Here is a 55973-nt window from a genome sequence, read left to right as displayed (position 1 = left end):
TCGTATCACCGGCAGAGCCGGGACACCCGGAATGGGCCGGGAGGATCAAGGAAACCCCCTGGGATTTGTGCGTGGCCCAATATGGGAGAAGTGTGTGCAAACGGGCGATTCCCAAGCCAGGCTTGAGCCTTGAGGAGATGAAAGGATTTTGTCTCATCGATGGAATGGAACCTGAGCGATGTGAGCGAAGGCGCCAGTTTTGTATCGAGGATTACGAGGACGAAGAAATGTGTACTAATCTGGTTTGGGATAAGAAATGAACGTCCGATTTGCTGAACCTTGTCGCGATGATCCTCTGCTGCTCATAAATAAGGAGGTCGATATTGCCGACCAGAGCGAAGACCGGATACCTTCCCACCTTTGCCAAAACGACATCTTTCTCGGCTTCTTCTTTGACGGCACGAACAACAACAAATTTCGCGACACACCGGGTTATTCCCATAGTAACGTCGCCCGCCTCTACGAAGCCTTCATCGGCACCCCGGCCAAACAGAAGGAACCCAAGCTCAAACCAGCGATCATCAACGGCCGGAGCAAGGAACGTGAAGTGTTCGGCGACAAGGAATTTCTCCCCAAGGGCTTTCCGGTCGTGGATTTTCCGTACTACCGAAAAATCTACATTCCCGGTGTCGGCACGCCTTTCCCGGATGTTGGCGATAGCGGTAGCGGCGCCGATAAAACCCTCGGTCTCGGCATGGCCTTTCTCGGCGAAGCTCGTCTGTGCTGGGCGCAACTCCAGGTGTGCAATCAGATTCATGCCGCCCTGACTGGCAAGGCCATCCAGGACGATCTGTCATTCGTTGTGCCTATAGAAGGACTGGCATCGCATGCCCCCGAAGCCGTCGCCCGCCTCGCCAGCGATTACAACAAAGCACTGCATGAACGCCTGCCACCGATGGAGCAACAAGTCGCCAAGGCGTTCAATGAGCGCAAGCAACGCAAACCCGGCGTGCGCCGCGTGCGCCTTTCGGTTTTCGGGTTTTCGCGTGGCGCGGCCGAAGCCCGTGCTTTTGTGAACCGCATCGCCCTTCACTGGGGTAATTTCGTTGCCGGCATGCCGTTGAGCATCGACTTCCTGGGTATCTTCGATACGGTAGCGTCGGTCGGGATCGCCCAATCGGTGCCTGGTGCTGACGGTCATATGGAATGGGCTGCCGGCCACAACCTGGCGATTCCCGCGGCTGTCAAACGCTGCGCGCATCTGATTTCGGCCCATGAAGTGCGGGCTTCCTTCCCGCTTGACTCGGTCTGCGTTGCCGGGCGCCTGCCGGCCAATTGCAAGGAAATCGTCTATCCCGGTGTGCACTCCGATATTGGCGGCGGCTATAAACCCAGCGAACAAGGCCGATCATTGGGGGAAGGTGCGGCTGGCGATCAACTGAAGCTTTCACAAGTGCCGCTGGCGCAGATGTATCGCGAGGCACGGATGGCCGGGGTGCCGCTGGCACCGAAAGACAAGCTCATTGCGGCACGGGCCGAGAACTTTGCAATTGGCGACGCGTTGCGTTCCGATTTCAACGCCTACATCAATGCGACCCGCACGGGAAGAGTGCCGCCGACCAATGGCAAAGGCGATGCCGATTTTGCCCGCCTGTTTCCGACCGAAGAACAGCCGCGCCACACGCTCGATGCCTTGGTGAACACGCATTACGCTTATTTTTTGCAATGGCGCAAGGCGAAGCTGCGGCATGTTCACGAATTGCCCGGTTTGGCGCAAAACACCAACGCGGCTTGCAAGCAGGACATCGAGGACTTTCGCGGAGCCGACGAAGAGTTGGAGAAGGAGTTAAGCTTTCTCGAAAGCAAGGAACGCAACAAATTTGCCGAAATCGACGACCCGGCAATCGAGGCGGTACTGTCGCGTAGTGGACCAGTGCTACAAACCCTATCCGGGCTGGCGGGCGCCTTCCGACCCATCCTGTCAATCGCGGGCTCAAAGGCAGCCAACGAGCTTGACCGACGGGTGCGTGACACCATGAAGCAAAAACAGACGCAGTGGGATTTGACTTTGCGTAACCTCTGGATGGGTGACCCCATCCTTCAGGGCAAAGCGGCGACGGATGTTAATCGCTTGTTTGAGTGTTATGTCCATGATTCCCGTGCCTGGTTCAAGGCACTCATGAGTAAAGCGGAAAGCGACGATGCCAAGGCCAAACTCTTCAAGGCAGTGGCCGGTGTTGACGGGTACGAATTGGCTCCCGACGACGAGGATTGGTTTACACTCGGTGGCCGTGAGCAGGAAAAAGCGGCTCAGAAACGCATTCTGAACGAACGCTTGGCTGCGCAGCAAAAGGCGGGAGACATCGGCGGTGCCGCCAAAACCCGCGAGGCATTGGCCAACCTTGAAGCCTTCGGTCCGTTAATTCGCGGTGGCCGCGAGCCATACCGGATGTACGGCTACCTGCGCTTCCGCCGACTCTACCAGAATGGCACCCTGGATGCGGCCGCTTATGACAAGAGGCAAGTCCTGATTCAACAGAATGAGCGGTCGCGGACCAAGGACGACCGACTCGCCCAGGAAAATACCCGACACGAAAGCGAACGGAACAGGATTTTGGCCGAGGAGCGCCGGGTCATCCAGGAAGGGCGCGTGAAGGGGGCTCAGTTGGACGAGTATCTTTACGGTAGCAGGCAGGCGCTAGAGGCAGAGAACCGACGCCATGCAGAAAATGTGAGGACCATCGAAGGTAGCGCCTGATTGAGATAGCTCGACGTTTTGTTATGCCGACGCGGCTTGTCTCATTGACGGCGGGCAGCCGGCCCGGCTGGAACTGCAGACCGCGCTGTCGCGCACGGCACACCGGCCCTTCCACGGCCACATCAGCGGCGTCGAACGGCTCGGCGCCAACGGCGGCTTCGCCCGCTACCGGCTGCGCATCGAACCCTGGCTCGCCTTCCTCGACCACAACACCGACAACTACCTGTTCCAGGACAAGAGCGTCATCGAGATCGTCGATGAACTCCTCGGCGACTGGCACGGCCGCGGCAAGCTGGTGCCGGCCTGGCGCTGGGACCTGGCCGATGCGGCCGTCTACCCGAAGCGCGGGATGACCGTGCAGTACCAGGAAAGCGATCTCGCCTTCTTGAAACGCCTGCTGATCGAAGAAGGCCTGTTCTGCTGGTTCGAACACGCCCAGGAAGAGGGCGAGACGCTCGGCAAGCACACGCTGGTCATCGCCGACCACAACGGCGCCTTCACCGACAACGCCCAGCCGCGCATCCGCTACACCCAGCCCGGCGCCACCTTGCCGGAAGACAGCGTGGACCGCTGGCTGGCGCGCGAGCGCATCGACACCGCGGAAAGCCTGAGCCAGAGCTGGGACTACCGCAGCCTCGCCGGCCGTCCGCAAAGCGCCTTGAGCGAGCGCGCCGCCGGCGCGCTGCCGGCCACCGCCGCCTGGCACGACCCCGGCCAGTACGCCTGGCAGAGCCAGGCCGACGGCGAACGCATGCTCGGCAACCTGCGCCAGGCGCTCGACGCCCGGCTCGCCCGGCAAACCGCCGAAGGCAGCGTGCGCACGGCCATGCCCGGCAGCTTCTTCACGCTTGCCGATCATCCGGCCGGCGACGGCCGCTACCTGATCACCGCCGTCAGCCACCGCGCCCGCAACAACCTCAACGAGCGGGTACCGCAACTCAGCGAACTGCTCGGCCCGGCGCCGGACGACGAAGCTGCAGACAACTTCGCCAAGCCGGCCGACCTCTACCGCAACCGCCTCGAAACCGTCGCCGCCGACCAGCCCTGGCGGGCGCTGATCGCCGACGCCCACGGCCGCCACATCGCCCCGCGGCCAACCGGGCGCGGCACGCTGACCGCCGTCGTCGTCGGCCCCGGCGACCCCACGCACACCGACCGCGACCTGCGCGTGCGCGTCCAGTTTCCCTGGCAACGCGGCAGCCAGGCCGGCGGCCGGCACAGCCACCCGACCGGCGCCGACAACGCCCCGGCCAGCGACGCGCTCGGCGTCTGGTTGCGCGTCGCCACCCCGGTCGCCGGCGCCAACTGGGGCGGCCACCTGACGCCGCGCCCCGGCCAGGAAGTCGTCGTCGCCTTCCAGAACGGCAACATCGACCGCCCGGTCATCGTCGGCACCGTCTACAACGGCCAGGGGCAGGGCGACGCCCAGGGCAACCGGATCGCCGGCAGCACGCTGAATGCCAGCGCCAACGCGCCGACCTTCTTCGCCGGCGAACAAGCCGAACCGCACAGCCACGGCGCCAGCCTGTCCGGGCTCAAGAGCCAGCAGCTGGCCAACACGCGCGACGGGCAGGGCGGCTACAACCAACTCGTCTTCGACGACACTCCGGGCCAGGCGCGCATCGAACTATCCACCACCGAATACCAGAGCCGCCTGCAACTCGGTCACCTGCGCGAACAGGACGACAACGCCCGGCTCAACCACCGCGGCCACGGCGCCGACCTCGCCACCCAGGCCAGCGCCGCGCTGCGTGCCGGCAGCGGCCTGCTGATTAGCGCCGACGCCAGGAACAACGCCAGCAGCAGCCACCTCGACAGCCGCGAACCGATCGCCCAGACGGAAAACGCGCTCAGCCTCTCGCGCAGCCTGGCCGACGTCGCCGCCAAACAGAACGCCGCATTGAAGGGCGACCCCGCCGCCGAGCAACTCCCGGCCCTCGACGCCCTCAAGCACAGCATCGAAGTCCTCGAAACCACCGACACCCGCGGCCCGGCGCAAGCCGCCGACGGCCCGATCAAAACCACGCGCGGCGGCGACGGCACCGTCCCGGCCTGGAGCGAACCGCGACTGCACTACGCCGCCCCGGCCGGCATCGCCCAACTGACGCCGAACAACCACTTCCTGTTTGCCGGCAAGAACCTGTCGATCGCCAGCGGCCAGGACAGCAACCTGATCGCCCAGGGCAACCAGAGCATCGCCGTCAAGGACGGCATCGCGATCTTCACCGTCGGCAAGGCCGGCAACCCCAAGAAGCCCAACCAGGAAACCGGCACCCACCTGCACGCCGCCAGCGGCAAGGTCAGCCTGCAAAGCCAGAGCGGCAAGACGATGGCCGCCGCCGACAAGAAAGTCACCTTCGCCAGCACCCACGCCAGCCTCAATGTCGGCGCCCCCAGACACGTCCTCGCCACCGCCCTGGGCGCCTACCTGAAGCTCGAAGGCAGCAACATCCAGCTCCACGCCCCGGGCAAGGTGGAATTCAAGGCCAGCAGTAAGAGCTGGACGGGACCGAAGAGCGATTCGAGTAGCCTGAGCTTGCCGAAGGCGGGGGAACTGAAGGGTTGCGCAATGAAACTTCAATCTGCGACACAAAGCGGTGCCGCAGGTGTTGTGTATTGAGAGGCATGGAGGCCGTGGAAAGCCAAGCGCTTTACAACCACCTTCGAGCCCATCTGGGCGGACATGTCATTATTGATCCGCGTGCCAGTACAACATGGGCTGACTGTCTGCGTGACGAAGCGGCTGTTGGTTGCCGATCGGCTACCGTCGCGCACGAATACTATGGTGACGATACGGCATCCGCGCTCCACGTGCTCCATATTCCGCTCGAACGCTTTGATCTTATGGAAGAGCTCGCCGGGCTGGCACACCGCGAAGCTACCGACCCCGCCTGCAAGGCGCGTTCTGTCTGCGGTATCGTTGCCTGCTCGCTTCCACCAGAAGCCGTTGCAAAGAAGCTGTCCAGCGGCCTGACCGTTCGCGTTGGCCGCCAAAAAATCTATTTCCGCTATTTTGACCCGAGGGTCATGCATCATCTGGCGGACTTCATTCCTACGGGTATCCCTGATCTGGAACGCCTCGAAAGCTGGGCCTATTTCGATTGGGAGGGGCGCTTGGCAATCCATCGTTTCAATCGGGGTACAAACTGGCTGGAAGCCGCTTATCCGTTCCGGCTTTCGGAAGTGCAATGGCAACCTTTTGAAATCCTGCCTGCGTTCAACGCGACCATCGTGGCCTTCAAGCGAGCCGGCCTGAATCCCTCATGCAGCGAAACCGCACGACTGCGCTTGAAGGTGGCAGATGCCATCGGGCTAGGCCTGGCAGAGCCGGAAGATGTCGCGCTCTATCTCGTTCTCTCGTCTCAGGCGGAAACGCCGCCATGCCGACATGCGCGATGGTCGGAAGCCATTTCGCTCGTCAGTGCAGGCGTTCCTCTGGAAGAGGCGCTCGATGGACTGGGCATTGTGCCCAGCCGGAACTGACAATGCCCTCAATCATTCTGCGACCCCACAGCAAGCACCATGGCTAAAACTAAAGGCTGCAAATTCTGCGACAAGCGAGGGCTACGCTTTCTGCCCCTGGTCTACGCCGTCGTTACCGGAACCGACAAGACCGCACTTGGACAATTACCCGAGATTCAATCGAAGAAACTCGGTGCTGGCGTCACCGATCTGACCCTCGGTGAGCAAGCCCGATACGCGGTGCGCCTGACACCACCCGGTTATCTCTATAACCTGATCGAGCGCAAGGGGATCAAGTACTGGCAAAGCTATCTGGTACTGGAAGATTCGTTTTTGTACCAACTGACGAACAACGAACCGCTGCAAGTTACCCCGCAGTTCAACTGTGATCGGACTATTTGTGGCGTTGATGCCTCAATGATCGACATCCCCCAGGCTGACGAGGTTGATAGTGCCTGGCTGCTGTATTCCCCCAGTGCGAAGACTGCGGCGAAGCTGAATGAATACAAGCAGAACGCGGAAGCCTATACCGGCGAAGGCAGGATGCTGCATTTCAGTCCGGCAGGGTGGTTGACAGGAAATATCGAACAAAAGCACACCCTGCTAGCCGCCGAAGTGCTGAAAACCGTTGCCGAATACGTCCTCTTCACCCAGGCAGGCAACCCTTTTGGCACGCCGCTAGGCAACCTGCTGGAGCAGCAGATGATTCCAGCGAGCAAGGATGCCTTTGCCGGGGCGCCGCCCGATGCCAAGGGGCGTTATGGCGGGCGACTTGGTAGCCTGTACAACACGATGAAACGTGACGGCTACGGCGCATTGGTTCTCCACAACCCCATCGGCATCACGCAAACGCTAAACGACTTCCGCAACGCACCGCTGGAAAATCTGCAAGGGTATCTTGCCGCAACCGACCAGTACGGCGCCAGCAACCAGCGGCGCTTACAAATTTACGAAGCCATCGAAGAAATTCGTGCGGGTTTCGAGCAAGGGGTTGTGCAAAGTGTTTCGAGTTTCACCGAGCAGCACAAACAAGGCAGCGATCAATATTTCGAGCGCCAGAGAAACACGGCCCGCCAACTGCGAGCGATGGGTCGGATCAAGGAGGCCGAAGCCGTCGAGGCCGACATTGAAACAGGCCTGAAAACGCGGGAAGCAAACTATCGGCGCGCGATCGAGGAAGCCCGACGTGACGGGACGAAAAAGTGGAAGGAAAAATACGCATCGCGACTGGATACCGAGGAACAGGAACGTTTCAATCGCAATCTGAAGGAAAGAACGCAGCAGGCTTTTGCGCTAGCGGCAAAGCGGGTACAGGACCACCTGAAATGGTTCGAGTCGGAACGGTTACTTCAGGCGTTTGACCTGTACGACTCGAAAGACAAGGGCAGCGGTTACTCCTTTGCGCTCCAGTCGGCCATCTGTACCCTAGGCATGGCTGGTTGCGAAGCCAATCAGGACAAACTCGATGAATGGGTCAAGGCGCCAGCCATCGAGCGCAAAAATCTCTACATGCGCGGCTTCATGTTCAATCAGGAAGACCTGATCCAATCCGCCAAGCGGGAGTTTGCCGAGATTCAGGCCGCTTCCAGTGAAGTGGCCGTGGCTTCGGCGATTACGGCGGCACACATGCAGAAGATGACCAAGGGGCTGGTCAGCGGGTTCAAATCCATCGATTCAGCATTTGATGAGTGGGTTCGTAATCAGGGAAAAGAAGAGTTTTCCAGGCGCTGGGTGCAATCGAACGACGTCGGCCGCGCCATCGGGAAAGCCACCGGCAGCGCTGCCCTGCAAACCTATGGTGTGGAGATCCTGCTTTACCACAAGGTTTCTGAAATCACCCGAACGATCTTCCGCACGGGGGTAGGCGGCGAATTCGAAAAGAGACTGACCGCCAAACTTGCCGGTCTGCTGTTTTCGCGGCTGGGCGATCTCGCCGAAAAACTGGCTTTCGACGAACTCATGCTCAAGGTGCCGGCGGCTAGAAAGGCAGAAGGGTACAAAGGTCGCAGTGCAGAGCGCAACGAGGAATTGGATAAACGCAAGGCCAGCCGTAAGGCGGCCAAGATCGCTGAGCAGGTCGACGATTCATTGGCAGACCTGATTGCAGATGCGCGAAAGAAAGTGGATGAGAAGATCAAGCTCAGCCTGAAGGAACTGGAAGGTAACAAAAACCCGCCGACCAACAACTACCATCAGGTCCGCATCGGCGTATTGCTCGGAAGTATCGAAATGATCGGCTTGGGCGAAAAACTCAATCGCAACGGGGTGGACCTGCGCGACTGGGATGCCAAGGCTTGGTTGGAAATCAGCGGCTCGGTTGCAGCAATCGGCGGCGTCGTATTTGACACCTACTATTCCGCTGCCAAGTCGATCCGTGAAATCCTGCCCTACAAGGCAATTGCTCCTATAAACCACAGCGCGGACATTGTGCGCGGCGGGTTGAAGCTTGGGGCGGGGGGGTTTGGGTGTGCGGCGGGGGTAAGCGCAGTAATCCTTGATGGCATAAAAGTGTATGAAACAAAGGATTTTATGCTAAAGCTTATATACGGTGTTCGAGCGGGAACGGGCTTGGTCAGCGCCGGACTTACCCTTGTCATCGCTTATTCCTATAGTGAATCACTTTTGAAGCATGTGGCGACAAAGTATGCGTTGCGGAAGGCGACTCTTCAAACACTTCAAAAAGGCGTGGAGGTTGCCGCCAAATTGTCTTTGAGGGTGCGTCTGCTCGTTTGGGCTGCCCGGCTCAACTGGGCTGGCCTTGCACTGACCGCCGCCGAAATCGGTTACCTGTGCTTCAAGGACGACGACCTGCAAAACTGGTGTGAAATGTGCACTTTTCGCAAGGACAAGACCCACCAGAACTGGTTGGGCAGAATGGTGACCAATGACTACCATGACGATGCGCGCAAGGAACAGGAAGAATTGGACAAGGCAGCTCAAAGCATCGGCATTGGGCAGTAAGGGGAAATGATGAATCAAGCGCATGACGGACAGCCTTTCCTGATCGAAGGCAAACTCACCAACTTGCACTGGGAACTGGGTAGTGAAAACCTGCTGGCCAAAGTCAACAAGCACTACAAGGGCAATGCCGCAATCACTGGCGCTGGGGCTGCCGTCGGCGAGATGTTCGGTCAAGTCGCCAACGCGGCCATGCTCGCGATGTACGACGGCGAAGACACGCAGAACTTCATGTGCCTGATCGACGATCAGCCAGCTTGCGGGCAATTTGGCGGCGCGGAGCATTTGCCGGACGGTGGCAGGGTCAAGGCGGTTGTATCGCGCCGTGATGGGGTGCTGTATGTGCATGCAGCAATGGATCCTGAGCGGCTGCTCGTCTGGATCAATTACCCGCTGGGAACGCGGGCGGAGATGTGGGCAAATATTAGGCTTGGTTGGTATTTGTTCTTGGCTGGTGTTGTTTTCTTCTCTGTTATGACTTACTTCATCGGCCCTGCATTTGGAACCTATGCTGAAACGATTGCTGCATATACGGCAATCATGGCGGGGATATGCTCGATTATGGCCCTCTGGTCATTCAAAGACCTGAAAGCCATCGCCGGCCCGAGCACAGAATATTTTCGCCTGCTTGGTCTGGCTGACCCGGCAGGGGTCAATCTCAACAATCATATTTATTTCTATGAAAACTTGAGAGAGTGTCGGGCTCGCGGCGAGGAACCGCCAGCCAGTTGGTACAACTCAAGCCCGTACCAATACCGAAATATTTATTCTTTGAGCGCTGCTATCAAAGCCGGAAAAGCCAAACTACTGTCAGATGATGCTGCTTAGCAGCCATTTTTACCCTCGCCGCGTGGCCCGGCATTCCGCTTGGCAAGATGGGTGTCGGCGTTCGCGAGGTGGCCGCTTTGCCCTGGGCAGGGCAAAGCTTCGGCGGTGCTCGGGGAGGGTCTGGCGCCGCCCGACTTGGGCTTCACTTGGCCGGTAGCCCGCTACCGGCACGGCGTTCCAGCCCGGCGCCGGATCGGACGCCATCCCACCCCGATCATCCGCCGCCCACCTCGCGCGCGCCTCGCGGACGAGATCAAGACCGTACTCAACCTGCAGCCCCTGCTGCAGGAGCGGGTGATCGGTCAGGACCATGCGCTGGCGGCGATCGTGCAACGGGTGCGCACGGCGCGGGCGAACCTGGAGGATCCGAACAAGCCCAAGGGCGTCTTCCTGTTCGTCGGTCCGTCCGGCGTCGGCAAGACCGAAACCGCGCTGGCGCTGGCCGACATCCTGTACGGCGGCGAAAGGAAGCTGGTCACCATCAATATGAGTGTGTACCAGGAAGCGCACAGCGTCTCCGGCCTCAAGGGCTCGCCGCCGGGCTACGTCGGCTACGGCGAGGGTGGCGTGTTGACCGAGGCGGTGCGCCGCAATCCGTACAGCGTCGTGCTGCTCGACGAAGTCGAGAAGGCGCACCCGGACGTCCTCGAACTCTTCTTCCAGGTCTTCGACAAGGGCGCGCTCGACGACGCCGAAGGGCGCGAGATCGATTTCCGCAACACGCTGATCATCCTGACCAGCAACGTCGGCTCCAGCCAGATCATGCAGGCCTGCCTGAACAAGCCGGTGGAGGAACTGCCGGCTGCCGACGCGCTGGCCGAAGCGCTGCGCCCGGTGCTCTACAAGTCGTTCAAGCCGGCCTTCCTCGGCCGCCTGAAGGTGGTGCCGTACTACCCGATTTCCGACGAGGTGCTGCTGCAGATCATCGAACTCAAGCTGCGCCGCATCCAGGCGCGCATCGCCGCCAACCACAAGGCCGAGTTCAGCTGGGACGACAAGCTGGTCGAAGCGGTGCTGGCGCGCTGCACGGAAGTCGATTCCGGCGCCCGCAACGTCGATCACATCCTCAACGGCACGCTGCTGCCGGAGATTGCCGAAGCGTTGCTGCGGGACGATTTATAGATGGGCGCCGTGGGCTTACGGATATCTACCGCATGATCGCCGTAATGATGTCGACGTCCCTGCGCAGGGGCGGGTTTTCATTTGATTTCTGCTGACGCTTCGGCGATTTATTCATGGCGAGTTTTTTTGCCGGGGCCTTGCGGGCCATCTTGGTTTTCGTGGGTTTTGCTTCCCGTTTTGCTGTCTTCGCCTTTACCGGCCCCGCTGACGGCGGTTCCTCAAGAACGAGCAATGGGTTGCTCTGTGCCTTGGTGAGATCTTCTACGGATTCGTTCGGCAAGACCTCTGGCGGCGCAAGCTTTGCTGTACTTGTTGCGGGCCGCGTTTCGGTTTTGCTGATGGTGATCGGGGCGCTGGTGGCGACAGGAAGGATTGGCGGCGCCTCGTTAACCAAGATGAGCTCCTGGCCGTAGAAAAGGGCGGCGAGGAGCAGCAGGGTGCAGAGGCTGAGGAGTACGGTCGGTAGGGTCAAGCCCATGCCTTCACGCTTTTTTCTGGTCGGGTCGGTGACTAGGCGAGCGTATTCGGGATCGAGATCTTTCAGGATGCTCATGAAAATCGATTCATCATTTAATGAGTTGTAGGCAGACTTTGAAATTTTCCTGTTTCAAAGTTGCAAGATGCAGTCATTATATGAAAAACGCAAGTTCACGGCTTCATTCGTTTGTACTAAAATCCCGACTCCCAAAGGGCATGTCGCAGGCAGCCTGGTGGAAAAATCCCATCTATAGACCAACGGGCGGAGTCGGGCTTGGTTGTTGCAACGATCGCTGCATATTTCTTTCTGGTTGCGTTTGCCGCCGTACTTGTCGCTTTTCCCGCCTACCGTAGCCGCGTGACGGCGCTTTTCTGGGGAGCGCTCGACGCCGGTGTCGCGCCGGCGCAGCGTTTCGCCCGCGGCACCTGGGATGTTGTCGTTGGTTCGGGGCGTGCATTGAGTCAGGGTCGTCGGCGCATGCTGGCCTTTGTGGCCGGCAATCGCCTGCTGGTGTCGTTGACCTGCGTGGCGTTCGTATTGCCGACGCTGATCGCCTGGTGGTTCGGCGGATTGGCGCTGTTTTCGTTCAACGACGAGGATCAGTTGCCCGCCGTCGATCGCCAGATAGCCTTGCTGCTGGAGGGGGAGCAACTGGTGCCGCCGGCGCCATTGCCGCCGGAAGCTTTCACGACCCGCGAAGTCGAGATGGTCCGTCCCGATGCGGCGTACGCGAGCCGGGACTGGCTACGTCTCGACGAGGAGTTCCGGCAGCGCTTGCTGGTGGCGTTCAAGCTGATGAAGGAGCGCCACGGTTACGAAATGGTGCTGATCGAGGGGTATCGCTCGCCTGAGCGACAGGCGCAACTGGCAGCGCAGGGCAGTCACGTGACGCATGCCGGGGCCAACATGAGTTACCACCAGCACGGTCTCGCTGCCGACTCCGCTTTCCTGCGGGATGGGCGGATTGTCATTTCGGAACGCGACCCCTGGGCCATGCGCGGCTATGCGCTTTACGGCGAAATCGCCGAGCAGCTTGGCTTGACCTGGGGTGGGCGCTGGAGATTGCTGGATTACGGACATGTCGAGTTGCGCCGTGCTGGCGTGCTCCGGCGGGGGGCTGACTGATGTCAGTTCGGGAAAAACACGGGAGGAGGGGCTGATGAGCCAACCATTCATCTTGCTGGGTGACAAAACGGACCATGGCGGTGTCGTCATTTCGGCGTCGGAAACGAGCGACTGGAACGGGCGCGGCATTGCCCGCATTGGCGACAAGGTGACCTGCCCCAAGAAGGGACACGGTAGCGTGACGACCATTGTCACCGGCGATCCGACGGCGATCATCGATGGGCAGCCGGCCGCCAGGCATGGCGACAAGACCGCCTGCGGCGCGACCTTGCTGGCCAGCCAGTGGCAGACGACGGATTGAGGCAAGGCTGACAGGCATGCGCTCCGTTGTAGTCAAAACGCTTTTCGGCAGCTTTCTGGTTCTGGCGATCGTCTGGGCGCTGATCCTGGGTTGGTGGCAGTCGAACGACTTTTCCCCTTCGCAGGGGGAAATGGTGCTCTATCTGTTCGGGATTCCGCTGGCGCTGATCGTCGGCTACGTCCTGTTGCTGAGCTTCATCGAGCATCTGAAAAAGCCGGTGGAAATTGCAGCTCCGACAGCGCCCGATGCGCACAATGACGATCCGCTGGCGAGGGCCAGCGCGGCGAACGATGCCGCCGAGCGGAACTGGTCGTTGTCGCTGCTGGCGGGCCGGGTGGTGCTGGCAAGCGGAAAATCGGCGGAGGAGGCACTGGCCGCGCTCGATGAAGGTCGGCGGTTGGCGCCGAGTTCGCGCCTGCAGGACGACGAAGGTTTCCCGGCTTTCGTGGCGGAAGTGCCCGATCTCGATACGGATACGTTGTCGGAACACTTGCACGCAGCGCAGCCCGCACTTCTGCACACCGACGACTCGCCAGCCTTCCTGCGCGCGCTGGCCTTGCTCGACGGCGTGCTCGACGCCGCCCGCAACGATATTGAGCCGCTACGCGAGGCCTGCCAGGAGAAATTCCATCTGAGTGTTCTCTGCCTGTTGCCGGAAGCGTGGCAACCGGCCTTGATGCCGATGATTCGCCAATACCTCGGTGATCGTCTGGCCGTCGATCTGCCGGGCGTTGCCGTCGAAATCATGGTGCTGCAGGCGAAGCACGAAGTGGACGCGCTGCGTCAACTCGACGCGGCCATCGTTCGCTGCAACCGCGACCCGCTCGATGACGAGTTTCTTCTCGTGCTGGGCACGGTGTCGGCGGTCGACGAGGACTGCATCGCGCAGTGGGCGGGGCAGGGCAGGCTGTTTACCGCCGCTCGCCAGGAAGGCTCGATTCCCGGCGAGGGGGCCGTCGCCCTGCTGCTGACCCGGCAGGCGACGGTCGAGCGATTGCGGCGCGATAACGCGCTGACGATCAGCCGCCTCGTGCATGGCTGCCGGGACAAACGCCTGGATGCCGGCGGGCGGGTCGGCGGCAAATTGATCGGCGGCCTGTTCGAGCGTCTGCTCGAAACGACGGCGACCGAACCTGCCAGCATCAACGCCGTGCTGCTCGACACCGATCACCGGGCAGCCCACATGAGCGAAGCCCTGGAAGGACTGGGCGAAGGCATCGCCCATCTCGATCCGCTCAAGGATGTTTTGCCGATTGGCCTGGTCGCCGGCAGCCTGACGCCGATCGGCGGCCTGCTGGCGATTGCCGCCGCCGGCGCCAGAAGCCTTGCCGAAAATGCCCCCGTGGTCTGCCTGAGCAATCATCACGCGCTCGAGCGGGCCATGTTGATCGTTCGCCCGGCGCCCGCCGGCGAACCCGAAACTTCCACCTCCTGAATGCCTGAACGATGTATCGACTCCGATCCCTCCTGACCGATTCCCGCTTTCTTTCGATCGTCGGCATCGCCGCCCTGACGGCATTTTTCTTTCTCGGCGCCAGCACGCTGAAGGTGGCGCTGATTTGGGCAGCGATCGCCAGCGGCGTGCTGCTGGCGGTCTGGGGCGTCGTCTGGTGGGTGCGGCGCCGGCGCGCCCGGCAGGCCGGGGAGGCGATCGGCACCATGCTCGAGACCCCGGACGACAAGCTGCAGAAGAAGGGCGCTTCGGCATCCGCCGCCGAGATCGAGGCACTCAAGAAACGCATGCACGAAGCCATCCGGACGATCCGCGGTTCCAAACTGGGGCAAGTGTCCGGTGCCGAAGCGCTGTACGAACTACCGTGGTACATCACGATCGGCAACCCGGCCGCCGGCAAGAGCACGGCGATCGTCAATTCCGGCTTGAAGTTTCCTTTCGACGACGGCGGCAACGCGATCATCAAGGGCATCGGCGGCACCCGCAACTGCGACTGGTTTTTCACCACCGAGGGGATCCTGCTCGACACCGCCGGACGCTACTCGGTGCATGAGGAAGACCGCGAGGAATGGCTGGGCTTCCTGCAACTGCTCAAGAAGAACCGGCCGCATTCGCCGATCAACGGCATCATCGTAACCGTCAGCATCGGCGAACTGATCGGCAATTCGCCCGCCTTCGCCATCAGCCTGGCCAAGAACCTGCGCCAGCGTGTGCAGGAGCTGACGGAAAAGCTGGAAGTCTTCGCGCCGGTCTATGTGCTGTTCACCAAGGCCGACCTGATTCCCGGCTTCCACGACTTCTTCCTCGACCTGGAATGGACCGAGCGCGACCGCGTCTGGGGGGCGACGATTCCCTACGAGCAATCGACCGGCAACGAGTTGATCGCGCTGTTCGACCGTCATTTCGACGAGCTTTACGAGGGCCTGCGCGCGATGAGCGTGGCGCAGCTGTCGCGGGTTCAGGGCGAGAACACGATGCCCGGGCTGCTCATTTTCCCCTCCGAATTCGCAGCGATAAAGAACGCCTTGCGCGCTTTCGTCGCCACGCTGTTCGAGGACAATCCCTTCCAGTTCAAGCCGGTCTTCCGCGGTTTCTACATCACCTCGGCGACACAGAGCAACGACATCACGCCGATTTCCAGCGAGCGTGTGCAGAAGAGATTCGCCCTCCAGGGCGGCAGCAGCAGTGGGGTGCGCACTGCGATGACCCATGGCTACTTCCTCAAGGAACTGTTTTCCAAAGTCATTTTCCCGGATCGCAACCTGGTCCGGCGTCACACCACCCGTTTCAAGATGCGCCTGCGCCAGGCCGCCGTGCTTGGCGCCCTGGGCCTGCTTGGCCTGACGCTGGGCGGCTGGAGCTGGTCCTATCTCAACAACCGCAGCCTGCTGGAAAACGTCCAGCAGGACATCACCAAGGCGATCCGCCTGCAAGAAGGACGGATCGACCTGCAATCTCGCCTCGAAGCGATGGCGATCCTGCAGGACCGGCTGGTCCAGCTCGAACGCTTCAACGAGGAGCACCCGCTGTCGATCGGCCTCGGCCTTTACCAGGGCAGGGAAATGGCCGACAAGCTGCGGACCGAATATTTCCACGGCATCAACAGCATCATGCTGACGCCGGTGAAGGAAAACCTCGAAGCCTTCCTCATCGAGGTCAACCTGCCGGGCAATCAGCTCAGACGAACGGAAGCGGGCAACGCCGGGGCGGTCCAGCGGACTGCCGCCAGCGGCCCCTATCGCGATGCCATCCCGTCCGACGTCGAGGACGGCTATAACGCGCTGAAAACCTACCTGATGCTGTCCAGCCGCGAGCATGTGGACGCCGGTCACCTTTCCGACCAGATCACCCGTTTCTGGCGCGGCTGGCTGGAGGCCAACCGGGGGACGATGAGCCGCGAACAGATGATCCGTTCGGCGGGCAGCATCCTGTCCTTCCATCTCGAACACGCGAGCGACCCGCAATGGCCGTTGATCACGACCAACCTGGCGCTGGTCGATGAAGTGCGCGACAAGCTGCGCCGCGTCGTCCGCGGCATGCCGGCGGCGGAGCGGGTCTATGCCGAGATCAAGGCGCGGGCTTCGACCCGCTTTGCGCCGGTGACCGTCGCCAATATCGTCGGCCCCGACAACGCGGCACTGGTTACCGGCAGCAGCGTGGTCTCCGGCACCTTCACCGCCGAAGCCTGGCGCGATTACGTGCAAGGGGCGATCAAGCAAGCGGCGACCAACGCCCAGAAGAACGCCGACTGGGTGCTGATGACCTCGACCAGCGACGATCTGACGCTCGAGGGAAGTCCGGAGCAGATTCAGAAGACGCTGATCGCGATGTACAAGCAGGATTACGTCGAAGAATGGAAACGCTTCGTCCAGGGCGTCAGCGTCGCTTCATTCGCCTCCTTCCCTGAAGCCGTGGCGGCGATGGGACGGATCGGCGACCCGCAGAATTCGCCGATCGGTACCCTGGTCAAGGTGATTTTCGACCAGACCGCCTGGGACAATCCGTCGGTTGCCAACCTGGGGCTGGAACGCGCCCAGAAGGGTTTCGTCGAGTGGTTCAAACGCTCGATCCTGCGCATGTCGCCGAGCCGGGTCCAGGTCGATGTCAACGTTGCGGCGGCCAAGGGCATCCCGATGGGGCCGGTCGGCCAGGAGTTTGCCGGGGTGGCCCGGCTGGTCGTGCCGCGCGATGGCGGCGACCCGCTGATCGACACCTATCTCGGCCAGTTGTCGAAGCTTAGAACGCGCCTGAACCAGCTCAAGAACCAGGGCGATCCCGGCGCCGGGGCGCTGCGCCTGATGCGCGACACGATCAGCGGCAGCAACTCCGAACTGGCGGAAACCCTGCGTTTCGTCGACGAGCAGATGCTCACCGGCATTCCGGACAGCCAGCGCAACGTGCTGCGTCCCTTGCTGCTGCGCCCGCTGCTGCAGACCTACGCGGCGATCATCCGGCCCGCTTCGGAAGAACTGAACAAGACCTGGGTCGCTCAGGTCCAGGAACCTTTCAGCCGCAAGCTGGCGATCAAGTATCCGTTCTCGCCGCAAGCTGGAATCGAGGCCAGTCCCGGGGAAATCGCCCAGATTTTCGGGCCGGAAGGGGCGGTGGCGAAATTTGCCGAAACCACGCTGGGCGGTTTGGTGGAGCGCCGTGGCAACACGATTACGCCGCGTACCTGGGGCGACCTTGGTCTGGCGTTGCAGGCGGATTTCATGAGCGGCTTCTCGCGCTGGGTGGCACCGCTGGAAGGTGGCGTCGCCGCCGACAATCAGGGGGCTAATCAGGCGCAGACTGTCTTCATGCTGCGCCCGCAGCCGGCGGCAGGGACGATCAGTTACGTCGTCGAAGTCGACGGACAAAAGCTCAACTATCGCAACGGGGCGTCGCAGTGGGCCAACTTCATCTGGCCCAACCCTGCCGGGACGCCGGGGGCACGCATCCAGGCCACCACCTTCGACGGCGAGACGGTCGACATCATCAACATTCCGGGGCGTTTCGGCCTGGAAAAGATGATCAACTCGGCATCGCGCACCCGCCTGTCCGACGGTTCCTTCCGCCTGAAATGGGCCAACCGCGGGGTCGAGGTCAGCATCGATCTGCGCCTCCTGAGCAGTCCCCAGGCGCAGTCGGGGCGCTCGAACGACGGAGGAGGGGAGCGAGGCTGGAACGGCCTGAGCCTGCCGACGGTGATTGCCCAGGTTGAGCCGGTGGTTGCAACGGCCGCCAACGAAGTGGCAGCGCCTGTGTCGGCGGCGCCGGCCACGCCTGTACCTGCCGCGGCGGGAGGTGCGCAATGACTTCCGGTAGCAAGGGCGCGGTCTGCTTCGGCAAGATTCCGTCACGAGGGGATTTCATCAAGGGCGGCGGCCAGCACCAGTTGATCCAGGTGCTGGACAAATGGGTCACCCAGGCGATGGAGCAGTTGTCCGAAGACCCGCGCTGGAAAACCGCCTACGACAACGCGGTCGGTGTCGATTTCGTCTTCGCCGGGGCTCGCAGCCGGATTTCGGTGGTCGGTCACATCCGGCCGAGTACCGATGCCTCGGGCCGGCGTTTTCCCTTCATCACGGCCGGTACCATCGAGCGTGATGACGCGCTGGTTTTCCGTTGTGCGCCGGTGGCGCTGGTACAGATTTTCGGCGAACTGGCCGGCGTCTGCGAAGCCGGCCTGCAGGGCGCCGAACTGGCCAGCCTGCTGACGACGCTGGAAGGCATCGATGCGGCCGGCGAGTTTGCCCGATCGCTGCAAAACGACCCGCTGGGAAACTTCGTGCGCCGGACGACGCTGGAAATCCTTGCCGCGATGCTCGGCTTTGCCGACTGTTCGTCAGTGCGCCGCACCATCCTCGCCATTGGCCTGCTGATGCGTCCGCTGTTGGGGCAGGGCAACGCCGTGGTCGACAAGGAACTGGTGTTCGCCTTGCCCAAGGACGAACGCAACCGCAATCTGGTCGCCGGCTTGTGGATCTACCTGGTGACCGCCTTCCTGCGCAAATCCGGTGTCGAAGCCCAGTTCCTCATTCAGCGTGCGCCACAGGCGCCGCGTCTGGTCATCGGCTTCAACGGCAGTTCGGCCACGGCGCTGATTGCCGCGATATCGCCGGAATCGAGCGGCGAGCGGGTGATTTCCCTGGTCGATCCGGAGTGGGTCAACCAGCAACTTGCCGCTAGCCGGGAGTACGGCATCGCCAAGCTTTCCGCCTATCTTGAACAGCCCGCCATCACGCTGGAACTGACGATCCAGACGTTCCGCGAAGTCTATCTGGGAGAATGAGCGCATGAAATTCCGAACCATTGCGGCCAGCCTGGCGCTGGCTGCCTGCCTGCTGCCTTCGGCCCAGGCCACTCCGGGAGCCGTCATCGCCAGCGGCGTGGTCCCCGACGAAGCCGCCCGGGCGGCGATCCTCGGCAGGCTGCGCGAGGTGTTCGGCGCCGCCAACATCGTCGATCGGCTGGAAGTCGGCGGCGTCGTACCGCCGCCCAACTGGGCGGATTACATGGGCAAGCTGCTGACCGACAACCTCAAGGAAGTGCACAAGGGACAGATGCAGGTCACCGGCACCCGCGTCGCGCTGAAAGGTACGGTTGCCAACGAGGCATTGCGGCAACAGGTGGTGAGCAAGATCGCCCTCGCGCTCAATCCGACCTACACCGTCGACAACGCCCTGGTGGTCGCTGGTCCGGCCGCCCAGGAAGTGCTCGACCGGACGCTGTCGAACCGCATCGTCGAGTTTGAAAGCGGGGCGGCGACCCTCACTCCCAAAGGAATCGTCATCCTTGATGAGATGGTGGCAGCGATGAAACAGATCGGCATGCCCAAGGTGCAGATCATCGGCCACACCGACAGTTCCGGTAACCGCCAGGCCAATGTCAGCCTCAGCCTGGCCCGCGCCAACAGCGTGCGCGATTACCTGGTCAGCAAGGGGATTCCGGCTGAATCGCTGAGCGCCATGGGTTCCGGGCCGGATCATCCGGTAACCAGCAACGCGACGGCGGAGGGCAGGGCACGCAACCGCCGCATAGAGTTCCGGCAGACTGGCTAGGCAGCGCTCAGTCGAAGAGCGCCGGGCATTCAGGAGGCGCTGTCTGTGTCGTCCGGTAACATGGCGTTGACGCCGAGCAATTCCTCGACGTGAGACAGCGAGGCGTCGTCCTTGACGACGCTGCGCAGCCACTGGTGTAGCGGCATCGTTCCCCATTTGGCAGCCTTCTGCGCCAGATAGGCAACCGGGCTGTGCGGTTCGGTGCGGCGGAAATAGCCAGCGATCTCCTGCAGCAGATAGATTGCATGCTCGCGGGAGCGAATCGGCCCGGCCTGCTTCTCCCCGGGAATATCGCCAATGCTCGGTTCCGTCCTGCCGGGGGTGGCAAACATGGCTACCATCTCCTCAGTTTTCGAATCGACCTGGGTTTCCGGTGGCGTCGCGGGAAGATCGTTGCCGGCCTGCCGCCGGAAGAAGTGCATCATTTCCTGTAGCGCTTCGAGACTTGCTCCGAATGCCGGAGACTGTTCGCCAAGCAGCGGCTCGACAACCTCCTGCAGGCGCTTGATCGCGCCTTGCAGGCGTTCGGCGGCCTGCAACTGGGTCAGGAAATAGCTGCGCGGCGTATCCTTGAGGGCGGCTTCGAATACCTCCATCGTCAGCATGCCGGAGCGGGCCGCTTCCTCGGCGTACGCAGCATTGAGTTCGACGTTTTTTGCCACGTTGCGGGCGGTTTCCCGGTCAATGCTGGAAAACTGTCCTTTTTTCGATTTGGTCAGGGGAATTTCACGGATCAAGCGGGCGCTTTGATTGACCAGCCAGTCGAGTACGCCAACCCTGACGTCGTCGTCGGCATCTTCGGGCAGCGGATGGATCGACGCCCAGAAGTTTTCCGCCAGACCTGCCAGCAGCCAGTAGCCTTCGGCCAGACCATCGAGTCCGGCAGTTTTGCCACGCGCCTCGATCATCCAGGCCGCCAGGCGTAAATCTTTGGTTTTCGACGTGAGCAAGCGTTCGCCGAGACGGATCACCGCTGGCCAATCCGCCTCCTTGATTGTTGTTACCCATTCGCCTTGGGAAATCGACGGATCGTCGAAGCGCCGGGCTTCCTGAATCTCGTCGAACTCGGAAGAAAAAATCATGTCTTCGCCGCAAGGGCCGGCGGTACCTACCAGGGGACGCAGCAAGTTTCCAACTCCAGTGGTTAGCGCTTATGCGATCTCTCCGAGAGATTGCTGCATATGGCTAAATCATGCAAAGATGCCATTCTAATAAATCAGGGCGGGATTGTCAGAAGGTCATCGATGAAGCCGGTCAAGAATATTCGCGCATAATTTGTATTTATGCAAATTGGGTAATTTGCCGATCCAGCGCTAGGTTTCAGGTCGTTCGTCCTCATTCTGTAATCACGATGAGGGCGTGTCATAAATGATCGGGATCACCGTAGTATCCACGAAGGGTGGGGTGGGTAAAACCACGCTCAGCGCCAATCTTGGCGCGCTGTTGGCGGACCTTGGGGTCCGTGTCTTGCTGATCGATGCTGACGTACAGCCGTCGCTCACTCGCTATTACCCCATTTCGCAACGTGCAGAGTTCGGACTTTCCGAAATCATCAAGCGCGGCACCATTACCCCCGATTGCATTTCCCACATTGACCTCAAGGTGCCGGATGACAGCTTTGCGCTGAATCCGGACGGTTGTCTCGACATCGTGCTTGCGAACGCCCCGGAAGGGACGCTGCAGGATTGGCTAGCCCAGCGGATCGACCGCGCTATTCGCATCCGGAAAGCAGTGCGGAGTCCATACATCGATGAGGCTTACGACGTTGTTTTGATCGACACCCAGGGCGCCGTCGGTCACTTACAGGATGCCGCGGTGCTGGCCGCTGACGTGCTCCTGTCGCCCATCTCCCCGGACATTCTTTCCGCCAGGGAATTCACTAGCGGCACGCTCGAACTGCTAAAACGACTGGAGCCGAGCGCTGACATGGGCATCAGCGTCCCCCCGATGAAGGCCTTGATCTATCGCATGGAGCGTACTCGCGATTCGCGCGACATCGCGCAGTCGATCCGGCGTGAATACGTCAACTTGCGCGCACGTGTTGATGTGCTCGATGCCACCGTGCCGCATGCGGTGGCGTACAAGCAGGCTGCAACAGCCCAGCTCCCAGTCCACTGGTTGGATCCCGCGAAGGCCGGCGCAACCATGCATCAATTGGTCTGGGAACTCATTCCTTCGCTTGCGGGCAGCGTCGCTGCCTGCTGCGAGGGATTGATCGATGTCACGCAGTTCGCGAATGACCTTGATGACGCCGACGGGCGGGATCGTCATGAGTAGCAAGACCAAGCCTATCTATGTCCCGCACTCAATCCCCATCAGCGAGGCGATAAAAAACGTGAGCTCCAGAAACCGCATGACACTGCGCATCAAGGGCCAGACCGATCAGGAACTGGCGGCGAATATTGCCCAACGAGGTCCGGAAAGCACCGCTAAGGACTTGCGCCCTGGTGATGAACACGATGGTTCGTTCATGGTGCTGCCGATCGACCGCATCATGCCTTACGATCGTAATCCCAGAACGTCCGCAAACCCGAAGTACCACGAAATCAAGGCGTCAATTCGCGATCGTGGTGGCCTGCAGGGCAATCTCACCGTCACCAAGCGGCCCGGCAAGAGCAGCGAATACATGCTCTACATGGGCGGTAACACCCGCCTGCAGATTCTGCACGAACTCTACGCCGAAACCGGCGATAAGTGCTTCTATCAGGTCAACTGCGTCTATCACGCATGGAAGGGCGAGGCCGACATCATGGCCAGCCACCTGATCGAAAACGAAGCCCGCGGGGATACGCTTTTCATCGAAAAGGCGCGGGGTCTCGTCACTCTGGTCGCGGAAATCGAGAAAGACGAGGGGCGCACACTGAGCACTCGTGATGTCCAAGAAATGACCGCGAAGATGGGCATGATGGTCAATCAAGCCACAGTGTTGCTCTACAACTTCGCTATCGCCAATCTGGAAGCCATTGGACCTTGGCTAACCAAGGATAATGTCAGCCTAGTCAAACGGCGCTACACGCAATACGACGTGCTGGCCAAGGCATTAAATGTCAAAGGCGATTTCCAGAATCGTTTCTCTAGGGACGTCCAGCCTTTGCTGGCTGGCTTCGCTGAAGGTCTTAAGACCCGGACGTCCGAACTGAAGTCTCGCCCGGAAGGCGAAGACGCGAGCGTCGTAGCACTGCGCGGGGCGGTCCTGGATGAACTCTTGCTGAAGCTTGATACGTTGGCAGCCAGCGTTCTCGGATTGCAGCCAGATGCTGCAAAGCGGGTTTTCTCGGCACTGAGCAGCAAGGACGCTCTATCGGCCGAGGCCTTGCAAACGTTGCTCAGTGGCAACACAGCGCCTGCGCCTGCAAGCGCCCCAGCAAATGACGATGCGAAATCCCCTGTGGTCGGCAATGGTGCCAGTGCGGCGACTAAGCCGAAGCCCACCAAAATCATTACGACCGAAGCCGGCCTTGATCGTCGCAAGCCTGCAGCTACTCCGGCAACGGTTGTCGACGTGCCGCCGGCGTCTGATACGGATACGGGGACACTGGTGGAGCCGGAACCCGTTCGCCAGGCAGCAGCGGAGGATACTGCCGCTGTTCAATCGCTGAGCGAAATGACTGACGAGGCCATGCAACGCATTTCGCGTGACTTCGCTGACAAGCTGGTGAATTGGTGCAACCTCACACGCATTTCGCAGTGGTTGCGTTTTTCGGATGACACGAAGGTTCCCTACCTGTTCTGGCTGGACTTGCCGTCCGAGATTCTCGAATCTCGGCAAAATGGCATGTGGAATCTGCTTGATCCTGAGCTGGGCGAGCTGCAGCCGGATCAACTCGCGATTCGGGCGATAGCCTACCGCATGACGGCGCTGCTTTCTGGCCAGTTAGGTGGCGTAATCGTGACCAGTGACGGCAGGCCGACCTCGTATTTCCCGTTTGCATCCCGCCTGCCAGAAGACTCGACCTGGCGTCAGGCCGCGATGATTCCTTACGATTCCATGGACGTTCTCTACAACGTTTGGGATGACAACCTGGGCGGGGTAACAGGGAGGACGATGGACATGAGCCTGGGACAGGATGACCTCCTAATCGTGCTGCGCAATCCGCAATTGGTGGGTTCGTGGATGGCGTTTTGTGAGGCCTATGACCAGTGGGGGAAATGCCTGGATCAGTACCGTCGCGAGCGCGGCATCTCCAACGATCTGGTCGACCTCCAAGGTCAGCAGTAACGGCGGCGAACAACACTCACCAGAAGCGATCAGCTAAACCGCAGGACAGTTGGACAAAATCATGGACAGCATCCCCGTAAATGACTCAGAGGTTCGTTGGACGGTCCTCAAGTATTTCGTCGGCCTGATTGATCTTGGTGAGATCGAGCCGCTGCTGCAAAGCGGGATGACTGGAGACCTGCTGCAGGCGTTGCGCACGCGCAGCATGAGCGACATTGCTCGGATCGCGAAGGATTCGTCGATCGGAATCGAGATCAAGATCAACGCGCATCAGTTGAACACTGCATTTCTCCGACTCGACGACATCGTTCGGGACCAACAGCTCCTAGAATACTATGTGACCCATCAATTGCCGTCCTGGCTTTTGGCAAAGATGTTTCGCAAATCGATCAGCGAGCTCCGCGAAATGCGGGCAGCGCTATGCGGCCCTGACCACGAAACCGTGGGACGCCCCTCCATGCCGGATGTCAACGTGCGGGAACGTATTCATGCGGCGTGGGATGCAATTTGCAAGGCGCATCCGGAGCGCCAGCGCTTCTTCGAGTTGCACCAACTTTTCCCCGATCACCAGTTGAACCAACTCTGGTCGGTGGTCAATGAGTTCGGGGACATGACGCCGCCTGGCGCACGGTCAACCGCTCGCAGCGGTGGTGCTTGATGATGACGCACCGTTGGTACTGGCGAAAATGGCTCCCAGAGCGCCACGGCCAGCTTTGCCGCGTTCTCGTCACCGGCCGCATGAATTCCGCGCTGGTGGAATTTGCAGATGGGACCACAGTGGTTACCAGCCGCTACGCAGTGCGAAAAGTGCAGCCATGATCCCTTCTCGGTCTAACAATCCCTACGCAGCCATTGACGACCTATCGAGCGGCGGCGGCGAGTTTCATGCCCTGGACCAAGGCGTCAATCCAACGCTTCTCTTGGAGCTCTTCGGCCAGACGCCGATCGTTTTTCACCGCCTCTACATCGATGTCACCGGCAGCGTTACGGCTGCGCTGTGGCTGGCCTATGCGATCTACCATGTCTCTGAACGGGGCGCTGACGCCGAAGGTTGGTTTGTCAAGAGCCAACAGGAGTGGCTACTGGAAACGGGCCTGTCCAGGCGCGAGCAGGAGACCGCGCGCACCAGGTTGCGAGCCCTGAACCTGCTTGAAGAGCGCCGCGCGCCCAATGCGCCGCTCGCTTACCGCATCGTGCTGCCGCAATTGCACGCGGCCATGGAAGCGCACGCACAACGTCTCCATGCAGAGCGCCAGGCCATGCGTGCGGCAACTGGAAAATCTCTGGCACGATGAGAGTCTCGATCGCCATGGTTGCCCGCCGGCAGGATCCGCAACGCGGACCGCACGGCACCATGCCCATCAAGATTCAGACGCAACCGAACAGCGCGTCGGTCGCTGGCCACGCGGCCACCAGTCGCACGCGTATCGAGTCGGTACTTGCGCCAATCTCACAGCGCTTCATCCTCTATTACCCGGCGCTGCAGCGGATCACCGGTTCCGCCAACGCGGCCCTGATGTTGAGCCAGATGCTGTACTGGACCCGAAGGTACGTCAACGACCACCCAGAACGCGACGGGTGGTTTTGGCATACCGCTCGGGACTGGCGCAAGACAACAGGGCTGTCCCGGCATGAGCAGGACGCAGCCAGGGCTTACTTGCGTCAATGCGGCTGTGTCGAGGAGCGCCTGATGGGCGCACCGGCCCGGATGCACTACCGCGTGGATCTTGACGCACTCGGCAAGGCGATCGCCAAGTACGCGCACCGGGCGTTCAGCGCCTGGCATTGGAGCGATCGCACGACACTGGCGCTGCTCGGCCGCCCGGTGGCATTCCTGCGCGGCTTCGCCGACATCACGGGTTCCGTGACGGCAGCGCTCTACCTCTCTGAACTGTGTCAGAAGCTACGCACCGTTGAGCGTGATGCGATCAATGGCCACTTCACGCTCAACGGTCGCGATCGCGAACTGGATGCTGGCAACGGCTGGCTGGATCTTCCGCTGGGACAAAGTGCCGAAATGCTGGGGGTATCAGAAAAACGGCTGAGAACGGCAAGGCATATCATCAAGACGATGGGCATCGCCGACGAGTCGTCCAGCGGTGGCGTCCAGCCGAGGACGCTGACCCGCATCAATCTGGATCAACTGTCACGCCTGTTGTCTGCGAAACGTCAGCATGTGGTTCGCCAGCCGCTACCAGCCCAAGAATGCGATGACTTGGATAGCGACACCAGTGGTGAAGCGTCTGAAACAGGCGCTATTCTGCAACAAGCCTTTGATTTTTCAGGAATGGCGGATTCGTGCAATCCAGACCTTCCAAAACCGGCAAACTGGAATGGCGGAAACGTACATTCCAGACCTGCCGAAACCGGCAAACTAGACTTTCCGAAACCGGCAAACAAGCTTGCCGGTTTCGGCACATCTGTTAACGAAGTTAGTAAACAGATTGGTTTACCCCTACAACCACCTAGAGCAGATTCAACTGGTGTGGCCGCGCCTAGCGCCGCAGGTAGTAGTGGTTTGCCCATGGCAAAGGAAAGAGCAACTGCGCTTGATCTCAGTGCGATCGTTCTGCCTGACCTGCGTGACGATGAAACCGTATCGGCCTGCCAGATGCTGGCCACGCTTCCAGATACCAAGCTTGCGCAACGCGTTGTCGACGAGTGGGCGGCGCAACTGCGACTTGGCCGCATCCGCGTTCCCTTGAGCTACCTGGCCACCCTGGTCAGCAAGGCGAAGCAAGGGGCGTTTGTACCGGCGGCCGGTGTTGATGAGGCTTATCGCCGCGAGCGCCGTCAGCAACTCGACGAAGCACTCGCAAAGGCACGCCAGGTACCCGCCGAAATGCAAGTCGCGCAAAGACCCAGTGCCGCCGTACCTCGCGCAGGTATCCCGTCGTTCTTCCGCGAACAACTGAAGACGATCGGGATGATCGTAAAGGAAACGAAATGCGAGCAGTGAATGCTGTGCACATTCGGCACAATGAATACGGCGCAATCATTGTGCCGAATTTGCACAGTCAGGAGATGCAATGACCCCTGACCGTTTTTTTACCGAACTTCTGGATCGTTTTGAGGGCGACTACAGCGCAGTCGCTGTGCTGTCGGCGCTGCTCGGCCAGCAAGCCGATCTTGCCTTTGTGGCGCTCAGCTATCGCGAGCTTGCTGCAATGCTTGGCGACCGCGTCGTCTATCGCACCATTCCCAGGGCGATCAGAACCCTCCAGGAAGCTGGGCTGATCGAACTGAAAGAGCATCCTCAAACCACGACACGTTACCGCGTCGACGGTGATGCACTGCGCGCACTGCTGGCGCAACCAGCAGCACCCGCCAACATCATTCCCGGCATCACGCCGTTACCCGCCTTGTCGAGAATCTTCGGCGAGGTTCCATCCATGAACCAAGAAGGAGTTGTCGATGAGCAATGAAGCATCGGTACGCGCTCCGCGCCGGACGGCGCAGGTGCCGAGCCAACGCAAGAAAATCGATCCACCACCGATCGGCGCGGCCGAAACGGATTGGGGTCATATCGAGTTTCTCACCGAGCCGAAATCGCCCTTTGGCGATGGCTACTCGATCGAGAAGGAGCAGGCGGCGCTGGCCGACATGGATGCCATGGATGAGCCCGACAAGGATCCGCGCTGGGCTCGGTATGCGGCACTCCAGGAACGGAAGGAGCGGCTGGAAAAGGCGCGTCTGACGTACCGGCTGGATCAAGGGGCCAACGAGCAGGTGCAGTATATCGAGGCCAACCAGATTCGCAGTCTGGGCCGATTGGTCAATGAAGCAGAGGATTCCATGCTGCTGCATACCAAGGAGGCCTTCCGGCTGTTCATGGGGCGGCGCAAGGATCCGGACGGCAAGTATCAACCAATCATCGGCATCAAGTTCTGCGCTGCCGCGTTGCGCAGCTTCTGGGTGCAGACGGCTCACGACAACCCCTACGCCGATTGGGCGCTGCTGCGGGCGAGCCAGGGGCTGCAACAATTTGGCCAGGAACTGCAGCAACTGGCTGAAACACATCTCGGTAAGCTGCGCCAAATGGAAGCAAAGGGGCTGAGCTATTCGGTCCTGAAATCTGCCGATCCGAAGAGTGTGTCGCTGCAATTCACTAGCCCCTACGGCTACATGCTCGCCGAGCTGGTGGTCGACTACGACTATACCGTCCGGGTCATCAAGACAGCGGTGCGCAAAGGCCGCCTGACCGATGCGGAGGGCCATGACGTGATTCGCAACATCACGCGGCGGATTCGCGGCTGGTCCGAAGAAATCGCGCGTTTCAATCGTTTCCTGTGGCGCCCGGAATTGTCGCGTCTGTGCCGTGCCGACTTTCTTCCGTCGGCCGACGAGGAAGGGAAGAAGCGAGCCGAGGCCGTGACGGCGATCTTTGGTGCGGTGCCGGCCGATATCTTTGCTGGAAAGGTGCTGCCGCCGCATACCCGGCGACACACGCAATTGACTGAAGCAGAGCGGGCGTTGCTTGCCCGGGTCGGTGAAGAACTGGCGATGGCCGAGCAGGATACGGCCGAACCGGATGCAGCAACCGACGCTTTGGTTTGAGCGCAGTTATGGCGCAAGGAGCTGTGATGAAAAGGATGGATTTTGCGGCAACTGCACCTGTCGCTGGTGGGACAGCCAAGCCGCGTCAACACGTTGCTGACATAAAGGCCTTTACGGGTAGGGGGCGCGCGCGGCGGGCAAACGTCTGGATCGATCTGGTGACGCTGCGGGCCGAGCTCGACCAGATTCGTCAGGAGATGGACGAGCTCGTTGCCGCCTCGCGGGCAGTGCCAGGGTTCTCGTTCTATCTCACGATTCATCGGCGCCCCGATCCGGATCGGCGAATCCCCTATCGCCAGCATTCTGTCCGTTGGCGCGAGGTGGCTTCGACTCGCCATATGTCCTGGGACGAAATGCCGGAGCGCTTTGACCAGCAGTTGCCGACGCTGGCGCAGTGGTATCGCGATGCGACGGCATTGGCGATGCGACTCAATGCCGAAGAGTCAATCACTCGGTCTGCATTGCGGGCGGCTGAGCGTTACATGGAGTTGGCCCAGCAGTTCAAGTCCGCGAAGTCCTGAGCAACAAGTAGCTTTCTCCCGCCAGTGTGCTGCGCCACCACTGCTCGGGTTTTTCAATCGGCGCTACTGAAGGAGTATGCAATGTCCAATGTGTTCCAAGGGAAGGGCAATCTCGCCGCTGCGCCAACGCTCAAGACGGTTCGCATCGGCGGTGAGGACCGGAAGGTTGCCGAAATGCGGGTCTTTTTCGATGAGTACCAGTACGACGAGGCGGCCGGCGAGTACACCCAAAGCGGTGGGTTCTGGATGGCGGTGTCGATTTGGGACAAACGGGGCGAGGAAGCCGCACGTCTGCTGCGCCAAGGCATGCGGATCAAGGTTGAAGGTCGGCTGCGCGAGTTCGAGTACAAGGTCGAGGGGGCTGAGGAAAAGGTGCCGGGCTTCCAGATCATTGCGGACGACATCACGCTCTGTCTCAATCGCATCGAATCCATCACGGTCAAGCCGAAACGTGAAGCCGCCGAAAAGGCCGCTGCATGATCGCTATTGACGCCCGTCTGAACTAGAATTCCAACTCACACCACCGGGGCACCGTGCCGTTCCAGTCACCCGCACGTAAAACCATCGACCACCGGGAGTGAGTAGCATGAACCAAGATCCAAGCAACGATCCACGCGATCCGCAGTACGCCATCGATGATCGGGACAACCGTCGTCGCCAGGCGCTTACAGCAGTGCTGATAGAGCACTACTATCACCTCGCCAGCTATCTGGCACAGCATCCGGATGATGCCTCTGTCGTCCACATGGCGCATCAACTGATCGACCATCTGCGGGAGAGTCTCAATGGCCCGCTGGACGATGAACTCGATGTCTCTTGCTGGTGGACCTTGCAACAAGGCTCCTGCGAGCAACTCATTGACTACCTGAAGCGTAAGGCACGGGCGCTCGACCTTCTGAAGCCCTTGTTCATCTCGCTGACCCGGCTCGGCCTGTCCGTCCGGCACGAACCCAAACGCCTGTAATCCGCGCGAGCGGTCTGCCTCTTGCACCGACAGCGGCATTGAACCAGCCGCCTTTCCATGTCCTGCGCATTCCCAAGGCATGCCCTCGTCGGGCAACGCTACTTGCCTTTGCGGTCGCAATTTGTGATCTCAAGGGCATAACTCAATGATTCATTGACAAATCGCCCCACTCACCCAGGAGACGAGCATGAAGGAAGATGACACCGTAGATGAACAAGCTGTGCCTGTTTCAACCGAAGCACCCGCACAGATGATGCACATTCAACTTGAACAGCCATTGCCGGTCTATACGATTCGGGGCGTCGAAGTCATGCTGGATTCAGATCTGGCGGAACTGTATGGGGTGGAAACTCGCGTACTGGTCCAGGCTGTGAAACGTAACCCGGATCGCTTTCCCAAAGACTTTATGTATCAACTTGAAAAACATGATCTTGCCGTCTTGAGATCACAATCTGTGACCTCAAGTTTGGTGCACGGCGGTCGCCGCAGCTCGCCCTTCGTGTTTACTGAGCAGGGCGTGGCCATGCTTTCGTCGGTCCTCAACAGCAAGCGCGCGATCGACGTAAATATCCAGATCATGCGAGCGTTCGTGGCCATGAAGCGGGAGACCCTGTCGTTTTTCGATGAGCAGATGGATATCGCCTGGAAAAACGATGCCTTGCATGACCAATTGGCAACCGAGCATCGCCAGTTGCAATCTGTGGCCCGCTCTCGCCTAGAATACCTGCAGCGCGCAGACGAGCGGTATGGCGAGCTCGAAAGGATCGAGCGCCGGCAGAGCCTAGTGATTTCGCGCGTAGAACGCTGGATCACCGGCATGGAAGAGTTCGGGGCGTTGATGGTGGCCACCCGGCTACGTACCATCGATGCCCTGGTGCTGGGCTATCTATTGCGTCGGTGTTCGGTCTGGGACAGCACGCGTCTGGTCTGGGTGGAGGCGACGGTGCCCCATATTGCCTGCTCGCTCAACTGGCCGAGCATCCGCCAGGTGGAGGCCGCGATACGGCGCCTGGTCGCCGCCGGATTGATCCAGCGGGAAAAACGCAGCGCGCGGCGGATTTTCTACTTCGCTCGGGTTGACGAAGTCATCGCCAAGCTGCGAAGCATTTCTGAGGACGTCAGCACACCGGAAGCCTTGATTGCCGTCTCGGATTCGCTTTCTCCGCTGGCGCAGGCCTTGCGGCACTTGATCCCGCTGACCGGCAACGACACGCCAGATAGTGAGGTCGAGCGGATACGCCGGCTGCGCGGTGACGACGGCTTGACCCCCTTGACCCGGCCGTGGACAGTCGATCCGCGTCGAATCCTGCACTGAGAAACGGGAGGTCGGTCATGTACGTTCCCACCCCGATCGCGCCCGCGCGCCGCAAGGCAGTCCTGCGCGCCGTCAGCGACGGCCGGCGGCTTGGTATTGCGACCACTGCATTGGAATCGCCTGCAGGCGCCTTTCGCGCCCTGAATTCGCATTGGTTTGCACCACGTCGTCAGTGGGTGTTCCGTTGCCCGCTCGATGGCCAGCACCTGGCCCGCCAACTGGCCGACGCCTTCCCGACGGCCTACCTGGATCTCGACGACTTGCCGGCGGTGATCAAGGGCGCGCAAGCCACGCCGACGCCGGACTATTTCACCGAGATGCTGGACCTGCAGATTATTCCGCTGGATCAGCCCGGGCATCATGCGGTTTCCGGTGCCTACGACAGCTTCTTCATCGACGCGATGCGCTCGCTGCGCGGCCGGTTTCACAAGTACGCTCAAGCCTGGGATGTGGCAGGGTCCGTAGCGCAGATCCTTGATGCCCTGCAGCGCATTGCCGGCGTCGATCCGTTGCATGTTTTCGTGCACGAGCACGTCATGCACCTAGAGGATCTCGTCTCGAAGCCCAAGGCCGAGATGCCGATCAGCGTACCTGGTGCGCCGCCGGTATTCGGCGACGGTGCCGTGGAGGGTGAGGAGGAGGAGGGCAGCGGATTTCTGTCGAGCTGCGCTCGGCCGCTGGTGCATCTGCCGGTCGACGAGGCAATGCTGGCCAGGGCCGCAATCGATTGTAGCTTGATGGATCATCAGCCCGCCGGCGTGCGCCACTTCCTGGCGCGATCTTCCGCCTTACTGGCCGACGATATGGGCCTTGGCAAGAGCAGACAGGCTGTGGTGGCGTCGCGCCTGGCGGCCGGCGAGCACGGCAGGATCCTGGTGACGTGTCCGTCGTCACTACGCATCAACTGGGAGCGCGAGATTCACATGGTTTTCCCGAATGACGTGGTTGGCATGGTCGGCGACGATCGCATGAGCACGTTGCCGGCTTGCCGCTGGGTCATCGCCAACTTCGAGCGTCTGGGTGGCCTGGTCCGGGCGTCGATCGACTTCGAGGTGTTCACGGTCGACGAAGCGCACAACCTCAAGGAACACAACGCCGGCCGAACCCGAAATGCCTTCATCCTGGCTGAACGCATTCCGCGACGCTTCCTGCTCACCGGCACGCCGATTCTGAATCGCGAAATCGAGATGCACACGCTGCTGCGCCTCTCTGGTCATCCGATCGGTATGCTGGAGCTCAGGGAGTTCCGCAAGGCGTACAGCGGTGGCCCGGCGCAGCGCCAGGCGCTCGCCGAGGCGGTCGCTGACTGGATGCTGCGCCGGTCGAAGAAGGTGCTCAAGGGGCTCGGCAAGAAGACGCACCAGGTGCGTTACGTGACCCCGGCCGAAGGCCTCGACGAGTATCAGCGGATCCTCGCCGACATGAGCCTGCCCGTGATGCCAAAAATTACCAAGCTGCGCCAACATCTCGAGATCATCAAGACGGACTTCCTCATCGAGACTGTCCAGTCCCTGCAGACGGACGACAAGGTCATCATCTTCTGCGAGTTCATGCCGACCGTTGACTTTATGAAAGAGTCATTCAAGAATGCCGGCATAGACTGCGTTACGCTGGTGGGTAGTGACAACGGTAGCTCACGACAGCGTGCAGTGGATGCTTTCCAGCAGAATCCCGCCGTGCGGGTATTCATCGGAACATCCGCAGCGGCCGTCGGCATTACGCTGACTGCTGCGAACTATGTGATTTTAGCCTCGCAGCCGTGGACGCCAGCCATGCAGCGCCAGCGCGAGGACCGTGCCTATCGCAACGGACAGACGCGCGATGTCTTCGTGATCATTCCGGTGATACCAGGAACGATCGACGAGCAGGTTCTTGCCCTGCTGGGATCGAAGACCGAGATCGAGGAGTCCGTGGTCGAGAACGCGGTGCGTGCTCACCTTGCCCGTTGCCCACCGGCCCCGCGTCGGGGGGATCCTCCGTTACCGAGCACGCCAGTATCCCGAATGTCATCACATTGACCATCGAACTGGAGGATTGCAACGTGTCTGAACAACAACTCTCATTGGCCATCGTCATCCCGATCGGCCGCCACCCGGCCCTCTTTCCGCTGCACTGCGAGGCGCGTCATATCGAGCACGGCTGGGTGATCATCGACGCCGTCGACGGCAACCGCCGCCGGGTCCGCTGGTACGAATTCGAGGACGTGCCTGAGTGCGAATTCGCGGAGCGGTTCGGCGATGAGCCCGTTATCGATGCCCAGGATATTTCGCGATTCGAGGAATGGGTTGACGTCAGCACCCTGCGTCGTGTCGATGTCCGCCATCGCCCGAACGATTGGCAGGGTCTCCAACGCCTCGGTGCGTTGCGACAACCGCCGGAAATTCGGGCGGAGCTGGAGCGGCGGGCGAGAGAAGCCCGCGCGCAATTCAACCTTGACTGATATCAGGCCGCTACGCTTCTCTCTGCCGTGGGGGTTGCGGGCTTCACGATAGTTGCCAGGGATATCTGCAGATTCTGGCCAAGTTGCCCAAGGCGTTGATGAACGATGGTGCGGGCGGCTTGGTGGCTGGTATCGGTGGGTAGGGTGGCGGCTACGAAATCGATAACCAACGCGATCGCACGGGCGGCGGTCAACCGTCGCTGACCCGCCTTGGCCTGGCCGCAGGCCTCGGCGATCATTTCCCCGGCCCACAGGGGCATTACGTCCTGGCCGGCTGACCACTTCTTCATTCGGCCGTATGAGAAGAGGGCGGCGGTCTTCTTGTTGAGCTCCAGCTCAATGGCCAGGTCTGCCAACGAGTCGCGGTTCAGGGCGGCCTGCGCTTCCGCCAGCCAATGTCCAATCGGGTGTTTCGACGGCTTGGCCAAGCATGCCATGCAACCGAGATAGACTTCAGGGGTTTCCTGAAAACTGCCGAGGAAGCGCTCAATCAGGCTAGCACCGGTAATCGCATTCAGCAGACGTTCGGCAAATTCATACTCGGCAACCCCTATCCCAGGGGCGTGTTTGGACCACCAGTGGTCCTTGTCGCCCAAGAGGTTATGCCCACAGCAGCGGCATGGAACATTTCTGTCCAAGATGCGTGAGGTGACCAAGGTTGGGAGTCCCTCCATCAGCCGAAACAGGGACAGCATGTCGGGAAGGAGAGGCCCTTCCGGGGCGCTGCCATCGAGCTTGTCGAGCACGTCGATCGAGAGCCCCAGCTCGCTGGCCAGCACGGCTTTTGTGGTCGGGCTGCTCTTGTGCTTTCCTCGCACCAGGTTCTCCAGATTCTTGTACTGAGCGCCGGCTTCGTGCCGAACCTGTGCCTGGTGGCTGGCGTGGCCGGTGAGCAGGCGGACGAGAAACTCCGGGTCGGGGGATTGGGGAACGCCTGGCTCAAGGTCCAGCATCCGCCCGTAGGGACCAAGCGGCCGCAGCACCGTCACCGGCTGAAACGGCACCTGGAGCAATTCGCCGATAGTCTTGTTGGGCGAGAACTGTGTGGGGATAGAGAGGTTTTCCATGTGGCGGTACCGTCGGACATCTGCGCGGGGTGAGCATAGCGCACGTCCACTTCGGACGCTCAACTTCAACCCTCTGCAGAAAGGCAGGCACCATCATGCAAACGCGCATCTACGCTGATCCGAACAACCCGAATTGGCCGAGCCGCACTGGCGAACCGTCCGGTGGCGGACGCGGGAACAATCCGCCGGCGAAGAAGTAAAGCAACTCGGGGCAAGTTCCGGTGACGGGCTTGCCCCGGCTGATTAGCCGCCTTTGTTTTCATCGGCATGAGGCTTGGATGTCTTCTTGGTAGGGGCAGTGGCGCCGACCGGCTTTGACGCTCCAGGCTTCAGCTCCTTGATGCGTTCCTGGAGCATGGCAATTTCCCGCTGGCTGGCATCGAGACCAACCTGTTGCGCCTGCACGTGAACACGGGCGGTGCCTAGCTCCGCCGCCATGGCTTTGTGCTCGACCTTCAGGGTCTTCAGTTCCTCCCGGTCGCGCGCCTGGTCAGCCATTGCCGCCGCCAGGCTGGCTTCGGCGCCGGCCAACTTACGCTCAGCCTCTGCGGCCCGGGCGCCGTTCTCGCGGGCTTCGCGACGCGCGTCATCAAGATCCTTTTCCAGCCGCGGCATCGCTTCGAGGCGCAACTGGGCCTTGGCGAGCTCGGTGCGTGCCGCTTCGGCCGCGTGCCGTTCGCGCACCAGGTCGCCTTTGAGCAGCTCAACCTCAGCGGCGTGACGAAGTTCGCCCTCGGCCGCTTTCGCCTTGGCTTCATCAAGCCGGCCGGCGAGGTCGGCGCGTGCCATCTCCAGTTCGGCGATCTTTGTTTCGGCGGCATCGAGCGCGGCCGCCGTGCGCTCGCCTTCGGCAGTGATGTCCGCCAGCGCCTGTTGCGTATCGACCAACTCGGTGCGCACGGCGGCCTCAGCTTCGACGGAGGCCTGGCTGATCGCGGCCTGGATGCCGGCGAGCACGGACGTGGGGATGTTGATGTCGACCTTGTTCTCCTTCGGCTGACCGTCGTTCCACCCCTGCAGGTAGCGGGAGATGGTGGTGAGGCTGCCGACGTTGCCCAGGGCTTCCCGGACGTTGCGCAGAGACGGCTTGCGGCCGGACGCCTTGATTTCCGCTGCAGCGGCGGCGACCTGGTCATAGGTGATGGTGGGTTCGCGTCCGGCCATGGTGTGACTCCTTACGAAATGAAATGATATGGACGATATGATATGCAATGATATGTACAGAAGCAAGCGGAATTTTATGCCTGCGGGGTGTTGACGTCGGCGGCCGGGAGGCGTAGAAATAGAACCGCACTTGTTGTACGTTCGCTAGGCAACCTAGCAACGGTGACCAGTCAGCCCCTGCAACTGGTACAGCCTTCGGGCTCGGGGTTTCTTCTCAGCATCAACCATCCGAACGGGATATCCACCTCCGTCCGGGATGTGTGCGATCTCCCGTTTTCTTTTTTTCAGGAGATCGTCATGTCGAATCAACAACAATCCGCTTCCGTCGCCAACGAATACTTTGACCTGCACACCCGTGGGATCGGTTACCTCAACCGCACTCGCCGGGTTGAAACCAAGGGCAAGGGTGGTCGTCGCAGCGAGCCGTACCTGGCTTGCAGCATCAACGCGCTTCACGGCGCCGTGAGCGATCCGAGCACGTCGATGTTCGATTGCCGCGTCTCCGGTGCTGATGCCCAGGAAATCGTCGAGGTTCTCTCGCCGCTTGTGCTGGCGAAGGATCAGAACGACAGGAACATCAACAAGGTCGTGGTCGGTTTTGTCATCGGCGACACCTATGCCCACCTGTATGAACGCAAGGTGCGTGAAAACGGTCGGGACACCGGCACAACCGAAATGGCTTGCCTCATCAAGGGGCGGCTGCTTCAGATCACCTACGTCAAAGTGAACGATGAAGTTGTGTATCACAAGGACAAGGAAGGGAAGATCACCACCTCCCTGGCCCTTGGGGCATCGGACGACGAACCCCGTCGCACCGGTACCCACGATTAAAGCTTCAGCCTCGGCGTAATCAACAAGCGGATCCTTCTCTTTGAGAGGGGTCCGTTTTCCATTTCAGGGAGACGAAACGAGATGGGCAAGATTCATTGTAATGACTGATGTTTTGGGGCTTCGTGATGCCATTGGTGTTCGCAGCACGTCCTTTGAGATAAGCCCGAACGATTTCATCGAACTGATGAGATTCAGCCAACCTGGTTCGTATGAAGACCTTCTGGTTGCTTGCGATAACATCAAAGCAAAATATCCCAGTCGTGCTGATTACGAAAGTCTGGTTGTTCGACTCAACGAACTTGGCGATGAGCCGCGACAACCTTCTGACGAAGAGATTCGTCAGGCTCGGTTTGCTGCAGACTATTGTCTCAAGCAACGGGAGGATAAAGCTGCGGAAGCCAAACTACAGACGGATGCCTGGAATTTACTGCGGGAAATGGCGTCCCCGCGACTCATCCAGTACATGGTTGCTACCAGGTTTGATCAACTTGATATGTTCGCGTGGGATGCCCGAAGTGGGAAAATTCCGCCCCTTACACAGGAAGAGATTTCGGCAATCAAGCTCTATTACGATTCGATTCACCAGAATGGTTGTGAATTTCTTCGGCAACCTGAATACCGCTGAATATCGCGATGCTAAATAAAAGGAGTGAATCAATGCAAACCATTGAAACCCACGATGGTCGTCAGGTGGCGATGGAATCCTTTGAGCGTGTGCTAGCCGCACGTCGCTCGCAAGGCATTCCAACGCGTTTCGTAATTGATAATCCATCAAATGGGGACATTGCTGGACCAGATGGTGGATATGTTGAAGCCTTCGACGTTGATGAAGCCTGGAATAGGCGTGCAGCTGAATCAATTGGCGGAGGCGTTACGCCCGAGCAGTTGAAAGCAAACGGTTACCGTATTCGAGTTTATCTTGTCGATCTCATCTAGTTCGCCAGGCTAGGGGCGCGATGGACGCAAGCGGCGAATTCGAAGGGGTTTGTTTCCTCTTAACAGCAGTTCTCCCGCAAGGGAGTGCTGCCCAAAGCCTCCAGGCGACGGACGTTTTGGGCAGCATGAATTTCCAGCGTTTTGCGTGTGATCGCTAAAAACACGACGCCGCTTTGCGGTGGTGACCTGTCAGCCCCTGACACAGGTACGGCCCTCGGGCCTGGGGTTTTATTTTGAAATTTAGCAGCAATTCTCAAGAAAGAAGTTGCGACCTATGGGCATATGCCCTTTCTTTTAATTAGGAGATGAGCATGAAAACTGAAGATCATGTTATTGGTTACGAAGGCAAAGAATATCAAGTAAGGCTTGATATTTTTACCATGGATCAGTGCGAGGCAATTGATGTCTATGACCTTCCGTCTGATCTTTATTCCAGCGGCGGCTACCGTATCGAGGGTTTTGTCAACGGGACCCCGGCCGGAACGCGCTTCTACAGCGGTAATCTCGGCTCTGATTACTGGGGCGCGAGTTCCGATACCGTGGCCCGTGATTTTCTGCGGGGTTGGATTGCTTCCGAAGCTTAATTGAGGAGATAAAGATGCAGTATTTGATTGATGTGTTGCGCGTTGACTATGTAAATGGTCGCGTCGGTAATTTTCAAGAATGGGATAGTACGCATGATACGATCGAGGCCGCTAATGGTCGTATCGAAGCGCTTCGTGCCAATAAGCGAATTCACCAGATTGTGTTGCTTAGTTGGCAAGCGGGACGGGTTCAGCCGAATGCTCGTGTCAGGCAGGGAGACTCTTCGCGTAGCGTTGCGGGCGGAATTCCAACGCAGACGATAATTGTTCATTTGTTCCGGCCAATAATCCGGGAGATTTGGGCTAATTCTCCTCTTGCGCTTTCTGGCTATATTTTTGGTGATTGGCAGGCCAACGAATCGTCGGTGGGTATTAAACCGACAACGCAACCAGCGCCTGGCCATACCCTGAAGCCGGACATGGCGATTGAGGGAAAGCCAATCCATATCGTGGCTGGACTGCGTGCTGAATCGTTTGGTGAATATGCCAACAACGAGCCAATCACTGCGATGATTCGCGGTGAAGGGTGGAAGGACTTTCCGAAGGTGTATCCGATGGGACAGTAAAGCTATGTCTTGTCTCGTCAAACTCCCTGATGGAACATGGATTCGCGGAAGCAAGCGAGTGAAGCGAATTACCAATGCAACCATCTTTCCTCATCCAAGCGCCGCGAAAGCGGCATTGTCAAATAACGCGCGCTCCTGTATGACGTGCAACGGTGCCAGTATGTGAGGCACAACTGTGGTAAATTGCAGCCGTTTTTGCCATACCGGCAGTTCTCCCGCAAGGGAGTGCTGCCCAAAACCTCCAGGCTATGGACGTTTTGGACAGCATGAATTTCCAGCGTTTTGCGTGTGATCGCTAAAAACACGACGCCGCTTTGCGGTGGTGACCTGTCAGCCCCTGACACAGGTACGGCCTTCGGGCTTGGGGTTTTATTCAGATGGGAGCTCCCTGGTCGTTCAGATCCTTCCAAATCCCGATCCATAGCAACCCATGTGCTTGTGGACTTGGAATTCCACTCGCGCACTTTCAACAAAACCCGCCGGCCTCGAAAGAGGTTGGCGGTTTCACCCTCTCGCATCACCCAACCCCGCCGGGATAATCTTCCCGACGCGGCAGGTTCCCCGGCTTTTTCTCATGGAGAACCTGATGTCCATATCCATACCCGGAAAGTTGCGCATCAAGCGCATCAATGGGGCCAACGGCCCGTTTTGTGTCGGCGATCTCGAAACCGAGCTCGGGGAGTTCCGCGTCAAAGATGCGGTACTTGACCAGTTCGACGACGGGCTCTACGACGGGCTGTTCTGGATTCGACAGATATATCCCAAGGCATACACGTCATACGGCCGGATGGTCATCGAAATCCGTGCCGAATTGGCAGACCTGCAGATCGAAGGCCACGCTCGCGTCAATGCAGACAGCCGAGACCTGGTCGAGCCCGATCCCGCGAAGGAAGAATCGCCGCCGGTGGCGCCCGACTTCGTCGATCCGCCAAAGGTGAAACCTGCCGCTGCTGAAAAGCGGCAGCGTCCGTCCTCAAAGCCGCAAGCACCAGCGACCGATAACGCGGCCGATCAGTCCCTGTTCGGCGAGCTGTTTGACGCCGTTGCCGGCCGACAGCCCGTCAAGCTGGATCCGACGATCGACCGCATTCAGTTCCGCTTGCAGCGGGATCGTCTCAAGTCTTTGGGTTATAGCTTCAACGCCGGCTCGCAAAGCTGGCTGTTCAACCAGGCGTAGTTCAGAAAGCCCCTTCGCGGGCTTTCCCATGCATTGCAGTGAATGCATGGGAAAGCCTGTCCGCAGGTGGTTTTGAATCAGGTGGGCGACTGACCGACAGGTCGCGGCTTTTTGGCGCTTCGCGCTCATGTTTCGGCATCCTGGCCCTCGTTCTGGATGCCCCGCACCACTGAATCGGCGCGGAGGGGGCTTGATCAGACGATTGCTTTGTCCAAACAGAACCCGCGACGGGTTCCCCAAGCGTGCTTGCTGAAAGCGTGTTTGGGGAAATCGTCGCACCTTCGGGTGACCGAACGCCTGTCAGCCCCTGAAACAGGCAAGGAAGCATCGCTTCTCCGGGGTTTTTTGTTGTTTGCTGCCCATCGGGTCTCTCCCGGTGGGGAGTTCCGTGGGTTTCTTCTTTCTCTCAAAGGAGTCTACTCATGGCATTGATGTTTTCAAGACTGGCCCACAACTTCATCAAGAACGGGTATTTCCCGACGGATGAGGTGACGCTGGGGCGCATTGTCACCGCCCTGTCCACGGACGCCGCCGGCATCCGGATTTGCGATCCCTGCTGTGGCGAGGGGACTGCGCTGGCCGATCTCAAGCAGCACTTGGGTGAGGACGGTGCGGCTGTTCAGGCCTTTGGGGTCGAGTTTGATTCCGAGCGCGCCTGGCACGCAAAGACCCTGCTCGATACGGTATTGCACAGTGACATCCACGACGTCTCTTGCTCGCCGCGCGCGATGGGGCTCTTGTTTCTCAACCCGCCCTACGGCGATGTTGTGGCCGACAAGGGGCAGATCGGCGATCAGACCAAGCGCGAACGGCTGGAAAAGGTCTTTTTTCGTCGCGCGCTGGGCATGTTGCGCTACGGCGGCATCCTGGTTCTGATCGTCCCGCATTACGTGCTGGACGCTGAATTCTCGACCATGATCTCCCGCAACTTTGACCGGGTTCGCTGCTTCACCGCACCGGAAGCCCGCTTCAAACAAGTGGTGATCTTCGGCGTTCGCCGGCGCAACGCGGGTCGGGTTGACGCCGGTGTTGTCCAAACACTGGAGGCTTTCGGCCGAGGTGATCGCCTGGTCGAGGTGCTGCCTGAAATCTGGCCGGAAAGCCCTTACGTGGTTCCGGAAGCGGATTTTGCGGAAGCGGACTTTCGGTTCCATGCGGTCCGGATCGACGCGCCTCAGCTCGAAGCCGAGTTGATGCGGTTTCGCAGCAATACCTTGTGGCCCGGGTTTGGCATGCAGTTCGGCCAGGTGCAGCAGGCGCACCGTCGGCCGTTGCGCGCCATGCGTCCATGGCACCTGGCGTTGGCGCTCGCCGCAGGGCAAATCTGCGGTGAGGTGCGATCGCCAGATGGCAGGGTGCTGTTGGTCAAAGGGGATACCTACAAGGCTAAGCGCGAGCACGTCGATGTCACGACGCACGATGACGGCTCGGTGACCGAGACGCACACGCTGACAGACATTTTCGTGCCGGTGATTCGCGGCCTGGAGTTCACCCCGGGCGCGCGGTTGGGTTCCGTTGTTTCCATCAGCTAGGAGGCGACCATGGCAGATGAAAACCAGCTATTTGAAATTGGTTTTCTACGGTATGGGCACATGCATTTCGGTGAGTGGTGCCCACCGCAGCAGACCACGAAGAAGATCCGCGCACCAAGCGCCAAGGAAGCACTGAAGCTTGTCCGTCGCCGCTACCCGGGCGAGGGGTACAAGGTATTGAAGTAGGTCACGGCCAAGGGCTCGCGCAAGCGAGCGCCTGAGCCAACAACAAGGAAACGAGACACATGGAATATGCGATTTTCTATACTGGCCCGAACCAGCGCGAGTACATCGAGTTTCACGAAGGGGATGAAAAGAGCTTGGCCAGCTACCTGGATCTGCTTCAGGAATGCGGGGCGCACCGAATTTCGACACGGGCGCTCGATGATGAAGGAATTTTCGACCTGAGCCTGCCAGCCTCTTGACGGGGGTTGGCGGGGAGGTGATATCCTAGAACCGCTTCAGCAGTACCGTCGGCATGCAATGTGTCGGCGTCAAATCCAGTCAGCCCCTGTAACTGGAGCAGCCGCAAGGCTTGGGGTTCATTTAGCGCTTTACCACCCGAACGGGAGATTCCATTCCCGACCGGGGTGCGATCTCCCTTTTTTCTTTTCAGGAGATTGCAATGATCAACAAGACCCACGATCGAAAGACTCAAACCGCCCAAGGTGCCATGGACCAACTGGATGCAGCAATGCGTTCGATGGACGTCACCCAGTGGCAGTGCTTGGTATCTCGTATCACCAACCCGACCACGGCACGGATCATTGTTGATTTTCTCGACAGCGACCCGAAAGCCAAGCTCCAGTATGCGGGGATCTACGTTCGCGCCTGCGAGACCGTCCAGTTGTCTCGCATCCGCTACGCGAAGGCCAAACGGTGGGGAGAGCGTTTCGCACGCCTGATGTCCTGGCTGTCTGCAGGCACCAGCAAAGCTCGCCCGCACCAGGCTTCCAACGTTGAAATGAGCGCACGCAATTCGTCCGGTCAGCAATCGCAGACCTGGCCGGTGCTCAACATCAACTGATTTTCGCCAATCCTCAAACCCGTTCAGGGGGACAAGATCCCCCCGACCGGGCGGCTTGTCCCCAGAATTTACTGGAGCAAGCCATGTTTGTACTGACCGAAACCACCGCCACCGACGAGCAACGGATTGCCGCCCTGGGAACCACCGACGGCGCCTTGATTCGCGGCGTCTTGCGAGTCATGCGTGACGAGGTGTTCATGTTGACGCTCGATAGCCTCGACGACGTCATTTTTCGCATGGGTGCGGAGCAAGCCCGCGCCATCCTTTTCGGCCGGATTGCACGTCCCTATGTCGGCGTCGAGATCTTCCTCGGACAAGAGAGAGAGCTCGGCACTGACGGCAACTTCGCAGAACGGCCGCTGGTCATTGCGCGTTATCCGTCTCCGCAGGCCGCACTGCGTGCAGCAGAGCGTGCCAGTAACCGCCGGCCGGATGCGCTGGTGATGGCAAAAGCCAAGCCCTACCAACTGCCGATCTGATCGGTTTTCTCAGACCAAGCCCGTTGCAGTCGATCCGACAGGATCGGCCGCCACGGGCTTTTTTGCTGGAGTTCCTTCGATGCAAAGCTCACTTTTTTCTATCCGGGAATTCGCCGATGTGTTTGTTGATGCCGCAGTACGCGATACCAACGGTGATCTGGCGTTTCTCTCGATGTACGGCCGCGATACCGTGATCCTGCAGTTCCTGGCGTCCTTCAGCCTGCCAACCGGGCAGGGCGGCCGTCGGGACTTCACCTTGGTTCGAGGCCATGAGCAGCATTGCATTGCGTTGCCCGAGCCCGAGAAGCTGCAAAAGCTGACCGGGCGCCTGCCGCGTAATACGCTGTTCGGTAATCTGACTCACACCTGGTTGTATGGTGAAGGCGTGATCAAGCCGGATCGGGCAAATCGTCGGGCGTTGCTGTTGCGCCACGATGATTCCGAGTCCGTAGAGGCTTTCGATGATCGCATCTGGCTGCTATTGCGCGAGCTGTGCCCTGTTCCGTTACTCGACCACTGGCGCTGGCCATTGATGGCCGCCCTGGATGACGAGCTGGTGACTCCGTTGCAAACGACGGACACACCGCCAATCGGCAAGGTGGACGGTGCCGCGATCGCTCTGCCGGATGGGTTTGAGGAGATCGTGTCGATGGCCGTGGCCACTGGTGCGCTGACGCTCAACGAGGCGGATATGCCGGGCGATGCCGGGCAACGAGTTGCACGAGCTGCTCAAGCGGCGCTGCGCGCTCAAGCCGAGACCGACACCCGGGTGCCGTTGTTCGAGCTGGGACGAGTGGTTTGTACCCAGGGCATTCAGGATCTGATTGATGCCAATGTGGTCAACCCGATGCATCTCCTGCGTCGCCATGAACTGGGTGACTGGGGAGCCTCGTCGGACGGCTATCGAAATGACCAGGCGCTTCGTGATGGCTCGCGCATTTTTTCGGCCTATCCGATTGAGCCCGAGGAACCGTGCTCCGGTAGCGGTGGAAACACCATCTGGATCATCACCGAGGCGGATCGTTCGGTCACGACCTTGTTGTTGCCGAGTGAATACTGAAAACGTACCACCCATTTTCTAACCGCCGTCCATTCGGCATCCATCAATCACCCTCGCGGGAAGCACGCTTCCCATCGGGGAGGGTGTGACCCGCAAAACGCTGCGGAGCGAGCACCATGACCATCCTCAAACCTGCCGCTGTGTCGACCACACTGCCGGCCCCCGTCGAGATGTCTCTCGGCGATTTCGTATCCACCTTTGGCGAATCCTTGCTCGACGCAGTACGCGAACAGAATCCGCCGATTTATGACGGTCGGCCCCACCCGGGACGTGACCGTGTCCTCGATGGCCTTGCGCGCCGACCCTTTGAACCACAGCGCGACGTTGTGCAGGCCTGCGCGGCGCTGATGATCGATGCCGGTGACCCGTCGGCGATCATCAATGCCGAGATGGGTACCGGTAAGACGATCATGGCAATCGCGACAGCAGCCGTCATGCACGCCGAGGGCTACGAACGGGCGCTGATCATTTCGCCGCCGCACCTGGTCTATAAGTGGCGACGGGAGATCAAGCAAACGGTTTCCAATGCCCGGGTCTGGATCCTCAATGGTCCGGATACGCTGCGCAAACTGTTGGCCTTGCGAAGTTTGCGTGAGCGGCCGAGCGTGCCGGAGTTCTTCATCCTGGGCCGTGTCCGGATGCGCATGGGGTTTCACTGGAAGCCCTCGTTTGCCATCCGGCGGACGGTGTATCGCGACGAGATCGGTGGCTTGCACCATGCACGCTATGCGGCTTGTCCGGACTGCGGTGAATACTTGACCCACCAGCTGGTCGACGGCACGGATATCCCGTTGTCGCCAGACGTTGCGGCGGTCGAGCTCGATCGAGATCGACGTTCGTGCCCGGCGTGTGGCGCCAGGCTGTGGACCTTGTCCCGCAAGGGCAATGCCATGCGTTCGCGGCGTCAGATCGTGCTCGATGCCTTGAAGCAACTCCCGACGATCGGCGAGAAAACCGCTGATCGCCTGGTGGCAACCTTCGGGGAGTCGCTCCTGGGCGGCATGCTTGAAGACAACGTCTACGAGTTCATCAACCTGATGGATGAGAACGGCGAACTGGTGTTCAGTGATCGGCAGGCGGTCCGGATGGAGCGGGCGATGGCCAGCATGGAGTTTTCGATTGGCCAAGGGGATTACCAGGCGACCGAGTTCATCAAGCGCTATCTCCCTCACGGCTATTTCGGGCTGCTCGTGGTCGACGAAGGGCATGAGTACAAGAATCAAGGCTCAGCCCAAGGTCAGGCCATGGGCGTGCTGGCGCGCAAGTGTCGCAAGACCCTGCTGCTCACCGGTACGCTCATGGGGGGCTACGCCGACGACCTTTTCTTCTTGCTGTGGCGCCTGAATCCGAAGGCCATGATTGCTGATGGCTACCGGGTCAACGCCCGTCGCTCGCTCGGTACCGCATCGATGACCTTCATGCGGGACCATGGGGTGCTGAAGGACGTGTTCAAGGAAACCTCGGGAGAGGCCCATCGAACCGCCAAGGGGAAGCACGAAGCCAAGCGCACGGCAAAGGGCGCGGGGTTCGGCCCCAAGGGCATCATGCGCTACGTCCTACCGTGCACGGTCTTTCTCAAGCTCGCCGATATCGGCGCCGGCGTCCTGCCTGGTTACCGCGAGCATTTTGTCGAGGTAGAGATGACCGAGGCTCAGCAAGCGGCTTACGCGAAGCTCTCGATGTCACTCACCGCCGAGTTGCGGCATGCGTTGGCGAAGGGCGACCCCACGTTGCTCGGGGTGGTCCTGCAGGTGCTGTTGGCCTGGCCGGACTGTGCATTCCGTGATGAGCTGGTGAGGCATCCTCGCTCCAGGGCGACGCTGGCTTTCCAGCCGGCGGTGTTCAGCAACGACGAGTCGATGCCCAAGGAAGAGGCGCTGCTCGATCTGTGCAAGCGGGAGAAGCGGCGAGGTCGCAGGGTCTTGGCCTACTCGGTTTATACCGGGACGCGCGATACGACGACACGGCTGAAGGTGATGCTGGAACGTGCAGGTCTGCGCGTGGCCATCCTGCGCGCAAGCGTGGATGCCACAAAGCGGGAGGACTGGGTTGCTGACCAGGTCGATCGCGGCATCGATGTCTTGCTGACGAATCCGGAGCTCGTGAAAACCGGTCTCGACTTGCTCGAATTTCCGACGATCGCCTTCATGCAATCTGGCTACAACGTCTACACCTTGCAGCAAGCCGCCCGCCGGTCCTGGCGGATCGGTCAACAGGAAGACGTCGATGTGTATTTCTTCGGCCACCGGGGAACGGCACAGATGACGTGCCTGGAGCTGATGGCCAAGAAGATTGCGGTATCCCAATCCACTTCCGGCGACATGCCGGAATCCGGATTGGACATCCTCAATCAGAACGACGACTCGATCGAGGTCGCGCTGGCCAAGAAATTGGTCGCGTAGTTTCAGCATCATTTTTCAACCACGCAGCAGGGGAGCCCGGAAGGGCTTCCCCTGGGCATTTGGAGACCCCAGATGTATGAGCACGAAATCAGCAGCAGGGCGGAAGTTGTGATCGGACTGCTCAAGGAGGCACAGCAGCAGCACGACACCGCGCGCACGGAAACCGAACGGGAGTATTGGCGCGGCCGGCGTGACGGGCTGCAGTTCGCTCTGGAAACCATGAGCGGCCGCGAGTATCTCGGCGGCGAGTTGCACTGACAGCACGCCCAATTTTTCAATCACCACCCTTGCGGGGAGCGCCCGCAAGGGGTTCTCCGCATCTCTTTGGAGAATCGCATGAAAGCAGTATCCATTTTGAGTATGCGCACAAAGCGCGGTTCGCCCCATATCTGGGTCGAATCGATTGCCACCGGCCGGGCCGGCTTCGAGCCTGGCGTGCGCTTTGCTGTTGAACGGCATGGCAACGGGGTCTTGCTCCGTGTCGCCGAGGATGGTGAACGCCGGGTTTCCCGGAAGGTTCGCGGCCACAGCATCATGCCGGTGATCGATATCAACTCACGAAACGACCTGGCGCCGCTCGATGGCCATGAGTCCGCCCGGGTGGTTTTTGGTGACCGTCACATTTTCATTTCGCCGCTGGCCAGCGAACTGCGCCGGCGCCGCCGCTTGGTTCGCCTGCAGGCGCATCTGGCGAACGGCTGTCTCGAGACATCGAGCGTGGCAACCGGTGGTGGCGTGCTGTCTCATGCGCTGCATGCCGGGCTCCAGGATGTCGGGCTGCAGGCCATCTCGCTGCTGTCCAACGAGATCCGGGCTGACCTCGCGGAACACGCAATGATCCACAACGATGCCTTTGGCGACCAGACCATCATGGCCAACCTGCCCCTGCAGGAACTGGCCTTTGATGATGAAGTCGTCCGGCGCTTACCGGAGGTCGATATCGTCGATCTTGGCCTGCCCTGCAGCGGTGCTTCGAGGGCAGGGCGGACCAGCAACAAGATCGCCCTGCCTGAGCAACACCCGGCAGTCGGCCATCTCATCGCACCCGCGATCGCGCTGTTGGCCAAGCTCAACCCGGTGGCGTGCGTGATGGAAAACGTGGTCGCCTACGCGAGCAGTGCGTCTGCAGCCGTCCTTAGGGGTTATCTCGCTGATATGGGGTACGACGTCCATGAGCGTGAGCTACTGGGCACCAACTGGGGTGAACTGGAAGCCCGTCAGCGCTGGTTTCTGGTCGCTGTCACGAAGGGCATCCCGTTTGATTTCGACGCCCTGCAGCCCGGGGAATATCCCGAGCGGCGCCTGGCGGATGTCATGGACAACATCCCGCTGGACGATCCCTGCTGGAGCACCATGCAGTACCTCAAGGACAAAGAGGTGCGCGACCAGGAAGCAGGGAAGGGGTTCAGGATGCAGATTTTCGACGGCAGCGAGCGAAGCATCGCGACCCTGACCAAGGGGATTGCGAAGCGCCGATCAACGGACCCGTTTTTTCGTCATCCGCAGGATCCTGACTTGTTGCGTTTGCCTACCGTGAGGGAGCACGCGCGCCTGAAGGGGATTCCTGAGCATCTGGTGTCAGGATTGGGCCAGACCCTGGGGCACGAACTGTTGGGGCAGAGCATCGTTTATCGCCCTGTCCGGGCTATCGCCCAACTGCTTGGGGAATCCTTGTTGGCATTTCAGTTGGGGGTCATCGCGCCAGGCGGCCAGAAGTTCAAGGCTGCAGCATGACACAAGGCAGTTAGGAGAAGGCAACATGGAAATTCAACAATCAAGAAGCTTGGTCATTAATGCGCCCGAGTTCTTTCAGGACTCAGCATTCATGGCGTGGCTCAATAGTTAAGGCTGCCGCCTGAGAAGTGGCGTTACGAGAACGGCCACGTAAAACTGGCTCGTTACATTCAAAAACCCAAGCGGGGACACCCATCCCCGCAATGGGGATGCTCCGCGATTCACATGGAGTAGCAAAATGGTTCGGAAATATGATCAGGCGGTTGGATTTTCGCTCGGCGGATTCACCGTGGGGCATCGAGCGTCAGTTGGCTTCACCAAGGCAATCGCCACCATCGTCGGTATTAAGGACGACGGTGGCCGCCGCAAAGTGACCATTGAGTTTGTGGAACCTCAACCGGTGGATGAGCCGGAAGGCGCAACCGCAAAACGCTTTGAACTGGATTCTCGGGCAATCAAGTCCACTTGGTTCGAAGCGGAGACCGTCGTCTTCGAGAACTTGCTTGTAGGGCAATGATTTTCGGTCCCCTAACGACTTCATGGCGGATACCCGCCTTGCTAAAAAGCTGCATCGCAGCGCATCCCGTCTCGGGATGTAATTTCTGTAGTTTCAGCCGCCGTTCTCCACTCTGGGGTTCGGCGGCTTTTCCGTTCCTGACTTGGAAGGGCGGTCCCTACGAACTGAATACCAAGCGTGCCAGGAACGCGGTCGGCGAAGTGGTCGAGTACCTGGCCGCCGATAGCCTGCAAAGTTACCTCAAGGGGCTATATCGCGCCGCGCGAGATGTTCGAGACGGTGCTATGATGGTACGCATTGAGTACCGCATGTAACCATGACCGAACAATCACAACAGGAATATCTGAAAGCAGCCAAGGCCGCGCTTAACGTGGAATGGGATGCTCTCGCAGCACTGGCTGGAATAAAGCCCCGCGCCCTGAAAACGTACCGCATGCCAGAAACTTCCAAAGATCATAGGTCATTGCCTGACCTTGCTCGGCGGGCCATCGACAGCCTTCTAATCGCCCACCAAGAAAAGATTCAAAAGGCATCAAAAACCGCTTGACGCGGTACGCATTGCGTACCAGAATAGATTCGCTGAAATGAATTGTTGACGCTCCGACTGCGCCAGTTGCAGCCCAAGCTGTCCCCAGTTTACGCGACTAACTGAGGCGTAGGAAAAGAACATGCATAGGACGCAATCCAGGCGCCGACGTGAGCATTCAAACAGCGGTTGCGTGCGCAGGTTTTCTCGTGCTCTGTATTTCGCTTCGCGTTGGGGCTGGATTGAACTCCTCAACCCTTTTGACGGCAAATAACAAGCCGTTCGTTGGTCGGCGTTACGCAAGGCGGGAACCCGTGCGTAACGCCTAACCACCTCAAGCTGATTGGAGATTGACATGGCTATCAATACTTTACACCAAGAATCACAACCTGAATTCGCTCAGGTGGCACGCAGATGCGGGATGAAGGGAATCCGGATCGTAGCAACTGGCGTTGCGATGCTCGCTCTACTAGGTAATGCAATTGACCACTGGACTGTCGTGGTCGATGTCTGGTCGGCAGTGTGGGCTACCGTGGTCTGGGCGCTCTCGGTCGGCGGGTATTTTTGGGGGGGTATATCGATGGGTGGCTTGGCGCTGTGCGTGTCTGCCTGGGCCTCGTGCGTTGACGCGAAATTACGTCCTGAAAAAAGCCAGTCAAAGACCTTGTTGTTTTGGGTATGCGCGGTTACTTTGGTTTTGTGGGTTATGGCATCAATTACATTGCAATGGACATACGTGTCCTTTGATGATTTGAACACCAATCAGCAAATCGCTGTTGTCGCCATATATGCGCCTTATTTTTTAATTTATCTGATCATCCTTGGCCATATTCATAGTCCCGATGAGTCTGGCGAGCAACCAGGAAAATAATATATGAGAAAGCTGCTTTCCAAACCAAAAGAGGCTGGCCATGCGGCGTAGCGTTCTAGCCTTTATTGCATGGCTCATTCTGCTCGGGCCGGCTTTGCAGATCGGCAAGGTATTGCAGTCCCATATACATCCTGGCCCTGTGGTTAAAGTCAGATTCGAGGATGGCGCGGTGATGGATGGTCAGATGCGGTATCGGATTGATGGCTCTGAATGGGTAGTCAACGCCGCCGGCGTGGAGCGCAAAATCGACCCGGCACAAATGGTGGTTATCGAAAGCATTCCGCAGGCTGGCTTGCAAACTGAGCCGTTCAAGATTGCCATGATCTGGCCGGGGGTTCTGCCTCTCATTCTCTTGACACTTGGCTTGTTGGTGTCTGTGATGCCCAGAAACAAACTTGTGAACCCATAGGAAAAGGAAAGGAAGATGGCTCTTGAATGCAATCTCCAATTCGAGTCTGGCCCATTGCCGGTGCGCGATGATGGCGCCCTGGCGCTGGTCAAGCTGCGCCCCGAAGCGATGGCCGCTCGCGGCCTTGAATACTACGACCAGCCGGTAGTAGTGTCTCGCTGGAGCTGCAAGCTCAAGACGACGCTCGACCCGCTGCGCCTCAGCTACGAGGACGTGGCTGGCTGGATCGAAATCTAACCAGGAAAAGGAGCCAGTCATGATGAACGAAGCCCAAGGACGCAAGAAATTCGCTGCCTACTTCCTCGATCTGAAGGCTTCGATGGCGGCCGAAGGTGGCGCAGTCGGTAAATCGACTGAATGGGAGCGTTGCATCGAACACTGGATTGAAGAAGGCGAGGCGCCGGCCGATGCCACTAGCTGGAAGTGTCCGCGCTCGCTGGAAGCTGAACTGAAGAAATAGAACGGAAAAGAGGTCATGCTTGAAACCTCAATCCAATGGACATGCGACGGGTGTGGCGAAACGGAGATCTGGCACGAAATGAATGTCTCCAAAAAAGACGTTCGGGCAGCATTAAAAGAGAGCGGTTGGCAGTCTTTCGGCGTGCTCGACTACTGCCCCAAGTGTGTCAAAAACGGCAATGCCAAACGTCGGGAAACCGACATGAATCACTGATCAGGAAACGGATATGGCCTTTAAGCCCTTTGCAAAGCCGAGGCCCGCAGCAGAGAGTGAAGCCGAGGCTCAAAAGGAAGAACGTGAGCGGTTGGGCTTAATTGAGGCTCGCGTAGCGAAGGTTGCTGCCTTGAAGGCGCAATCGGCTTTGAATAATTGGGAGATAACCTTCGTCAATTCGATGCACTACTTGGCAACAACCTTCGGCATGACGGGCACGCTTGGCGAAAAGTTGGCAGACCTTACGCCTAGTCAGGTAGAGCAACTTGAGCGGCTTTGCGCGAAATATGGCGGCTAAATGGCACCGCTACCCGACACTAAGGAAAAGAACCATGGACTTTGAGCGCATTGCGCTAATTGCTGCCGGGGCATTCCTGGCGCTCGTGGCAGATTGGTGCCTCACGTTCTGGCGACGTGCAGAAAACCAGCGAGCCCAGCAGGAAGCCGAAGCGGTATTGAACCAACATGGGCTGTCGGCGCACCTGTATATGCCGGGAATCGGTATTGACGATCCGGTCCTTCATCACGCCCTTGATCGTGTCGCGTTTTCAGGGCGCATCGTTGTAGACCAGGGGGGCAGAGTGATTGGCAAACTGTTGCCAAAGGTTGAGAAGGGTCCGCATTTGCGACTCGTCGTGGATAATTCGAAGTAGATCGGGAAAGGAGCAGGTATGGACTACATGCAGGATGTTGAGCAGGCGCGGCAAGCGCTCGAAGCCGCGATGCAGGAACTCGAACCGCTACGGGCAAGCATGCCGGATGGCGCAGACAAATTGCGCATATTGAATGCGACGACGCATCTGGTAACCGCATCGTTGGCGCTCAACTTCCGCGCACCGGGCGTGCCGAGTCGTCTTGACTTCGTGACCAAATAACCAAGACAGGAAAAGGAAATCAAGTGGAACTAAATCAAATTGTAATGGCTGTCACCATTGCGGTCGTAATGGCGGTTGCGTTCGTCAAGGCGTATCTGTGGATGCGCGACGGCGGGGCTTATTACGCGCGGTATCCCGGCGCAAAGCTGCTTGATGATGCCGCTAAGCAGGGAAAATTGCCCGCTGGTGGGGCCGATACAATCATTGCGCGGATTGGCATGGCCAATGATCCTGCTGATGAACTAAAAAATCTGCGTCGCGAACTCAACCTCAAATAGATCCAGGCGTATAGGAAAAGGCGTCCAGATGTCCGTCCTGCGCGAAGCCAAGAGCAAACTCGAAAAGCTCGGAGTGGCGTGTATTTTGTCGCCGATGAGTCTTCCCCAAGGAATGACTGTTTCGCTTCACATCGGAGAAACGGAGCTTGCGGCTATCGCTGCGAACGTCGCGTTGACGCAGGGCGGGGTTAACGCTCACAGCGTTATCGAGGCTAATCAATTTGCTCAAGAAGTCGCCTTCTCGGCAGATGAATTTAAGCGGATGTAGGAAAAGATACCAGTGAGGCGGTTTTTTCGAGGGTGGCGTGCCATCTTGGAAAAAGCAGATATTGGGTGCAAAATGCCCATGCAATTTGAGTAGCACCGTCGTCACGCAATGTGCGACGTCTGAATCCGATCAGCCTCTGCGATCGGAGCGGCCGCAAGGCTTGAGGCTCATTTAGTTTTCACCCAGTCGGGAGACCACCTCCCGATCCGGGGTCGTGCGGTCTCCTTTTTTCTTTTCATGAAAGGAGACATCCCATGAAGTATCAAGAGTTCGATGTGCCGCCGCCCTTCGAGCACGCCGCGATCCGAAACAGGGTTGTGGTTAAGTCGTCTGGTTTGCCTCGTTGGTCGAACGGGCAGCAACCGCCGTCCATCGACGAAATTGTCGATGTGACGATAAATCGCATCGGACTGGCCAGAGTGATCGGGTACTTCGTCGAATCTGGCTACCTCGGTTTGCTGGTGAAACCTATCGATCCCCCTGCATGGTTCACTGCGCAGAACGGCTTTGATGCCACGGCGCATGTCTTTGGGGCAGAAATCCAGATCGGCGACTATGCCGAACCGGAATTGAACGCTCCAAGCCAGGCACAGTTGGCCGCTCTGCAACGGTTCGCCACCAGGAACGGGCGTCGTTGGAAAGTCATGCTGCTTCAAGCCTGGGGCAGTGGGGCCGACGAGAAGGAAACGGACGGCCCGCTGCTACGCCAAGTCCGAAATCAGTTTGGCTCGGACTGGCTGTGTACGGCCTGCAGGATCCGCCCGTAGTCATCGACCACGGGAATTTCAGTTCAACAACCCAGCACGGGGGATTTCGTTTCCCGTCAGGGTGCGATCTCCCTCTTTTTTATTCTCGAAAGGAGTTCGCATGTATTTTCAGAGCCAAGCGGAATATGTGGCTTACCACTCGCCTACTCAACGCGCTGAACGTGCAGCGCAGGCAGAGCGCCACCACTCGATGACCGTGGGCAGCGCACTGTTGTTGTTCAACGATGGTGACGTGAGCGGTGCGCGCCAGGTGCTGTTCGATGGCGGCATTTCTGACGAGGGCATCGCCGAGTACCTGCGTCAGTGGGGTGGGGAGTAGTTTCCGGCTGCCCTTGAATTGTCGTGGTTTGGAATATATATTGGATATATACCAACTACTTCGGAGCTACGACAATGTCTGCCAATCTTTTGTTGAAATTTCGCCAAAAAGACACGTCCTTCGGGGTTTCGCGAGAAACCCTGAAGGCGCTTTCCAAGGAGCTCGACATGGCTGAAACCGCTGTCGTACATATTGCCCTGGCGAACTTCGCCAAGGCGACCCTGCCGGCCTATGAGGCAGATGATGGTCCGCTGACGGAATCGGATATTGACCGGCTGAAACAGTCCGCTCTTACGAGGGCACCGAAAGGACGCCTGCTGAGCAAAAAGTCGTTGCTTGGTTGAGGGGGGAACTATGTGGCCAGTACCCGAGCCGGGCGATATCGTCTGGTGTCGTTTTCCGGAAAGACCACGTGATGTTCCTGGCCCCAAACCGAGACCGGCGTTAGTGCTCGAAGTCAGTCAGTATGAAGATGGCCACCTGTTAAAAGTGGCTTACGGCACGTCCAAGAAGGTCAACCAGCTAATGGCGGGTGAGTTCGCAATTTGCAAATTGACGAATCCGCTCGGGTATCAATTGGCTGGCCTTGCCCTCGATACCAAATTCGATCTCCGCACTGTGGTCGAGATTCCATGGGATGAACTGTTTTTTGCCGTCCCCCCACGGCCGGAACACGGGCAACACCCTAAGCTGGGCGTTTTGCACCCGAGTTTGGTCAAAGTAGTGGCCAGCGCATTGCGCGCGATTTCAAAGTAAGTCTCACACGACCGGCTCCCTCGCGGGGCCGGTCAAATTTCATATTTACCACCCTTGCGGGACTGTGCCCGCCAGGGTGCCGTTCCGCGTTAATTCTGGAGAAACCACCATGAATAACGAGCTTGAACGGATCATCGACAAGGTCAAGAAGTGTATGGCTCTGTCAACGTCGGACAATCCCAATGAGGCCGCCGCCGCGTTGCGCCAGGCGCAGGCCTTGATGCGAAAATATGGCCTCGACGAGGCTGGCCTTGTTGCTTCTGAGGTTGGCTCGGCCGACGTTGATTGTGCCTCTGACAATGGCACCAGGCCGCCGGCCTGGGAGTCGATGTTGGTGACGCTGGTGGGGAAGGCTTTCGGTTGTCAGGGGATGTTCCTACCTGGTGCGAAAGTGAACGGCCGTCGCGCCGGCGGCGTCTATCGCTATCTCGGGATCGCCGCGCAGGCCACCATGGCTGCGCATACGGCGACCGTGCTGTTGCGGCTATTGCGGACGTCTCGGCTGTCACATGCGAAGCAATTGCGCGACGAAGCGAAAGCGGAAGGCTGGAAGGCGACGAAAGCCGAAGAACGCTCTGCCGCCGATGCCTTTTGCTTGGGATGGCTGATGGCGGTTCAAAAGCAAGTAGTGGCATTCGCGAACCCGCCGGCGATCGAGCAGGCCATCCAACGCCAATTGATTGAGAAAACCAAGGGCCGAACCGCGAAGGCTGCGCCTGGCCGCATCAACCAGTTCGATCAATCGTCTGTAGCCGATGGCTGCAAAGCTGGCGGCGATGTGCGGTTGCATCGACCGGTGGAGGCTGCAGGTAATCCTCAGCGCGCTTTGTCATACCGTGGATAGGTGGGCAGCGAACTCGGCACCACCGCTCCATGCGGCTCTGGCAGCAATGCCTAAGGAGTCCAGGGATCGGTTGGTGCGCTGGGCGCTAACTGCGTCAAAGCGCGATCCTCGGGTGAGCCCTGCTTATCTCGACAAGCTGATGGCGCCGTCGGGGCCGGGCAGGGCGCGCTATCGTGGCGTCGTGTGTGTCGTTGATGGTGTCGTCTACTACCGGGAAAGTTCGCGGCCGTTTGACGACCACGGAAAGCCCGGCAGCCTGTTACTGCCCAAGTGGCGGAAATGGGCGGCAAAGGCATCCGTCCAACACAAGGCATCCCTGCAGACGCT

The 55973-nt window shown here is 59.5% G+C and carries 63 protein-coding genes (2 of these 63 cut by a window edge); 59 read left to right on the top strand and 4 right to left on the bottom strand.

All coding sequences use genetic code 11. The features are described 5' to 3' along the window. The 7 genes from AC0KWY_RS03635 to AC0KWY_RS03605 all read left to right on the top strand — a co-directional run. Positions 1-260, top strand: partial view of a DUF3304 domain-containing protein gene (locus tag AC0KWY_RS03635; protein ID WP_474028290.1) — the 3' end only. 439 nt of this gene lie to the left of the window's left edge; only the last 260 of its 699 coding nucleotides appear in the window; its start codon lies off the left edge, out of view; its stop codon occupies positions 258-260. Then, complete coding sequence (locus tag AC0KWY_RS03630) at positions 257-2698, top strand: T6SS phospholipase effector Tle1-like catalytic domain-containing protein (RefSeq protein ID WP_474028289.1); 2442 nt, start codon at positions 257-259, stop codon at positions 2696-2698. The genes AC0KWY_RS03635 and AC0KWY_RS03630 overlap by 4 nt, the downstream gene beginning before the upstream one ends. Positions 2699-2741: 43 nt before the next feature. Beyond that, positions 2742-5318 carry a type VI secretion system Vgr family protein gene (locus tag AC0KWY_RS03625; RefSeq protein WP_474029697.1) on the top strand — a complete coding sequence of 859 codons (2577 nt, stop codon included), beginning with the start codon at positions 2742-2744 and terminating at the stop codon, positions 5316-5318. Between the two features lie 5 nt (positions 5319-5323). Then, entirely contained in the window at positions 5324-6181 is an 858-nt protein-coding gene (locus AC0KWY_RS03620) for a DUF4123 domain-containing protein (protein ID WP_474028288.1), read from the top strand. 39 nt (positions 6182-6220) lie between these two features. Continuing rightward, complete coding sequence (locus AC0KWY_RS03615) at positions 6221-9121, top strand: T6SS effector BTH_I2691 family protein (RefSeq protein WP_474028287.1); 2901 nt, start codon at positions 6221-6223, stop codon at positions 9119-9121. Between the two features lie 6 nt (positions 9122-9127). Continuing rightward, on the top strand, positions 9128-9946 hold the full coding sequence (locus AC0KWY_RS03610; protein ID WP_474028286.1) for a hypothetical protein: 819 nt from the start codon (positions 9128-9130) through the stop codon (positions 9944-9946). Positions 9947-10081: 135 nt separating this feature from the next. Continuing rightward, the gene (locus AC0KWY_RS03605; RefSeq protein ID WP_474028285.1) at positions 10082-11068 is read left to right on the top strand and encodes an AAA family ATPase; all 987 of its coding nucleotides are present in this window, start codon (positions 10082-10084) and stop codon (positions 11066-11068) included. A gap of 25 nt (positions 11069-11093) precedes the next feature. Here AC0KWY_RS03605 and AC0KWY_RS03600 read toward each other — a convergent pair whose 3' ends face one another. Next, positions 11094-11621 carry a hypothetical protein gene (locus AC0KWY_RS03600; RefSeq protein WP_474028284.1) on the bottom strand — a complete coding sequence of 176 codons (528 nt, stop codon included), beginning with the start codon at positions 11619-11621 and terminating at the stop codon, positions 11094-11096. A 198-nt stretch (positions 11622-11819) separates the two neighbouring features. Here AC0KWY_RS03600 and AC0KWY_RS03595 point away from each other — a divergent pair, with 198 nt between their 5' ends. The 6 genes from AC0KWY_RS03595 to AC0KWY_RS03570 are packed head-to-tail and all read left to right on the top strand — an operon-like array spanning position 11820 to position 19968. After that, positions 11820-12671: a M15 family metallopeptidase gene (locus AC0KWY_RS03595; protein ID WP_474028283.1), complete on the top strand. Its 852-nt coding sequence runs from the start codon at positions 11820-11822 to the stop codon at positions 12669-12671. Between the two features lie 34 nt (positions 12672-12705). Further along, the gene (locus AC0KWY_RS03590; protein WP_474028282.1) at positions 12706-12972 is read left to right on the top strand and encodes a PAAR domain-containing protein; all 267 of its coding nucleotides are present in this window, start codon (positions 12706-12708) and stop codon (positions 12970-12972) included. 16 nt (positions 12973-12988) lie between these two features. After that, positions 12989-14407: a hypothetical protein gene (locus tag AC0KWY_RS03585; RefSeq protein ID WP_474028281.1), complete on the top strand. Its 1419-nt coding sequence runs from the start codon at positions 12989-12991 to the stop codon at positions 14405-14407. Between the two features lie 11 nt (positions 14408-14418). After that, positions 14419-18222, top strand: coding sequence for a type VI secretion system membrane subunit TssM (gene tssM, locus AC0KWY_RS03580; protein WP_474028280.1), 3804 nt, complete (start codon positions 14419-14421; stop codon positions 18220-18222). Further along, positions 18219-19199, top strand: a complete 981-nt coding sequence (tagF, locus tag AC0KWY_RS03575) for a type VI secretion system-associated protein TagF (protein ID WP_474028279.1) — start codon at positions 18219-18221, stop codon at positions 19197-19199. The genes tssM and tagF overlap by 4 nt, the downstream gene beginning before the upstream one ends. A 4-nt stretch (positions 19200-19203) precedes the next feature. Then, complete coding sequence (locus AC0KWY_RS03570) at positions 19204-19968, top strand: OmpA family protein (RefSeq protein WP_474028278.1); 765 nt, start codon at positions 19204-19206, stop codon at positions 19966-19968. Positions 19969-19997: 29 nt separating this feature from the next. Here the strand turns inward: AC0KWY_RS03570 and tssA are convergent, their stop codons facing one another. After that, positions 19998-21050, bottom strand: coding sequence for a type VI secretion system protein TssA (gene tssA / locus AC0KWY_RS03565; protein WP_474028277.1), 1053 nt, complete (start codon positions 21048-21050; stop codon positions 19998-20000). Positions 21051-21336: 286 nt separating this feature from the next. On the opposite strand from tssA, the gene AC0KWY_RS03560 reads away from it, so the two are divergent. From AC0KWY_RS03560 to AC0KWY_RS03500, 13 genes are all read left to right on the top strand, one after another. After that, a complete protein-coding gene (locus AC0KWY_RS03560) occupies positions 21337-22245 on the top strand; it encodes a ParA family protein (protein WP_474028276.1) in 909 nt (302 codons plus the stop codon). Further along, a complete protein-coding gene (locus AC0KWY_RS03555; RefSeq protein WP_474028275.1) occupies positions 22205-24187 on the top strand; it encodes a ParB family protein in 1983 nt (660 codons plus the stop codon). Before AC0KWY_RS03560 ends, AC0KWY_RS03555 begins: the two co-directional genes overlap by 41 nt. A 61-nt stretch (positions 24188-24248) precedes the next feature. Beyond that, positions 24249-24845 carry an STY4526/YPO1902 family pathogenicity island replication protein gene (locus AC0KWY_RS03550; RefSeq protein WP_474028274.1) on the top strand — a complete coding sequence of 199 codons (597 nt, stop codon included), beginning with the start codon at positions 24249-24251 and terminating at the stop codon, positions 24843-24845. 157 nt (positions 24846-25002) lie between these two features. Next, on the top strand, positions 25003-25482 hold the full coding sequence (locus AC0KWY_RS03545) for a hypothetical protein (protein WP_474028273.1): 480 nt from the start codon (positions 25003-25005) through the stop codon (positions 25480-25482). Positions 25483-25541: 59 nt separating this feature from the next. Then, positions 25542-27146: a hypothetical protein gene (locus tag AC0KWY_RS03540; protein WP_474028272.1), complete on the top strand. Its 1605-nt coding sequence runs from the start codon at positions 25542-25544 to the stop codon at positions 27144-27146. Positions 27147-27216: 70 nt separating this feature from the next. Next, on the top strand, positions 27217-27612 hold the full coding sequence (locus AC0KWY_RS03535; RefSeq protein ID WP_474028271.1) for a hypothetical protein: 396 nt from the start codon (positions 27217-27219) through the stop codon (positions 27610-27612). Further along, positions 27602-28744, top strand: a complete 1143-nt coding sequence (locus AC0KWY_RS03530) for a PFL_4669 family integrating conjugative element protein (protein WP_474028270.1) — start codon at positions 27602-27604, stop codon at positions 28742-28744. Before AC0KWY_RS03535 ends, AC0KWY_RS03530 begins: the two co-directional genes overlap by 11 nt. 26 nt (positions 28745-28770) lie before the next feature. Further along, on the top strand, positions 28771-29265 hold the full coding sequence (locus AC0KWY_RS03525) for a hypothetical protein (RefSeq protein ID WP_474028269.1): 495 nt from the start codon (positions 28771-28773) through the stop codon (positions 29263-29265). Positions 29266-29346: 81 nt separating this feature from the next. Continuing rightward, the gene (locus AC0KWY_RS03520) at positions 29347-29745 is read left to right on the top strand and encodes a single-stranded DNA-binding protein (protein ID WP_474028268.1); all 399 of its coding nucleotides are present in this window, start codon (positions 29347-29349) and stop codon (positions 29743-29745) included. Between the two features lie 106 nt (positions 29746-29851). Then, the gene (locus AC0KWY_RS03515; RefSeq protein ID WP_474028267.1) at positions 29852-30229 is read left to right on the top strand and encodes a hypothetical protein; all 378 of its coding nucleotides are present in this window, start codon (positions 29852-29854) and stop codon (positions 30227-30229) included. Positions 30230-30416: 187 nt separating this feature from the next. Next, entirely contained in the window at positions 30417-31544 is a 1128-nt protein-coding gene (locus AC0KWY_RS03510) for an ORF6N domain-containing protein (RefSeq protein WP_474028266.1), read from the top strand. 17 nt (positions 31545-31561) lie between these two features. Then, positions 31562-33562: a DEAD/DEAH box helicase gene (locus AC0KWY_RS03505; protein ID WP_474028265.1), complete on the top strand. Its 2001-nt coding sequence runs from the start codon at positions 31562-31564 to the stop codon at positions 33560-33562. After that, positions 33559-33984, top strand: a complete 426-nt coding sequence (locus AC0KWY_RS03500) for a hypothetical protein (protein ID WP_474028264.1) — start codon at positions 33559-33561, stop codon at positions 33982-33984. Before AC0KWY_RS03505 ends, AC0KWY_RS03500 begins: the two co-directional genes overlap by 4 nt. Before the next feature lie 2 nt (positions 33985-33986). On the opposite strand, the gene AC0KWY_RS03495 is transcribed toward AC0KWY_RS03500, so the two are convergent. Next, entirely contained in the window at positions 33987-35051 is a 1065-nt protein-coding gene (locus tag AC0KWY_RS03495; RefSeq protein ID WP_474028263.1) for a hypothetical protein, read from the bottom strand. 243 nt (positions 35052-35294) lie between these two features. After that, a complete protein-coding gene (locus AC0KWY_RS03490; protein WP_474028262.1) occupies positions 35295-36215 on the bottom strand; it encodes a DNA-binding protein in 921 nt (306 codons plus the stop codon). A gap of 297 nt (positions 36216-36512) precedes the next feature. Here AC0KWY_RS03490 and AC0KWY_RS03485 point away from each other — a divergent pair, with 297 nt between their 5' ends. The 33 genes from AC0KWY_RS03485 to AC0KWY_RS03325 form a co-directional block, all read left to right on the top strand. Further along, positions 36513-37046, top strand: coding sequence for a DUF3577 domain-containing protein (locus AC0KWY_RS03485; protein WP_474028261.1), 534 nt, complete (start codon positions 36513-36515; stop codon positions 37044-37046). A gap of 100 nt (positions 37047-37146) precedes the next feature. After that, a complete protein-coding gene (locus tag AC0KWY_RS03480) occupies positions 37147-37671 on the top strand; it encodes a hypothetical protein (protein WP_474028260.1) in 525 nt (174 codons plus the stop codon). A gap of 32 nt (positions 37672-37703) precedes the next feature. Continuing rightward, on the top strand, positions 37704-37982 hold the full coding sequence (locus AC0KWY_RS03475; protein ID WP_474028259.1) for a hypothetical protein: 279 nt from the start codon (positions 37704-37706) through the stop codon (positions 37980-37982). A 311-nt stretch (positions 37983-38293) separates the two neighbouring features. Next, the gene (locus AC0KWY_RS03470; protein ID WP_474028258.1) at positions 38294-38566 is read left to right on the top strand and encodes a hypothetical protein; all 273 of its coding nucleotides are present in this window, start codon (positions 38294-38296) and stop codon (positions 38564-38566) included. 14 nt (positions 38567-38580) lie between these two features. Then, positions 38581-39132, top strand: coding sequence for a hypothetical protein (locus tag AC0KWY_RS03465; RefSeq protein WP_474028257.1), 552 nt, complete (start codon positions 38581-38583; stop codon positions 39130-39132). Positions 39133-39706: 574 nt separating this feature from the next. After that, entirely contained in the window at positions 39707-40309 is a 603-nt protein-coding gene (locus tag AC0KWY_RS03460) for a DUF3275 family protein (protein ID WP_474028256.1), read from the top strand. 422 nt (positions 40310-40731) lie between these two features. Next, a complete protein-coding gene (locus tag AC0KWY_RS03455) occupies positions 40732-41841 on the top strand; it encodes a DUF6094 domain-containing protein (protein WP_474028255.1) in 1110 nt (369 codons plus the stop codon). Positions 41842-41850: 9 nt separating this feature from the next. Next, on the top strand, positions 41851-42027 hold the full coding sequence (locus AC0KWY_RS03450) for a hypothetical protein (RefSeq protein ID WP_474028254.1): 177 nt from the start codon (positions 41851-41853) through the stop codon (positions 42025-42027). A gap of 59 nt (positions 42028-42086) precedes the next feature. Next, entirely contained in the window at positions 42087-42266 is a 180-nt protein-coding gene (locus AC0KWY_RS03445; protein WP_474028253.1) for a hypothetical protein, read from the top strand. A 200-nt stretch (positions 42267-42466) separates the two neighbouring features. Continuing rightward, positions 42467-42868 (top strand): hypothetical protein, encoded by a 402-nt coding sequence (locus AC0KWY_RS03440; protein ID WP_474028252.1) that lies wholly within the window; start codon positions 42467-42469, stop codon positions 42866-42868. Positions 42869-42951: 83 nt separating this feature from the next. Next, positions 42952-43347 carry a hypothetical protein gene (locus tag AC0KWY_RS03435; protein ID WP_474028251.1) on the top strand — a complete coding sequence of 132 codons (396 nt, stop codon included), beginning with the start codon at positions 42952-42954 and terminating at the stop codon, positions 43345-43347. Positions 43348-43426: 79 nt separating this feature from the next. Next, positions 43427-44407 (top strand): hypothetical protein, encoded by a 981-nt coding sequence (locus tag AC0KWY_RS03430; protein ID WP_474028250.1) that lies wholly within the window; start codon positions 43427-43429, stop codon positions 44405-44407. Positions 44408-44523: 116 nt separating this feature from the next. Next, positions 44524-46809: an SNF2-related protein gene (locus tag AC0KWY_RS03425; RefSeq protein WP_474028249.1), complete on the top strand. Its 2286-nt coding sequence runs from the start codon at positions 44524-44526 to the stop codon at positions 46807-46809. A 72-nt stretch (positions 46810-46881) separates the two neighbouring features. After that, positions 46882-47067, top strand: coding sequence for a hypothetical protein (locus AC0KWY_RS03420; protein ID WP_474028248.1), 186 nt, complete (start codon positions 46882-46884; stop codon positions 47065-47067). Positions 47068-47145: 78 nt separating this feature from the next. Further along, on the top strand, positions 47146-48543 hold the full coding sequence (locus tag AC0KWY_RS03415) for a DNA cytosine methyltransferase (protein ID WP_474028247.1): 1398 nt from the start codon (positions 47146-47148) through the stop codon (positions 48541-48543). 238 nt (positions 48544-48781) lie between these two features. Next, positions 48782-49060, top strand: a complete 279-nt coding sequence (locus AC0KWY_RS03410) for a hypothetical protein (RefSeq protein WP_474028246.1) — start codon at positions 48782-48784, stop codon at positions 49058-49060. A 316-nt stretch (positions 49061-49376) separates the two neighbouring features. Further along, positions 49377-49607, top strand: a complete 231-nt coding sequence (locus tag AC0KWY_RS03405; protein WP_474028245.1) for a hypothetical protein — start codon at positions 49377-49379, stop codon at positions 49605-49607. Between the two features lie 334 nt (positions 49608-49941). Then, positions 49942-50457, top strand: a complete 516-nt coding sequence (locus AC0KWY_RS03400; RefSeq protein ID WP_474028244.1) for a hypothetical protein — start codon at positions 49942-49944, stop codon at positions 50455-50457. Positions 50458-50497: 40 nt separating this feature from the next. Beyond that, the gene (locus AC0KWY_RS03395; protein ID WP_474028243.1) at positions 50498-50866 is read left to right on the top strand and encodes a hypothetical protein; all 369 of its coding nucleotides are present in this window, start codon (positions 50498-50500) and stop codon (positions 50864-50866) included. A 15-nt stretch (positions 50867-50881) separates the two neighbouring features. Then, the gene (locus tag AC0KWY_RS03390; protein WP_474028242.1) at positions 50882-51103 is read left to right on the top strand and encodes a hypothetical protein; all 222 of its coding nucleotides are present in this window, start codon (positions 50882-50884) and stop codon (positions 51101-51103) included. Positions 51104-51122: 19 nt separating this feature from the next. Beyond that, a complete protein-coding gene (locus AC0KWY_RS03385) occupies positions 51123-51326 on the top strand; it encodes a hypothetical protein (RefSeq protein WP_474028241.1) in 204 nt (67 codons plus the stop codon). Between the two features lie 15 nt (positions 51327-51341). After that, positions 51342-51539, top strand: a complete 198-nt coding sequence (locus AC0KWY_RS03380; protein ID WP_474028240.1) for a hypothetical protein — start codon at positions 51342-51344, stop codon at positions 51537-51539. Positions 51540-51552: 13 nt separating this feature from the next. Next, positions 51553-51837, top strand: coding sequence for a hypothetical protein (locus AC0KWY_RS03375; protein WP_474028239.1), 285 nt, complete (start codon positions 51553-51555; stop codon positions 51835-51837). 34 nt (positions 51838-51871) lie between these two features. Then, entirely contained in the window at positions 51872-52192 is a 321-nt protein-coding gene (locus AC0KWY_RS03370) for a hypothetical protein (protein ID WP_474028238.1), read from the top strand. A gap of 18 nt (positions 52193-52210) precedes the next feature. Continuing rightward, positions 52211-52414 (top strand): hypothetical protein, encoded by a 204-nt coding sequence (locus AC0KWY_RS03365; RefSeq protein WP_474028237.1) that lies wholly within the window; start codon positions 52211-52213, stop codon positions 52412-52414. Positions 52415-52437: 23 nt separating this feature from the next. Further along, a complete protein-coding gene (locus AC0KWY_RS03360) occupies positions 52438-52692 on the top strand; it encodes a hypothetical protein (RefSeq protein ID WP_474028236.1) in 255 nt (84 codons plus the stop codon). Between the two features lie 28 nt (positions 52693-52720). After that, positions 52721-52960, top strand: a complete 240-nt coding sequence (locus AC0KWY_RS03355; protein ID WP_474028235.1) for a hypothetical protein — start codon at positions 52721-52723, stop codon at positions 52958-52960. A 254-nt stretch (positions 52961-53214) separates the two neighbouring features. Then, entirely contained in the window at positions 53215-53727 is a 513-nt protein-coding gene (locus tag AC0KWY_RS03350; RefSeq protein ID WP_474028234.1) for a hypothetical protein, read from the top strand. A 100-nt stretch (positions 53728-53827) separates the two neighbouring features. After that, on the top strand, positions 53828-54046 hold the full coding sequence (locus AC0KWY_RS03345; RefSeq protein ID WP_474028233.1) for a hypothetical protein: 219 nt from the start codon (positions 53828-53830) through the stop codon (positions 54044-54046). Positions 54047-54120: 74 nt separating this feature from the next. Next, positions 54121-54390 (top strand): hypothetical protein, encoded by a 270-nt coding sequence (locus AC0KWY_RS03340; RefSeq protein WP_474028232.1) that lies wholly within the window; start codon positions 54121-54123, stop codon positions 54388-54390. A 10-nt stretch (positions 54391-54400) separates the two neighbouring features. Beyond that, positions 54401-54802: a type II toxin-antitoxin system PemK/MazF family toxin gene (locus tag AC0KWY_RS03335; RefSeq protein WP_474028231.1), complete on the top strand. Its 402-nt coding sequence runs from the start codon at positions 54401-54403 to the stop codon at positions 54800-54802. A gap of 109 nt (positions 54803-54911) precedes the next feature. After that, positions 54912-55646: a DUF7168 domain-containing protein gene (locus AC0KWY_RS03330; protein WP_474028230.1), complete on the top strand. Its 735-nt coding sequence runs from the start codon at positions 54912-54914 to the stop codon at positions 55644-55646. Positions 55647-55758: 112 nt separating this feature from the next. After that, positions 55759-55973 carry the 5' portion of a hypothetical protein gene (locus AC0KWY_RS03325; RefSeq protein WP_474028229.1) on the top strand. It continues 142 nt past the right edge of the window, so the window shows 215 of its 357 coding nt (coding positions 1-215); it begins with the start codon at positions 55759-55761; its stop codon lies off the right edge, out of view.

This window comes from Azonexus sp. MM2026_4 (assembly GCF_055901855.1).
This window is presented reverse-complemented; position numbering and strand designations above follow the sequence as displayed.

Coding starts and splice junctions, on each gene's coding strand:
- AC0KWY_RS03370 (WP_474028238.1), top strand. CDS start 51,872: ATGGACTTTGAGCGCATTGCGCTAATTGCTGCCGGGGCATTCCTGGCG.
- AC0KWY_RS03400 (WP_474028244.1), top strand. CDS start 49,942: ATGGCTATCAATACTTTACACCAAGAATCACAACCTGAATTCGCTCAG.
- AC0KWY_RS03335 (WP_474028231.1), top strand. CDS start 54,401: ATGTGGCCAGTACCCGAGCCGGGCGATATCGTCTGGTGTCGTTTTCCG.
- AC0KWY_RS03455 (WP_474028255.1), top strand. CDS start 40,732: ATGGCATTGATGTTTTCAAGACTGGCCCACAACTTCATCAAGAACGGG.
- AC0KWY_RS03630 (WP_474028289.1), top strand. CDS start 257: ATGAACGTCCGATTTGCTGAACCTTGTCGCGATGATCCTCTGCTGCTC.
- AC0KWY_RS03445 (WP_474028253.1), top strand. CDS start 42,087: ATGGAATATGCGATTTTCTATACTGGCCCGAACCAGCGCGAGTACATC.
- AC0KWY_RS03380 (WP_474028240.1), top strand. CDS start 51,342: ATGCTTGAAACCTCAATCCAATGGACATGCGACGGGTGTGGCGAAACG.
- AC0KWY_RS03440 (WP_474028252.1), top strand. CDS start 42,467: ATGATCAACAAGACCCACGATCGAAAGACTCAAACCGCCCAAGGTGCC.
- AC0KWY_RS03410 (WP_474028246.1), top strand. CDS start 48,782: ATGGTTCGGAAATATGATCAGGCGGTTGGATTTTCGCTCGGCGGATTC.
- AC0KWY_RS03470 (WP_474028258.1), top strand. CDS start 38,294: ATGAAAACTGAAGATCATGTTATTGGTTACGAAGGCAAAGAATATCAA.
- AC0KWY_RS03620 (WP_474028288.1), top strand. CDS start 5,324: ATGGAGGCCGTGGAAAGCCAAGCGCTTTACAACCACCTTCGAGCCCAT.
- AC0KWY_RS03435 (WP_474028251.1), top strand. CDS start 42,952: ATGTTTGTACTGACCGAAACCACCGCCACCGACGAGCAACGGATTGCC.
- AC0KWY_RS03555 (WP_474028275.1), top strand. CDS start 22,205: ATGACCTTGATGACGCCGACGGGCGGGATCGTCATGAGTAGCAAGACC.
- AC0KWY_RS03395 (WP_474028243.1), top strand. CDS start 50,498: ATGCGGCGTAGCGTTCTAGCCTTTATTGCATGGCTCATTCTGCTCGGG.
- AC0KWY_RS03560 (WP_474028276.1), top strand. CDS start 21,337: ATGATCGGGATCACCGTAGTATCCACGAAGGGTGGGGTGGGTAAAACC.
- AC0KWY_RS03540 (WP_474028272.1), top strand. CDS start 25,542: ATGCCCATCAAGATTCAGACGCAACCGAACAGCGCGTCGGTCGCTGGC.
- AC0KWY_RS03570 (WP_474028278.1), top strand. CDS start 19,204: ATGAAATTCCGAACCATTGCGGCCAGCCTGGCGCTGGCTGCCTGCCTG.
- AC0KWY_RS03385 (WP_474028241.1), top strand. CDS start 51,123: ATGATGAACGAAGCCCAAGGACGCAAGAAATTCGCTGCCTACTTCCTC.
- AC0KWY_RS03585 (WP_474028281.1), top strand. CDS start 12,989: ATGCGCTCCGTTGTAGTCAAAACGCTTTTCGGCAGCTTTCTGGTTCTG.
- AC0KWY_RS03405 (WP_474028245.1), top strand. CDS start 49,377: ATGACCGAACAATCACAACAGGAATATCTGAAAGCAGCCAAGGCCGCG.
- AC0KWY_RS03510 (WP_474028266.1), top strand. CDS start 30,417: ATGAAGGAAGATGACACCGTAGATGAACAAGCTGTGCCTGTTTCAACC.
- tagF (WP_474028279.1), top strand. CDS start 18,219: ATGACTTCCGGTAGCAAGGGCGCGGTCTGCTTCGGCAAGATTCCGTCA.
- AC0KWY_RS03550 (WP_474028274.1), top strand. CDS start 24,249: ATGGACAGCATCCCCGTAAATGACTCAGAGGTTCGTTGGACGGTCCTC.
- AC0KWY_RS03340 (WP_474028232.1), top strand. CDS start 54,121: ATGTCTGCCAATCTTTTGTTGAAATTTCGCCAAAAAGACACGTCCTTC.
- AC0KWY_RS03415 (WP_474028247.1), top strand. CDS start 47,146: ATGAAAGCAGTATCCATTTTGAGTATGCGCACAAAGCGCGGTTCGCCC.
- AC0KWY_RS03600 (WP_474028284.1), bottom strand. CDS start 11,621: ATGAGCATCCTGAAAGATCTCGATCCCGAATACGCTCGCCTAGTCACC.
- AC0KWY_RS03545 (WP_474028273.1), top strand. CDS start 25,003: ATGATCCCTTCTCGGTCTAACAATCCCTACGCAGCCATTGACGACCTA.
- AC0KWY_RS03610 (WP_474028286.1), top strand. CDS start 9,128: ATGATGAATCAAGCGCATGACGGACAGCCTTTCCTGATCGAAGGCAAA.
- AC0KWY_RS03480 (WP_474028260.1), top strand. CDS start 37,147: ATGACTGATGTTTTGGGGCTTCGTGATGCCATTGGTGTTCGCAGCACG.
- AC0KWY_RS03475 (WP_474028259.1), top strand. CDS start 37,704: ATGCAAACCATTGAAACCCACGATGGTCGTCAGGTGGCGATGGAATCC.
- AC0KWY_RS03530 (WP_474028270.1), top strand. CDS start 27,602: ATGAGCAATGAAGCATCGGTACGCGCTCCGCGCCGGACGGCGCAGGTG.
- tssA (WP_474028277.1), bottom strand. CDS start 21,050: ATGATTTTTTCTTCCGAGTTCGACGAGATTCAGGAAGCCCGGCGCTTC.
- AC0KWY_RS03495 (WP_474028263.1), bottom strand. CDS start 35,051: ATGGAAAACCTCTCTATCCCCACACAGTTCTCGCCCAACAAGACTATC.
- AC0KWY_RS03425 (WP_474028249.1), top strand. CDS start 44,524: ATGACCATCCTCAAACCTGCCGCTGTGTCGACCACACTGCCGGCCCCC.
- AC0KWY_RS03430 (WP_474028250.1), top strand. CDS start 43,427: ATGCAAAGCTCACTTTTTTCTATCCGGGAATTCGCCGATGTGTTTGTT.
- AC0KWY_RS03365 (WP_474028237.1), top strand. CDS start 52,211: ATGGACTACATGCAGGATGTTGAGCAGGCGCGGCAAGCGCTCGAAGCC.
- AC0KWY_RS03420 (WP_474028248.1), top strand. CDS start 46,882: ATGTATGAGCACGAAATCAGCAGCAGGGCGGAAGTTGTGATCGGACTG.
- AC0KWY_RS03350 (WP_474028234.1), top strand. CDS start 53,215: ATGAAGTATCAAGAGTTCGATGTGCCGCCGCCCTTCGAGCACGCCGCG.
- AC0KWY_RS03535 (WP_474028271.1), top strand. CDS start 27,217: ATGACCCCTGACCGTTTTTTTACCGAACTTCTGGATCGTTTTGAGGGC.
- AC0KWY_RS03465 (WP_474028257.1), top strand. CDS start 38,581: ATGCAGTATTTGATTGATGTGTTGCGCGTTGACTATGTAAATGGTCGC.
- AC0KWY_RS03515 (WP_474028267.1), top strand. CDS start 29,852: ATGAACCAAGATCCAAGCAACGATCCACGCGATCCGCAGTACGCCATC.
- AC0KWY_RS03490 (WP_474028262.1), bottom strand. CDS start 36,215: ATGGCCGGACGCGAACCCACCATCACCTATGACCAGGTCGCCGCCGCT.
- AC0KWY_RS03590 (WP_474028282.1), top strand. CDS start 12,706: ATGAGCCAACCATTCATCTTGCTGGGTGACAAAACGGACCATGGCGGT.
- AC0KWY_RS03615 (WP_474028287.1), top strand. CDS start 6,221: ATGGCTAAAACTAAAGGCTGCAAATTCTGCGACAAGCGAGGGCTACGC.
- AC0KWY_RS03485 (WP_474028261.1), top strand. CDS start 36,513: ATGTCGAATCAACAACAATCCGCTTCCGTCGCCAACGAATACTTTGAC.
- AC0KWY_RS03375 (WP_474028239.1), top strand. CDS start 51,553: ATGGCCTTTAAGCCCTTTGCAAAGCCGAGGCCCGCAGCAGAGAGTGAA.
- AC0KWY_RS03355 (WP_474028235.1), top strand. CDS start 52,721: ATGTCCGTCCTGCGCGAAGCCAAGAGCAAACTCGAAAAGCTCGGAGTG.
- AC0KWY_RS03525 (WP_474028269.1), top strand. CDS start 28,771: ATGAAAAGGATGGATTTTGCGGCAACTGCACCTGTCGCTGGTGGGACA.
- AC0KWY_RS03330 (WP_474028230.1), top strand. CDS start 54,912: ATGAATAACGAGCTTGAACGGATCATCGACAAGGTCAAGAAGTGTATG.
- AC0KWY_RS03520 (WP_474028268.1), top strand. CDS start 29,347: ATGTCCAATGTGTTCCAAGGGAAGGGCAATCTCGCCGCTGCGCCAACG.
- AC0KWY_RS03390 (WP_474028242.1), top strand. CDS start 50,882: ATGGCTCTTGAATGCAATCTCCAATTCGAGTCTGGCCCATTGCCGGTG.
- tssM (WP_474028280.1), top strand. CDS start 14,419: ATGTATCGACTCCGATCCCTCCTGACCGATTCCCGCTTTCTTTCGATC.
- AC0KWY_RS03345 (WP_474028233.1), top strand. CDS start 53,828: ATGTATTTTCAGAGCCAAGCGGAATATGTGGCTTACCACTCGCCTACT.
- AC0KWY_RS03460 (WP_474028256.1), top strand. CDS start 39,707: ATGGAGAACCTGATGTCCATATCCATACCCGGAAAGTTGCGCATCAAG.
- AC0KWY_RS03450 (WP_474028254.1), top strand. CDS start 41,851: ATGGCAGATGAAAACCAGCTATTTGAAATTGGTTTTCTACGGTATGGG.
- AC0KWY_RS03505 (WP_474028265.1), top strand. CDS start 31,562: ATGTACGTTCCCACCCCGATCGCGCCCGCGCGCCGCAAGGCAGTCCTG.